41 protein-coding genes and 1 tRNA gene are annotated in these 44857 nt (G+C 58.3%); 29 read left to right on the forward strand and 13 right to left on the reverse strand.

Annotation, left to right across the window (positions count from 1 at the left end; all coding sequences use genetic code 11):
- The coding region (locus WBG04_RS13165; RefSeq protein WP_424314896.1) for a tyrosine-type recombinase/integrase at positions 1–203 on the forward strand (203 nt) is incomplete at its 5' end.
- Positions 204–1255: 1052 nt separating this feature from the next.
- Here WBG04_RS13165 and WBG04_RS13170 read toward each other — a convergent pair.
- From WBG04_RS13170 to WBG04_RS13180, 3 genes are all read right to left on the reverse strand, one after another.
- Positions 1256–3202 (reverse strand): amylosucrase, encoded by a 1947-nt coding sequence (locus WBG04_RS13170; protein ID WP_424314897.1) that lies wholly within the window; start codon positions 3200–3202, stop codon positions 1256–1258.
- Between the two features lie 128 nt (positions 3203–3330).
- Complete coding sequence (locus WBG04_RS13175; RefSeq protein ID WP_424314898.1) at positions 3331–3798, reverse strand: TPR end-of-group domain-containing protein; 468 nt, start codon at positions 3796–3798, stop codon at positions 3331–3333.
- Positions 3799–3865: 67 nt separating this feature from the next.
- Positions 3866–4036 carry a hypothetical protein gene (locus tag WBG04_RS13180; protein WP_424314900.1) on the reverse strand — a complete coding sequence of 57 codons (171 nt, stop codon included), beginning with the start codon at positions 4034–4036 and terminating at the stop codon, positions 3866–3868.
- 148 nt (positions 4037–4184) lie between these two features.
- Between WBG04_RS13180 and dnaG the strand changes: the two genes are divergently transcribed.
- The 4 genes from dnaG (at position 4185) to WBG04_RS13200 (ending at position 11077) form a co-directional block, all read left to right on the forward strand.
- A complete protein-coding gene (dnaG, locus tag WBG04_RS13185) occupies positions 4185–6080 on the forward strand; it encodes a DNA primase (protein ID WP_424314901.1) in 1896 nt (631 codons plus the stop codon).
- A gap of 125 nt (positions 6081–6205) precedes the next feature.
- Positions 6206–8188: an RNA polymerase sigma factor RpoD gene (gene rpoD / locus WBG04_RS13190; RefSeq protein WP_424314902.1), complete on the forward strand. Its 1983-nt coding sequence runs from the start codon at positions 6206–6208 to the stop codon at positions 8186–8188.
- A 133-nt stretch (positions 8189–8321) separates the two neighbouring features.
- Positions 8322–9524: a substrate-binding domain-containing protein gene (locus WBG04_RS13195; RefSeq protein ID WP_424314903.1), complete on the forward strand. Its 1203-nt coding sequence runs from the start codon at positions 8322–8324 to the stop codon at positions 9522–9524.
- A 338-nt stretch (positions 9525–9862) separates the two neighbouring features.
- A complete protein-coding gene (locus tag WBG04_RS13200; protein WP_424314904.1) occupies positions 9863–11077 on the forward strand; it encodes an aminotransferase class V-fold PLP-dependent enzyme in 1215 nt (404 codons plus the stop codon).
- Here WBG04_RS13200 and WBG04_RS13205 read toward each other — a convergent pair.
- Positions 11008–11430: a hypothetical protein gene (locus WBG04_RS13205; RefSeq protein WP_424314905.1), complete on the reverse strand. Its 423-nt coding sequence runs from the start codon at positions 11428–11430 to the stop codon at positions 11008–11010. The genes WBG04_RS13200 and WBG04_RS13205 overlap by 70 nt on opposite strands.
- A gap of 183 nt (positions 11431–11613) precedes the next feature.
- Between WBG04_RS13205 and WBG04_RS13210 the strand changes: the two genes are divergently transcribed.
- Together WBG04_RS13210 and WBG04_RS13215 are read left to right on the forward strand one after the other, a co-directional pair.
- Positions 11614–12390, forward strand: coding sequence for a 3-keto-disaccharide hydrolase (locus WBG04_RS13210; protein ID WP_424314906.1), 777 nt, complete (start codon positions 11614–11616; stop codon positions 12388–12390).
- 76 nt (positions 12391–12466) lie between these two features.
- Entirely contained in the window at positions 12467–12883 is a 417-nt protein-coding gene (locus tag WBG04_RS13215; RefSeq protein WP_424314908.1) for a SufE family protein, read from the forward strand.
- 19 nt (positions 12884–12902) lie between these two features.
- Here the strand turns inward: WBG04_RS13215 and WBG04_RS13220 are convergent, their stop codons facing one another.
- The 6 genes from WBG04_RS13220 to nusA form a co-directional block, all read right to left on the reverse strand.
- Positions 12903–13802 (reverse strand): DUF808 domain-containing protein, encoded by a 900-nt coding sequence (locus WBG04_RS13220; RefSeq protein WP_424314909.1) that lies wholly within the window; start codon positions 13800–13802, stop codon positions 12903–12905.
- Positions 13803–13882: 80 nt separating this feature from the next.
- Entirely contained in the window at positions 13883–14803 is a 921-nt protein-coding gene (locus WBG04_RS13225) for a chorismate-binding protein (RefSeq protein ID WP_424314910.1), read from the reverse strand.
- Positions 14804–15055: 252 nt separating this feature from the next.
- Positions 15056–15937 (reverse strand): hypothetical protein, encoded by an 882-nt coding sequence (locus WBG04_RS13230; protein WP_424314911.1) that lies wholly within the window; start codon positions 15935–15937, stop codon positions 15056–15058.
- 126 nt (positions 15938–16063) lie between these two features.
- On the reverse strand, positions 16064–16441 hold the full coding sequence (gene rbfA / locus WBG04_RS13235; RefSeq protein WP_424314912.1) for a 30S ribosome-binding factor RbfA: 378 nt from the start codon (positions 16439–16441) through the stop codon (positions 16064–16066).
- Between the two features lie 79 nt (positions 16442–16520).
- Positions 16521–18629 (reverse strand): translation initiation factor IF-2, encoded by a 2109-nt coding sequence (gene infB, locus WBG04_RS13240; RefSeq protein WP_424314913.1) that lies wholly within the window; start codon positions 18627–18629, stop codon positions 16521–16523.
- A 65-nt stretch (positions 18630–18694) separates the two neighbouring features.
- A complete protein-coding gene (gene nusA, locus WBG04_RS13245) occupies positions 18695–20095 on the reverse strand; it encodes a transcription termination factor NusA (protein ID WP_424314914.1) in 1401 nt (466 codons plus the stop codon).
- Between the two features lie 251 nt (positions 20096–20346).
- On the opposite strand from nusA, the gene WBG04_RS13250 reads away from it, so the two are divergent.
- The 3 genes from WBG04_RS13250 (at position 20347) to WBG04_RS13260 (ending at position 22942) form a co-directional block, all read left to right on the forward strand.
- Complete coding sequence (locus tag WBG04_RS13250; protein ID WP_424314915.1) at positions 20347–21009, forward strand: HAD-IA family hydrolase; 663 nt, start codon at positions 20347–20349, stop codon at positions 21007–21009.
- Between the two features lie 64 nt (positions 21010–21073).
- Positions 21074–21146: transfer RNA gene (locus WBG04_RS13255), tRNA-Lys, on the forward strand.
- A gap of 251 nt (positions 21147–21397) precedes the next feature.
- Entirely contained in the window at positions 21398–22942 is a 1545-nt protein-coding gene (locus WBG04_RS13260) for a sulfatase-like hydrolase/transferase (protein WP_424314916.1), read from the forward strand.
- A 104-nt stretch (positions 22943–23046) separates the two neighbouring features.
- Here WBG04_RS13260 and WBG04_RS13265 read toward each other — a convergent pair whose 3' ends face one another.
- Both WBG04_RS13265 and purM read right to left on the reverse strand, forming a co-directional pair.
- Positions 23047–24972 carry an amidophosphoribosyltransferase gene (locus WBG04_RS13265; protein WP_424314917.1) on the reverse strand — a complete coding sequence of 642 codons (1926 nt, stop codon included), beginning with the start codon at positions 24970–24972 and terminating at the stop codon, positions 23047–23049.
- Positions 24973–24985: 13 nt separating this feature from the next.
- Complete coding sequence (gene purM / locus WBG04_RS13270; RefSeq protein ID WP_424314918.1) at positions 24986–25981, reverse strand: phosphoribosylformylglycinamidine cyclo-ligase; 996 nt, start codon at positions 25979–25981, stop codon at positions 24986–24988.
- Between the two features lie 325 nt (positions 25982–26306).
- Here purM and WBG04_RS13275 point away from each other — a divergent pair, with 325 nt between their 5' ends.
- From WBG04_RS13275 to WBG04_RS13365, 19 genes are all read left to right on the forward strand, one after another.
- A complete protein-coding gene (locus tag WBG04_RS13275) occupies positions 26307–26957 on the forward strand; it encodes an ATP-binding cassette domain-containing protein (protein ID WP_424314919.1) in 651 nt (216 codons plus the stop codon).
- Between the two features lie 29 nt (positions 26958–26986).
- Complete coding sequence (locus tag WBG04_RS13280) at positions 26987–27754, forward strand: hypothetical protein (RefSeq protein WP_424314920.1); 768 nt, start codon at positions 26987–26989, stop codon at positions 27752–27754.
- A gap of 43 nt (positions 27755–27797) precedes the next feature.
- The gene (locus WBG04_RS13285; protein ID WP_424314921.1) at positions 27798–28691 is read left to right on the forward strand and encodes a hypothetical protein; all 894 of its coding nucleotides are present in this window, start codon (positions 27798–27800) and stop codon (positions 28689–28691) included.
- Positions 28688–29977 carry a type IV pilus twitching motility protein PilT gene (locus tag WBG04_RS13290; RefSeq protein WP_424314922.1) on the forward strand — a complete coding sequence of 430 codons (1290 nt, stop codon included), beginning with the start codon at positions 28688–28690 and terminating at the stop codon, positions 29975–29977. Before WBG04_RS13285 ends, WBG04_RS13290 begins: the two co-directional genes overlap by 4 nt.
- A gap of 32 nt (positions 29978–30009) precedes the next feature.
- A complete protein-coding gene (locus WBG04_RS13295; protein WP_424314923.1) occupies positions 30010–30411 on the forward strand; it encodes a type II secretion system protein in 402 nt (133 codons plus the stop codon).
- 129 nt (positions 30412–30540) lie between these two features.
- Positions 30541–30957 carry a prepilin-type N-terminal cleavage/methylation domain-containing protein gene (locus tag WBG04_RS13300; RefSeq protein WP_424314924.1) on the forward strand — a complete coding sequence of 139 codons (417 nt, stop codon included), beginning with the start codon at positions 30541–30543 and terminating at the stop codon, positions 30955–30957.
- A gap of 136 nt (positions 30958–31093) precedes the next feature.
- Entirely contained in the window at positions 31094–32881 is a 1788-nt protein-coding gene (locus tag WBG04_RS13305; RefSeq protein ID WP_424314926.1) for a hypothetical protein, read from the forward strand.
- A 4-nt stretch (positions 32882–32885) separates the two neighbouring features.
- Positions 32886–33419: a hypothetical protein gene (locus WBG04_RS13310; protein WP_424314927.1), complete on the forward strand. Its 534-nt coding sequence runs from the start codon at positions 32886–32888 to the stop codon at positions 33417–33419.
- Positions 33416–34111 (forward strand): hypothetical protein, encoded by a 696-nt coding sequence (locus WBG04_RS13315; RefSeq protein ID WP_424314929.1) that lies wholly within the window; start codon positions 33416–33418, stop codon positions 34109–34111. The genes WBG04_RS13310 and WBG04_RS13315 overlap by 4 nt, the downstream gene beginning before the upstream one ends.
- A 25-nt stretch (positions 34112–34136) precedes the next feature.
- Positions 34137–36005, forward strand: a complete 1869-nt coding sequence (locus WBG04_RS13320; RefSeq protein WP_424314930.1) for a type II secretion system protein GspD — start codon at positions 34137–34139, stop codon at positions 36003–36005.
- A gap of 15 nt (positions 36006–36020) precedes the next feature.
- Positions 36021–36596, forward strand: a complete 576-nt coding sequence (locus WBG04_RS13325; RefSeq protein ID WP_424314932.1) for a hypothetical protein — start codon at positions 36021–36023, stop codon at positions 36594–36596.
- Positions 36593–38287 carry a GspE/PulE family protein gene (locus tag WBG04_RS13330; RefSeq protein WP_424314934.1) on the forward strand — a complete coding sequence of 565 codons (1695 nt, stop codon included), beginning with the start codon at positions 36593–36595 and terminating at the stop codon, positions 38285–38287. Before WBG04_RS13325 ends, WBG04_RS13330 begins: the two co-directional genes overlap by 4 nt.
- Positions 38280–39443 carry a type II secretion system F family protein gene (locus WBG04_RS13335; protein WP_424314935.1) on the forward strand — a complete coding sequence of 388 codons (1164 nt, stop codon included), beginning with the start codon at positions 38280–38282 and terminating at the stop codon, positions 39441–39443. The genes WBG04_RS13330 and WBG04_RS13335 overlap by 8 nt, the downstream gene beginning before the upstream one ends.
- 22 nt (positions 39444–39465) lie before the next feature.
- Positions 39466–39879 (forward strand): hypothetical protein, encoded by a 414-nt coding sequence (locus WBG04_RS13340; RefSeq protein ID WP_424314936.1) that lies wholly within the window; start codon positions 39466–39468, stop codon positions 39877–39879.
- Between the two features lie 125 nt (positions 39880–40004).
- Entirely contained in the window at positions 40005–40361 is a 357-nt protein-coding gene (locus WBG04_RS13345) for a hypothetical protein (RefSeq protein WP_424314937.1), read from the forward strand.
- Positions 40358–40831, forward strand: a complete 474-nt coding sequence (locus WBG04_RS13350; protein ID WP_424314939.1) for a hypothetical protein — start codon at positions 40358–40360, stop codon at positions 40829–40831. Before WBG04_RS13345 ends, WBG04_RS13350 begins: the two co-directional genes overlap by 4 nt.
- 4 nt (positions 40832–40835) lie before the next feature.
- Positions 40836–41570: a hypothetical protein gene (locus tag WBG04_RS13355; RefSeq protein WP_424314940.1), complete on the forward strand. Its 735-nt coding sequence runs from the start codon at positions 40836–40838 to the stop codon at positions 41568–41570.
- Positions 41567–42256 carry a hypothetical protein gene (locus tag WBG04_RS13360; protein WP_424314941.1) on the forward strand — a complete coding sequence of 230 codons (690 nt, stop codon included), beginning with the start codon at positions 41567–41569 and terminating at the stop codon, positions 42254–42256. The genes WBG04_RS13355 and WBG04_RS13360 overlap by 4 nt, the downstream gene beginning before the upstream one ends.
- Entirely contained in the window at positions 42253–42768 is a 516-nt protein-coding gene (locus WBG04_RS13365) for a hypothetical protein (RefSeq protein ID WP_424314942.1), read from the forward strand. The genes WBG04_RS13360 and WBG04_RS13365 overlap by 4 nt, the downstream gene beginning before the upstream one ends.
- Positions 42769–42865: 97 nt before the next feature.
- Here WBG04_RS13365 and ilvD read toward each other — a convergent pair whose 3' ends face one another.
- Positions 42866–44566, reverse strand: coding sequence for a dihydroxy-acid dehydratase (gene ilvD / locus WBG04_RS13370; protein WP_424314944.1), 1701 nt, complete (start codon positions 44564–44566; stop codon positions 42866–42868).
- Positions 44567–44857 lie beyond the last annotated feature (291 nt).

Genomic DNA, 44857 nt, shown 5'->3' on the forward strand with positions numbered 1-44857 from the left:
TCGGGATCGAGAAGTGGGTCACAAGCCATTCTTTGCGCCATAGTTTCGCGACGGATCTCCTCGAGGCCGGTGTGGATCTCAGGAGGATCCAGGAGCTGCTGGGCCATCAGGACATCACGACGACGGAAATTTACCTGCACGTGGCGCTGGGAGTGAGTGGTCTGGGGGTGACGAGTCCGTTGGATGGGATGTGCGTCGCGTAAAGGGCTTCGTCGCGTCGCGTAAAAGGCTTCGCCCCACGCGATCAGCTCCACGCTATCAGCTCTACGCGATCAGCCCCACGCGATCAGCCCCACGCGATTGGTTGGTGTGATGGAACAGGAGCACCGGGCAGCGATCGGTTTACAAGGGAGAGGCGGGCTGCCGGGGTTGCGGCACGAGGGCGTGCCACCTCCAAGGGCGCGGTAGCGCGGCGGTCCGGTCTTTCTGACTTTCGACTTTCTGACTTTCGACTTTCGACCTTCGACTTTCGACCTCTGTTTACCAGGGCTGCTCGGGTGGGGTGAGCTCTATGGGTGGTTCGACAGGGCAGAAATGCCCTTGCTCCATTGGGTTGGGAGCTTTGGGCATGAGAGACCCAGGGTAGCCTGCGTTTCACTCCGGCAACCCTCGGCTGGGGGACGTAACCCCTTTGGGGTGGATGAAGGAACGCGGCTTGGGAGTCGGTCCTCGCGTAAAGGGCTGCGTCGCGTAAAGGGCTGCGTCGCGTAAAGGGCTTCGTCGCGTAAAGGGCTTCGCCCCACGCGATCAGCCCCACGCGATGGATTGGTGGGCTGTGGCCCATGCGTTTGTTTCGGCGGGCGGACAGAATTGTCCGCGCTCCTTACGAGGTTGCTCTTGCTGCTGCGCGCATCGCCAGCAGGGCTGTCTTGCGGAACAGCGGCAGCAGGCTGCCGCAGTCCACGGGGCCTGTATGGGCAGGCATTTGACAGCGTGTCGGAGGGCTTGGGCAGGGGCCAGGGGCGGACCAGTGGGGGCGCTTGTCCCTGCCTTTTCAGCAGTCGCCCCCTGCCGACAAGCCCTCAAGGTCCGGGCTGGGGCCCGGCTTCTCGAGAATCCTGTCGATCCGTCTCTCCACCATCCGATACCTCGTCATCCTCAAACTCCGCACAACAGGACGAGCGAACTTCATAGCAGCGCTCACAAATCCAGAGCTCACCGAGGCGGATTCCGGTTGGAGCCCCACAGCGGAAACATCGATCTTCATCCGTCGCCTTCTCCGGGGCATTCATGCTCGATCATGAGTGGGATCCATTCACATCAGTGCGGCAAACTGGAGTGGTTCGAGGGTGAGCTTTTCCGTCGCCACGATGCTTTTTCCTGCGACGATATCGGTAAAGGTCTTGCGCATCCCGAGTTGTCTCAGGCGTGTGGCTGGTAGGTCCTGATGGTGCTCGGAGAAGTTCGCGAGACAGAGGATGCTCTGACCTTGGTAGGTCCTGAAGTAGCCAAAGACATGATGATTTCCCGTCGCGACGAACTCGGTGGTGCATTCGTGGAAGGCCTGATTGTTCATGCGGATCTGGGACAGCTTGAGCATGCCGTTGAAGATCCTGCCTTCGATGCTGTCGGGGTCCTTCCTTCGCTCCGCCGCCTCCCAATCAAAGGCCGGCCGGTGCAACCAGCGGTCGTCACCGTCCTTGCCGGGATCGGCATGATAGGAGTGATCGTTCAACTGTCCGATCTCATCACCGAGATAGATCAGCGGAATGCCTCCGATGGTGAAGAGGATGCCGTGGAGCATGAGGATCCGGCGGATGGCGAACTCAATTCCCTCACCGTCGTTCTCCTCGAGAGCTTTCTCCAGTCCGCAGAGGGACGCGGTGGTGCCGCACATCCGGGCATCACCGGTGGTGGGATTGTGCTGAAAGAGACGTCCGCGCGAGAAGCTCCCGGGCGCTTCGCCTGAGAAAAAGCGGTTCAGGAACCAGCGGTGGTCTCCGGGATTGATCCCCATTTCATGGAAATCACGATCCTCGAATCCCCAGCCGATGTCATCATGACAACGGATGTAGTTCACCCATGAACATCCTTCAGGCAGCTTGAAGCGTTTGGGCAGACAGTGCGAGATGACATTCGCATCGCGCGTGGCGATCGAGTTCCAAAGCTGCACCATCAACGGAGGATTGTAGGAAAGACGGCATTCCTTCTCGGAGACGTATTTCTTGATCTCATCCGGAGCCACGATCGCCTCCGATTTGAATACCAAGGCCGGGGCCGAAATTCTGGCGATCGCATTGAAGGCCTGAATCAGCAGATGTGCCTTTTCCAGATTCTCACACGAGGTCCCCTTCTCCTTCCACAGGAAAGGCACGGCATCCATGCGGAGCATTTCGACTCCGGCATTGGCGAGATAGAGCATCTCGCCGGCCATCGCATTGAAAACCGCGGGGTTCTCGTAGTTGAGGTCCCACTGGAAGTTGTTGAAGGTCGTCCAGATCCACTTCCCCATCGAGGTCCGGTAGGTGAACGAACCGGGATGGGCGTCCGGGAAGATCGGGCGCAGGGTGCGCTCATACTCGTCGGGCTCCCGGCGATCCGGATACATCCGGTAGAAATTCATGTAGTAGTCGTCGCCCTGAAAAGCCTTCTGCGCCCACTCGTGCTCATCGGAGGTGTGGTTGAAGACGAAATCAAGCACCAAGCTCATCCCCTGCTGCCGGAGTTCGTCGGCGAGATCACGCAGTTCATTCATCGTCCCGACACCCGGGTCGATTTCCCGATAACTGCTGATCGCGTAACCACCGTCGTCATCTCCTTCCGGACTCTTGAAGAGCGGCATCAAGTGGAGATAGGTCACCCCCATCTCTTTGAGATAAAAGATTTGCTCACGAATCCCCTCGAGGTTTCCGGCGAAGAGGTCGACGTAGGCCATCGCTCCCACCACCCGGTTCGACTGATACCAGTGAGGATGGCCTTCGCGGATCGCGTCGAGGCTTTTCAGATCAGCCGGCCGGTCGAGCCATGCCTGCACCGCGGTCTGGAGGATCGCCTCGACATGGAAGAAAAAATCGTATCCCGGGCCATAGATCCGCCACAGGAGGTCAAACAATGTGGGAAAGTGATCATCGAGCCGATCTTCGAAGGCCTGCCAATCAGCGGTCTCAACCTCGTCGGGAAAGCTCGCCCGCAGGCGGGGCAGGATACGTTCCAGTGAAAGCCGGCTTTCTTTGGCAGTTGGGGTCTGGGCAGTTTGATGCATCGAGAATCTGGGTGGATGGCTCCCTGTCAAGCGGCCGCAGGAAACATGCCACTGGAAAGATCGCGGCAGTCATTGGCGCGCGGGAGTGGGTAGCATACGGGAATTTCGGCTCGAAGCCAACCCCGGGCTCAAGGCCCGTCATCCAACCCGGCCAAGTCCCCGTCTTTTGCCGCCATATCGACCAGTGAAGCATCCATGGCAATGGCCCGAGCGAGATGGGACCTCGCCTGCTTCCGCTCGCCGAGCACGGCATGGTAGCACGCGAGATTGTAGTGGAAGAGCGGATCTTCAATGAGCGCCGACGGACCCGTCAACAGCCAGTTTCGGGCAGCGAGTGTGTCTCCGGTCTCATGAAGGCAGTAGGCCGCGTTGATGAAGAATTGTGGTTCCGTGGGCTCACGCAGGCAGAGCAAGCGTCCGGTATCCGCCCCCGAATTCCAGTGCTGCGCCTGGATTTCCGCGGAGAGCTTCATCTCAAGCGCCTGCTTCCGCATGCGGTCACGCGCACTGAGCGACTGGAGTTCACGAAGCGAATCCTCGGGAAGCCCGAGTTCGAGCCAGCCCAGCGCAGTCTCAAGAGTCCGGACGAAGTCCATTGCCGGAGGATAACCCCCCTTCAATTGGAGTGCAATTCAAGGTTTTCCGGCCCTCGCGAACTCACCATCAGCGGACGCGCACCGGCGCTGGCTCGCCGACAGCTTGGCCACGACGGCGGATCTTTCCCGTCTCCTCGCCCACGCGCTTGAGCATCGCAATCAGGTAGGCGTTGAGAAAATACTCCTTCAACAGCAGCTCGCGTGTCTCTCCCTGCTTATTTTTCTTAACAATCGTCATAATAATTCGGGGTTTCGGGGAAGAATCATTTCCCCCCATTCGCTTACTTCCCTCGTCTCGCTCACAAAGGACACAAATGATTTCCGTAGCGCTGCGTATTTTCACGTTTCGCCTTGGATCTTTCGCCCCGCCACCTACATCCCTTGGCGTGTCACAAATCCCTCGGGAAACCGTCGAACAGGTCCTTGCCGCCACGGACATCGTGGACCTGATCGGCTCGTACCTCCCGGTGAAACGAGCCGGCACTCGCTACGTTTGCAACTGCCCCTTCCACAACGAGAAGACCCCCTCGTTCAGCATCGATCCGGCGCGGCAGTTCTTCCACTGCTTCGGCTGCAAGAAGAGCGGCGATGCCCTCACCTTTGTCCGCGACTACGAAGGCCTCACTTTTGTCGACGCGGTGAAAAAACTCGCTGGCAAGTCCGGCATCGCGATCGTCGAGGAAGCCGTCGACCCGAAAGAGGAACGCGCCCGGCGGGATCGCGGACGCCTGCTCGACCTCCACCGCGAGGCCTCGCGATTTTTCCACGAACTGCTGCTCAAGTCCCCCGACGCCGCGCACGCCCGCGAGTATCTCAAGTCGCGCGGTTTTGGAAAGGAGATGGCCGAGCGCTGGGAAGTGGGCTGGGCACCCGAGTTTCCCAAGACCTTTCTCGACTGGGCCCGGGAGAAAGGCCTGCGTGGCCGCGACCTGGTCAACTCCGGCCTCGCCATTCAGCGCGACAACAGCAACGGGCTCTACATCCGCTTTCGGGATCGGCTGATGTTTCCCGTCCGCAATGACCACGGCGATGTGATCGCATTCTCAGGCCGACAGCTGCGCGAAGATCCCCGTTCCGGAAAATACATCAATTCTCCCGAGACCGCGCTGTTCAAGAAATCCAACGTGCTGTTCGCCCTCGACAAGGCACGCAAGGGCATCCTCGACGCCAAGTCCGTGCTGATCTGCGAAGGCCAGATCGACGCCATTTGCTGCCAGGAACAGGGCATCACGAATGCCATCGCCACCTTGGGCACCGCCTGCACGCCTCAGCACGCGAAGAACCTGAAACGCTACACCAAGCAGGCCATTCTCTGTTTCGACGCCGACAGCGCGGGGTTCTCCGCCGCCGAGCGCGCTTTCCGCGAATGCGCCGCCGTTGGCATTTCCGTCCGTGTCGTGCGCATGCCCGCTGGCGAGGATCCCGATTCCTTCATGAAAAAGAACGGCGCGGATGCCTTCCGCCAGCTGCTTGATGAAGCCATCAACTTTTTCGACTTCATGATCGAGCGGGCGAAGATCGAGAACCGCCTCGGCGGCCCTCAGGAGCGTGCCGAATTCTCCCGCGAAGTGGCGCCCCTGCTCGCGGTCATTGCCGATGCGGTCACTCGCGATGCGATGATCAACCACGTCGCGACCCGCTTGCGCGGCGGCGTCCCCGAGCTTCGCGATGCCGTGAGCCGTGCTGCCCGGGGTGCCAGCACCGCTCGCCGCTTCGAGCGCCGCCGGGACGACGAGCCTGCTCCTCCAACACCGGTCGAACCAAGCGCCCTCGAACCGACGATTGGCTACCTTTGCGCTCTCGCCCTCCATTCCTTCGAGGCCCGTCAATCGCTTGCCGAACAATTCGAGACGCTTCACGAGATGGCGGGTCACGTCGATGGCATCCCGCTGCTCCGCAAGATTCTTGCCGATCGGGGTGATTCCGACACACCGGCCGCCATCAACACCTTCATGGCGAGTCTCAGCGAGTCCGAGCGCCTCGCCCTGCACGCGGATCCCACATTCTCTGAAGCCCTTCCGGAGAATCCGCTGGAGGCAAGCCACCAGGCTCTTGCCGAGGCCAGTGCCTTGGCTTTGGAGCGCGAGGACGCCTCGATCAAAGCCGCCCTGGCCGAACCCGGCATCGACATCGCCGAGCAAATCAAACTGCTCCAGCGAGCCAAGGAGATCGCCGATCTTCTCGGCTCCCTCCCCAACCGGGCCATCACCACCGACCGTTACGCACCGAAAAGGAGGCGCCGAAAGCCCGATAGTCCTTGGAAAAACAGGCAATCATCCTAGGAAAGAAATCCTTGACGCATCCGGTGAACGCATAAATCGTCCCGCCCGCTCAGCGACCTACGGCCGCTAGGCCCTACACTAGGTGAGGTCTGTCCCGACTTAGCCGACTTCCGAGTATTTTCCACATGTCCACCAAGAAAGCTTCCGCCAAAAAGACGGCAACCAAGAAAGCCAAGGCCGCACCGAAATCCCAGGCCAAAGCACCCGCGCGGAAAGCTGCCCCCAAAAAGAAAATCGCTGCGAAGAAAGTCGCCGCGAAGAAGGCGGCTCCCAAGAAGGCCGCCGTCAAAAAGGTCGCCGTCAAAAAGGTCGCCGTCAAAAAGGTCGCCGCCAAAAAGAAGGCACCCGCCAAGACCGCTGCCAAGACCGAGCCAAAAACTCCCGCCGACAAAAAGAAATCTGCTCCGAAGCCGGCCGCCAAAGTCGAAACAAAGAGGAGTATCGCCAAAGCCGCGAAGGCCGAAGAGGCCGCATCCGGAAAGAAGGATGAAAAGAAGCGCCGCATCGATACTCCTGAGATTCAGGAAAAGATCCGCGAACTGATCAAGCTCGCCAAGGAACAAGAGTATCTGACCTATGACGACATCAACGAGATCCTGCCGAACGATCTCGTTGAGCCTTCCGATGTCGAAGCCATCATGCAGCAACTCCGCGACATGGAGTTCGACATCATCGATGCTTCGGAAGTTGATCGCTTCAAGGACAAGAAGAAGGAAGACAGCGACGACGAGCCCGAGGAAACGAAGGACCAGAAGCTCGACATCCTCGACGACCCCGTCCGGATGTATCTCAAGCAGATGGGCCAGGTTCCCCTTCTGACCCGCGAGCAGGAAGTTGAAATCTCCAAGCGTATCGAAGATGCCGAGATCGAGGTTTCCAAACAACTTCATCTCTTCGGCTTCGTTGCCGATAGCTACCTCGAACTCGCCGAAAAACTGACCAAGGGCAAGGAGCGCTTCGACCGTGTGATTCTCGACAAAAAGATCGAATCGCGCGAGCGCTACATGAAGACGCTGCCGAAGCTCTGCGAGCAACTCAAGCAGCTTCACGCCGAGAACGAGAACATCTTCCGCCAACTCGCCTCAAAGGCGCCGCGCGGTAAAAAGAAGCTTCAGGAAAATTTCGAAAAGAACCTCCAGACGCTGCACCGGACTTATTCCCGCTTCTACTTCAAGCAGAAGGTCACCGAGGATTTCTGCGAGCAAGTCGAGGACTACCAGAGCAAGTTCTGGAAGTACGGTCGCAAGGTGAAGAGCAACCCGGACGACAAGGAGTTCGAAACCAAGATCCGTGAAATCCAACAGCGCGCCTGGCACATCGAGGAGGACTTTGACGAAACGAACAAGCAACTCCGCCACTGGCTCAAGGAAGCACTCAAGGCCAAGACCGAGATGGTCGAAGCCAACCTGCGACTCGTCATTTCCATCGCCAAGAAATACACCAACCGCGGCCTCTCATTCCTCGACCTGATCCAGGAAGGCAACATGGGCCTGATGAAGGCCGTCGAGAAATTCGAATACCGCCGCGGCTACAAGTTCTCGACCTACGCCACCTGGTGGATTCGTCAGGCCATCACCCGCTCGATCGCCGACCAGGCCCGGACCATCCGGATCCCGGTTCACATGATCGAGACGATCAACAAGCTGATGCGCGTCCAGAAGCAGCTCGTTCAAGAATACGGCCGCGAACCTTCCCCGGAAGAAATTGCCGAGGAAATTCACCTTCCCGTCGAGCGCGTCCGCGCCGTCCTCAAGATGGCCCAGCAGCCGATCTCGCTGCAGGCCCCCGTCGGTGATTCGGACGACACTTCCTTCGGTGATTTCATCGAAGACAAGGCCGCCGAGAACCCGATGGAAGAAGCCGGCTTCGCGATGCTCAAGGAAAAGATCGGCGACGTGCTCTGCACCCTGACCGAGCGTGAACGCGAAGTGCTCGAACAACGCTTCGGCCTCAAGGACGGCTACAGCCGCACGCTCGAAGAAGTGGGTCGTCAGTTCCAGGTAACCCGCGAACGGATTCGCCAGATTGAAGCCAAGGCACTCCGGAAAATGCGCCACCCGACCCGTATCCGGAAGCTGGAAGGCTTCATCGAACTCCCGGGGATGTAATCCAACCCCGAATCAGAGCGACTTTCATCAGGCCGGGCCAAAGGCCCGGCCTCATTTTTGCGCTCTGGGAAAAAAATTCGCAGATGGCGCATTTTATCAAGGCGATCCCACAATTTGCGGTGTAGTCTTTTCAATGTCCAATTGCCCAACCGGAGCCCCCACCAGGATTGTCGCGGTTCTCTCCGCGGTCAGCGTGCGACGCTACGTCCCGGGAATCGTCCGCTACGGCCGCCCGAATACCAGCGTCTGGCAGCTGGACCCGCGACACGATACCAAACAATTGCTGTCCATGTTTCGCGAATGGGAACCGGCAGGCATGATCCTCGAACACATGCCCGGTGTCACCGATAGCCTGCTTGATCTCGATATCCCGAAAGTCACCGTCCACTATGACTTCGACAAGCGATCAGACCTCGGCTGGGTCGACGTCAACGATCATCAGGTCGGTGAGCTTGCGGCTGGCTTCTTCATGGACAAGCGACTGAACCATTTCGGCTTCTTTGGTGTGGATACCCAATGGTCCGCGCAGCGGCTGGAAGGCTTTCAAAAGTGCCTTGCTGGAAACGGACACGAAGCCACCACCTTCTTCGATCGTCGACCGGGAAATGACCGCTACAACGACTACTGGCCGGCACCCGGGCATGAACTCCTCAAGTGGCTCAATGACATTCCCAAACCCTGCGGCATTCTCGCTGCCCACGACCCCCTCGGGCGCGCGCTCATTGAAGCATGCGCAGTGGCCGGCATCGACGTCCCGCGTGATGTCGCGGTCCTCGGCGTCAACGATGACCCGCTCGTCTGCTCCCTCAGCCAACCGCAGCTCTCGTCCGTGCGCGTTCCCTGGCAGCGCCTCGGATTCGAATTGATGGGAATCCTTGATCGCATGCTCGCCGGCGAAGCACCCGAGCACCGGCTCATCTCCCCCGGCACGATTGGTGAACGTTTTTCAACCGATGTGCTTGCCGTCGGCAGCCCCTTGGTCGCTCGCGCCCTCGAATTGATCCGGGAACAGATCTCCGCCGGAGTCAACGTCGCCCAGATCACCGAGAAACTGGGATGCTCACGTCGCCATCTGGAACGCCTGTTCCGCGAACATCTTGGTCGCTCGCCGAAAGACGAGATCACTTCCCGGCAACTCGCCATCGCACGCGATCTGCTGCTCAACAGCCGCCTCAAGGTCGCTGCCATCGCCGGAGAAGCAGGATTCCACAGCGTCGAGCGCTTCTATGCCATGTTCCGCCGCATGGAAAACATGAGCCCCGGAACCTACCGCCGGCTCGGGGGCCGACAGCCACCGCCGGAGCCTTCCGGAGAGACCCAGAATGACACGGCCTGAACGCTCCTCCAAATCCTCATCCTCATCCTCATCCTCGTCCTCATCCTCGTCCTCATCCTCATCCTCATCCTCATCCTCATCCTCATCCTCATCCTCATCCTCATCCTCATCCTCATCCTCGTTCTCGTTCTCGTTCTCGTTCTCGTTCTCGTTCTCGAATCGAATCAAATCGAATCGGATGGCTCTTCATGCTCGATTTTTCGAGGATGAGGGACGACGACGAGAACGAGGACGATTTGAGAAAGATGGGTGCGAATCGCGACACCACGCCGCCTTCCGGAGAATCCGCATGATTTTTCGCGTGCATCGAAGCACTTGCCGTCATCCCTTCTTTCCACATGGCTCTTGATTTGGAAGCAATCCGCAGCGAGTTCCCCATCCTCTCAAGCGAGGTCAATGGGAAGCCTCTGGTGTATCTCGACAATGCGGCCACTTCCCAGACGCCCCGCGCCGTTCTCAACGCCTCCCGGCACTACTACGAGGCCCTGAATTCGAACATTCATCGCGGCACCCACTTGCTCGCTCGAAAGGCGACCGAGGCCCACGAAAATGCCCGCACCACCGTCGCCCGCCACCTGAACTCCGCGTCACCCGACGAAGTGATCTTCACTGCGGGGACCACCGACAGCATTAATCTGGTCGCCAACATCCTTGATTTGAGAGTTGGCCCCGGCGATGAGATCCTGATTTCGACGCTCGAACACCACTCGAACATCGTCCCCTGGCAAATGCTCTGCGAGCGTTCGGGAGCCACGCTTAAAGTCATCCCCTGTGACGATCAGGGCATTCTGGATCAGGAGGCCTTTTCCTCCCTGCTCTCGGAGAAGACCCGGGTCCTTTCCCTCACCTGGATATCGAACGCCTTCGGCACCGTGAACCCCGTGTTCGAAATGACGAAGGCAGCCAAACAGGCAGGAGCGATCGTGTTGATTGATGCAGCTCAAGCCGTGCCGCACCTCGCGATCGACGTTCAGGCCCTCGGGGCGGACTTCGTCGCCTTCTCCGGCCACAAGGTCTACGCACCTACGGGAATCGGCGTACTTTGGGGTCGGCGGGAGCTTCTCGAATCCCTTCCCCCATGGCGGGGCGGCGGTGAAATGATCAAGGAAGTCAGCTTCGAAAAAACCACCTACAACGATCTCCCCTTCAAATACGAAGCCGGCACTCCGAACATCGAGGGAGCGATCGCCTTGGCCGCCGCTTTCGATTTCGTCGAGCAACTCGGGATCGACCAGATTCATGCCCATGAAACCCACCTGATCCGAAAGACCGCCGAAGGGCTCTCGGAAATCCCGGGAATCCACCTTTACGGTCCGAATGATCGCGCGGGCGCGATTTCCTTCTCCATCAAGGGCGTCCACCACTACGACCTCGGAACCCTGATCGACCAAATGGGTGTCGCTGTCCGGACCGGCCACCATTGCTGCCAACCGCTCATGGCTCGTTTCGGCATCACGGGAACGACCCGCGCCTCCTTTGCCGTCTACAACACCGACGCCGATGTCGAAACCCTCATCGCCTCGCTAAGCAGAGCCGCGATGATGCTGAGTTGAATGGGGTGTCGGAATTCAGTCCGCAAAGTGGATGGCGGCAATCGGTGGGGCATCACGAAGCGTGCGCGCAATTCCGGGACCATCTCTCTGGTTCCGAGCCACCAGTCTGGCGCAGTCGGGAGTCGGCATCCGGTCAGATCAATTTCGAGCCGCTCGGCACGAGTCCCTTCCTCAGTCACCAGGACCCGGTAGATCCCGCCATACTGATCGGAAGCCGCCAGATCGCCATTGGCCAGCTTGGTGAGCGAATCCCAGCTCCCCCACTCTTTGGGAACCTCGAAAAGCTTCTCGACCACGAAATCAGCTGCCACCTCGAAATCGGAAGTGCAAAGCTCGGTCTTCTGCAGCTTCACCGCTGGTTCAGACCCTGACGAATCCGCCGCCCCAGAAAGCTGAAGGCATGGCAGGAGTAAGAAAAATGAACATCGCATCATTTGATTCGAGCCCGCTACGACTCAGTTTCAACAGATCGTGAAAGAAAGGCTACTTTTCGGAAAAATTCTGTCACTCCCGCTCGCGGCTTCTAGACTGCCTCCATGACCCTGTTACGCCATTTCTCGCTCTTCTTTTCGCGGCGATTCATGCTGCCCCTGATCGCCATTTGCGGCTTCCAGCCATCGCTGGCCGACGACTCCACGAGCAAGGAAACCTGGATTCAGCTCTTCAACGGCAAGGACCTTGATGGGTGGACGCCGAAATTCAAAGGCCACGAGCTCGGAGTGAATCTCCATGACACGTTCAAGGTCGAAGACGGTCTGTTGGTCATCGACTACTCCAAGTGGGAAGAATTCAACGGCAAATTCGGCCACCTCTTCTACAAGACGCCCTACTCCCACTATCGTCTGCGTGCCACCTATCGCTTTGTCGGCGAGCAGGTCAAAGGAGGTCCCGCCTGGGCGATTCGGAACAACGGATTCATGATCCACTGCCAGGATCCCAAGACGCTCGCCAAGGACCAGGACTTCCCCAATAGTATTGAAGTCCAGCTCCTGGGTGGCCTCGGTAAGGGCGATCGGGGGACTCTGAATATCTGTACGCCTGGCACCCAGCTTGTCTGGGACGGGGCTCTCAACAAGAACCACGTGATTGAGACCGGAGGACCGACCTTCGATGGCGACCAGTGGGTCAGCGTGGAAATCGAAGTCCGTGGTGACGAAGTGATCAAACACATCGTCGGAGACACCGTGGTCTGCGAGTATTCCAAGCCCCAACTCGACGATGGCACGCCTTTGACCGGCGGCTACATCTCGATTCAGGCGGAATCCAGCCCGACCGAATTCAAATCAATCGAACTTCTGCCGCTAGACGATTGAGTCAGGCCATGGAATCGCCACTCGCATCGAGTTTCCGCGTGCATTTCCGATCATCCGGCCTTCCCATCCCCTCGTCATGAGTATTGCGGACAAACAGCAGCAGGTTCTCGACGAACTGGGCCTCTTCCAAGACTGGCAGGAGCGCTATGAGTATGTCATTGGACTGGGAAAACAGTTACCGGAAATGCCCGAGGAGCTCCACACCGCTGAACGTCTCATCAAAGGCTGCCAATCCCAGGTTTGGCTCGAGGCCACCAGCACTGATGGAAAAATCCAGTTCCTCGCCGACTCGGATTCCGTGATCACCAAAGGCATGATCGCCCTCTTCGTCCGCGTGCTCGATGGCGAGTCGGTCGATGACGTCCTCACCGCCGACCTCTCTTTCATCGATCAAACCGGCCTCAAGGAACACCTCGCACCCACTCGCGCGAATGCCCTCAACCTGATGGCGACCCAGATGAAGCAGCGCGCCTTGGAATTTGCCAAGGCTTGAAGCCTCTTCATCTCCTTAGTCAATGCCCCTTCCCCGCCAACTTCATGATCGGATGAAGCACGGCGAGGACCACGGCACCGGCTAGAATACCGGAGACGCCATGGAGCAATGCCGGGACGACGGCCCCAAGCAAGGCTCCCATACCTTCGGACACGTGCTCGACCCAATGATGCACGAATGGAATGCCGTGAACCAGAATCTGACCACCGACGAGGAACATCGCGATGGTTCCGACGATCGACAGTGTCTTCATCAGGAACGGTGCCGCCCACAAGATTCCTCGCCCCATCATTTGCAGGCCACCCTGCTTCTGACTCAGATACAAACCCAAGTCGTCGAGCTTCACAATGCAAGCCACCAGTCCGTAGACACCCACGGTCATGATTAAGGCAATCGCGGAAAGCACCAAGGCCTGCGTGGCAAAAGGCTTCGAAGCGACTACTCCGAGGGAAATGACGATGATCTCGGCGGAGAGGACGAAGTCCGTCCGGATCGCCCCCTTGATCTTCCCTTTCTCGTCCACCCCACCCGCTTCGATCTCCTTGAGCTCCTTCGCCGCCTCCTCGGGCGTCCTCTTGCTCCGATGAAAAAAGTGATTCACCAACTTCTCAACCCCCTCGTAGCACAGGTAGGCGCCACCGATCATCAGCAGCGGGGTCACGGCCCATGGTGCGAACTTGTTGAGTGCCAGCGCGGCCGGCACCAGGATCAGCTTGTTGACAAACGAACCCTTCGCCACCGACCAGACGACCGGTAGCTCCCGCTTCGCGACCACGCCACTGACCTGCTGGGCATTCAGCGCAAGATCATCTCCAAGCACACCAGCCGTTTTGGAGGCGGCCTTCTTGGTCATCAGCGCGACATCATCCAGAATCGTCGCAATATCATCGAGCAGAGCAAAGAGACTCGCACCAGCCATCCCCGATCATGGGCCTGAAGCCCCTCGTGAAGGAAACAAAATTTCACTCGGGAGATTCCAACACGGTTGCCATCCCAAAGTCACAGCGCAAACCGCGTCTTCACGGCTTCGCGCTTCAGCCGCAGCTCCCGCCACTCGTTGACCAGCCGGCTGGCCTCGATGACTCCGCATCCCGCGGGCAGTCGCACGTCCACGCCCGACCACCAGATTCCCCGGATGGCGACGATCGCTTGAAATTCCCCATCCACGATCGCCCCGAAAGGCGCACCGAACTCGGCAGGTGCTCCCAATCGCGATCGCCATTCGATCAAGCGTGACAGGGTCTCTCCGGTGCGTGGCAAAGGACCAAGCGCCGGAGTCGGATGAAGGCGACGGATCAACGTCGTCACCTCGGGAGACTGATCCAGTTCCACTTCGATCGGTGTGTGAAAGTGAACGATCGACCCCAGGGCCATGATCCCACGTGGACCGCGCTGCAGTTCACCAAGATCACCAAGTTTTGAGACCAGCGCCTGAGCGACAAATTCGTGCTCCCGGATCTCCTTCTCATCGACCTCTAGTACTTCCCGCTCCTCCGCTCTTGCCGTGCCTGCAAGCGCCATGGTCAGCAGACGAGTGCCGGACACCCGCAGCAAATACTCCGGCGATTGCCCGGCGAATCCACCGGAGGAATCGAGGAACCCGTAGGGAACAAGAGGCTCGGGGCAGTCACCCGATAGAAACAGGGAGCCTGCCTCACCGCCGGAAATCGTGCCCTTCTCCACCACCACGGGCACGGTTTTTTCAAAGGTGCCGCGACGGATTGAATCGGTGATCTCCTGAAACACCCCGGCGAAGTCCGAAGCTTCCAGAGGCTGCCAATCGACACTCACCTGGCGACCATCACTCAGATCCTCCCGATCCAGCCACTTCCATGATGCCGGCACCAACCAAGGCTCCGGATTCGAGAGACCGAAGTCATTGCGATAGAATGCCACCCCCGATTCAGGAGCACCAGCCATCGATTCAAAAGGCCCTTCTCCCATCAGAACCCGACCATCGGACCACCCGAGATATGCCCTGCCGGCAGCCTTCACGACCTGCCCTCCATCTCTTGCCGATCTCGCAAGGTTGGCAAATATCCCAAGCCCGCTCCGAACATTGTGCTCATCTTCGACAGGTTCTACTCACGGGAGCTCAAGCGGTCAACGGAAGCTGTCTGGCGAGACAAAAGACATCCGCCTGATTTTGCCCACCTCCTTTACCAAGCGATCTCAGGGGGGATCCACATCGGGAATGATCGTGAGGAAGAAGTCCGTTTCGACCTGATAAAAGGCCTTGCCTGCCAGCGGGTCCGTCACCGTGTAAATCGAGTCCCCCGTAATCTCCGAATGCCCCTCCAAGTCTTTCCAATCCTTGAGGTCGGGAGACTTCATCACCTTGTATTCCTGGCTGACTTCACGAACAAAGCTGAGCACGAAATCGCTGCCCGTCCTCGCGACGCCTAGTTCGGGCAGAATCGTCTCGGGAAAAAGAACGAAGTCATCGATCGCCACCAACATGCTTTCCGTTCGCGCATCGTTGGCGAAAAAATCCACACCGACTTCCGTCACCGACGAAAGGATCTCATCCGTGAGTTCGACTTCGGTAAATCCTTCATCACCCAGGAGGTACCAAGGGTCTTCCTTGAAATCGACCGTGATGAACACCCAATCATCCGAGCCAAAGGTTTCGAGCCCCCCGAACTCGAGGCTGAAGTAAAAGACGCCGTCGGAAACAAAGTAGAACTCCGCGTAGTCAAGTCCCGCAGCATCCTCAACAAATGCCTCGCATCCCATTCCCGCGATCCGGTTCCCACTGAAGTCCCCCACCAGCTCTCCACGTGAAGATGTCACATCCGCAAGCAGGGAAACGCCGGAACCTGGCTCCACGATCGTGAACAGATCGGGATCACCATCCATGAAAACATCCCACCCCGGCGAATAGAACATGCCGTCGCCAAAGTCGTAAACGAACCAGGACATGGCGTTCGGTTCGTTGTCGAAAGTCTCAACACTTCCACGCACCTGCCCGAACGCCGTCACTCCAATACTCCAAGCCAATAGGAAAGGAAGGATTCGGGCGATGCTGCTTTCTCTATTAAAAATCAATTGCATGGATCCCTGATGACTTCGCTCATTGCCCCTCGGGAGACTTTTTCATCAAAAAGTCATCGGCACAACTTGGAACGCCACGATAGACGCGTGGGGGCCTGGTTTATTCAAGCGACTGATCACCGAAACTCAGGACTCCGCCTGAACTGCCTCGTCATCCGTATCCACGGCCTTGGGAATCTTCGCTACCTCATCCAGCAGGTTGACGATCTCCACGCCACGCTCGGCCGAGCCATCGTGGCGGAATCTCAGAACGGGCGTCGATTTGAGCACCACCCGCTTCATCACCTTGGTCTGAATCGATCCATGCTCACGATTCAATTTATCGACGACGGTCTGAACATTCCCCGCCAGCACCCCGATCCATACCGAAGCTTCCTTGAGGTCCTGGGTCGCCTCAACCGCATTCACGGTCACCAAGGCACCCTGCCACTCGTAGTCGCGCTGGACGACGGCACCAATCTCGCGCTTGAGCAACTCGTTGACTCGGGTCAGGCGTAGGGACATTTTGGATAGATCTGAAATGCTGGAACTCTGAAACCGTCTCTATTTCAGAGTTCCAGCATTTCAGTTTTCAGTGTTTGTCTTAAAGCGTCTGAGGAATCTTCTCAAGGGAGTAACACTCGATGATGTCACCCTCTTGATACTCGTTGAAGTCACCGAGGCGGATACCGCATTCGATACCAACCTTAACCTCTTCCACCTCATCGGTGAAGCGACGCAGTGTCGACATCTTGCCATCGAAGATCGGGACGCCATCACGAATGACTCGGGCGTGGGCTTTCCGGTGAATCTTGCCATCCTTGACGTAAGAACCACCGGCCTTGCCCTTGAGCACCTTGAAGACCTGCTTGACCTCGGCATGGCCGATGATCTTCTCGCGGGTTTCAGGTTCGAGCAATCCAAGCATCGCTTCGCGTGCCTGATCGATGAGTTCGTAAACGACGGAGTAGAGTTTGATCTGCACCCCTTCCGACTTGGCAAGCTTGGCGGCTTTCGCCTCCACCTTGACATTGAAACCGATGACAATCGCATCCGATGAACTTGCCATCTGCACGTCGCCCTCAGTGATCGGCCCCGCAGCTCCCGTCAGGAAGTAGGCCGCGACCTTGTCCGACTTGATATCGAGGATAGCGTTCTTGATCGCTTCGATCGACCCTTGAACATCGGTCTTGAGGATCAACTTGAGCTGAGCTTTCGATCCCCCGTCGGTGACGTGACTGAAAAGATCCTCCATGCGGCTCTTCTTCGGAATGGTCAGGCGTTCGGATCGCTGCTCCTCCTGTCGCTCGGCCGAGAGCTTCTTGGCCGCACGATCGGATTCCATTTCCACCAGCTCATCGCCGACTCGTGGCAACTCCTCAAACCCAACAATCTCAACCGGTGTTCCGGGAGTCGCCGACTTGATCGACTCGCCCCGGTCATTGATGAGACTCTTGATTTTCCCACTGAAAGGCCCGCAGATGAATGGCTTGCCGGTCCTCAGCGTTCCGGTTTCGACAATCGCCGAAGCCACCGCACCGCGCCCTTGTTGAAGCTTGGCCTCAATGATGGCGGCCCGGGCATTGCCTTTTGGATTGGCTTTCAGTTCGAGAACTTCGGCCTGAAGTGCAAGCAACTCGAGCAGGTCATCCACACCGTCACCCTTGAGCGCGGAGATTTCCAAGCACTCGGTATCACCGCCGAAGTCGACCGTCTGCAGGCCTTTCTCCGCGAGCTGGGATTTGACATTCATCGGGTTCGAGCCGGGAACATCAATCTTGTTGATCGCTACGATGATGGTCTTCTTCGCACGCTTTGCGTGTTCAATCGCCTCGATGGTCTGAGGCATGAGACCATCGTCCGCAGCCACCACCAGTACGACGATGTCAGTAATGTCCGCGCCGCGGGCACGCATGCCCGAGAAAATCGCGTGACCCGGTGTATCGATAAAGGTGATTGGCTTGCCGTTGTATTCAACCTTGTAGGCTCCGATATGCTGGGTAATGCCTCCCGCTTCTCCGGCAGTGATTCTTGAATTGCGAATGCGGTCTAGCAGCGTGGTCTTGCCATGATCGACATGGCCCATGATCGTGATGATCGGTGGACGAAGATGGAGCGCTTCTTCGGGCTCATCCTCTGGTGCTTCAGGCTCGGAGACAACCTCCTCCTGCTTGTGGACACCGCCGCCCTTCTCGCGCTTCTCACGTTCAAAGACAAAGCCATGGATTTCACAAACCTGTGCGGCCACATCCGGCTCGATGGCCTGATGAGGAGCCACGAAAACCTGAAGTTTGATCAAGTCAGCAAGCAACTGGAAAGGTTTGAGGCCCATCAATGCCGCCAAGTCGGCGACAATGATCGGCGGCTTGATACTGATGAGTTTGCCATCGCTGACCGTCCCCGGGTCGGTGTCAACCGCCGGCGATTTCTGTGGCGGCGTTGCTGCCGCAGGGGCTGGAACTGCCAGGGGTTCTTCCTCATGGAGGAGCTTGGAAATCGTCGGAAGGACCTTCTTGCCGGACTGCTCCGTCTTCTTGATCTTGGGCTTCTTCTCCTCGGCAAACGGGTCGTAGGCATCGCGCTTCGCGTCCTCGACTGTTTTGACTTGAGACGCCTCCTGCCGTTGCCGTTCACGACGTGACGGTACCTTCGTCTCTCCAATCAAATCGAGAGCTTTGCGTTTCTGGGGCTTCTTGTCGCTGTCTTCGGGCATCAGGCGGGGAATGGCGTTCTTAATGGCGTTCTTACGGTTGCTTCAGGGGAGAAAATTCGATGGCTTCAGCCTTCCTTGGGTTCGGCAGCCACCTCGGAGGTCTCAGGCTTTTCTTCAGTCGCGGGCTCTTCGACCGCTGCTTCCGCAGCGGGGGCTTCCTCTTCAGAAGGTGGAGCAGCTTCACCGCTCAATTCGTCAGGCAAATCGCGTCCCACAATTCCGTGGGCTCGCTTCAAGATATCACGCGAACGCTCTTCCGACACCTCCAAAACAGTGCAAATGTACTCGACCGGCATGTCGACCACCATCTCCGGGCTGGTGCCTCCAGCGGTGAAAAGCTTGGCAGCGAGTTCGTCGTCGATCCCGAGTTGCTCGGCGACCGAGTGAGCCGCATCGGCGATCTTCGCCTCGAACTGCTCCTTCTTGCTCTCGTCCTTCCGGACCTGGACATCCCAGCCCATCAGACGAGATGAGAGTCGGGCGTTCTGTCCACGACGACCAATCGCCTTGCTCAGATCTTCTTCGTCGACCGTGACCAGCACCACGCGCTTCTCTTCGTCGATCGTAACCGAACGCAGCGTTGCGGGTTTCAGGGCCTCACGCACGAACTCCTCCGGGTCGTCGCTCCAACGGATGATGTCGACCTTTTCGTTGTTGAGTTCACGGACGATGTTCTTCACCCGCGCTCCCTTCATGCCGACACATGCACCGACCGGATCAACTTTCGGGTCATTGCTCCACACCGCGACTTTGGTCCGGTAACCGGCTTCACGAGCGATGCCGCGAATCTCGACCGTATGGTCGGAAATTTCATTCACTTCAGCCTCGAACAGACGACGCACGAAGTTCGGGTGACTCCGGGAAAGGATGATCTCAGGACCACGGCCCTCGTTCTCAACGGCGACGACGTAGGCACGGATGCGATCGCCGATATTGTATTCCTCGGTCTGCACCCGCTCACGCGATGGCATCACGCCCTCGAACTTGCCGAGGTCGAGCATCACATCGCTGCGGTCGAAGCGACGAACCGTTCCGGAGACCACGTCTCCCGCACGATCCTTGAACTCCTCGTAGATCATTTCCTTCTCAGCCTGACGCAGACGCTGCATCATGGTCTGCTTGGCGGTCTGAACGGCAATGCGTCCGAAATCCTTCGGCGTCACATCGAACTCCATGTCACCATCGAGTTGAGCTTCTGGATCCCGCTTGGAAGCCAGCTTGAGGGGGACCTCATTGAACTTGTCGACGTAGTCATCATCGGCGACGACCCGGAGAGTGGCATGAATGCGGGTCTCACCCTTCTTCGTATCCACCTCAGCACGAAGCACTTCGATGGCATCAGCACCCGGCACCATTTTGCGGTAAGCGGAGATAAAGGCATACTCGAGCGCGGCAACGACCTTATCTCGGTCGATGCCTTTCTCTTTCTCGTAGTAATCGATGAGAGCGACGATGTCGTTGGTCATGGCTTGGCTTGAGGCAGAAAAGGAGATGTCCAGAGACGCAAAAGAGTGGGTTTTCGCCCACTCCGTAATCACGCCGGAAGTTTGATCGCCGGAGGCTCTATGGCGGAACGCCTTGACTTGCAAGTCCAATCTCCGAATCCAGGGCGAGGAAAATGGGCTGATTTTCCCCATTTCAGCACGATTTTCCGTTCCTCGGGCCGACAAGGTCCCCGCGACTGGACCGGACAGGCCGATCACCCCATTCTGCCCCCATGATTCAGGGCATTCTCTTCGACGCTGCCGGCACCCTCATTGAACCTACAGAGCCGGTGGCGGAGACCTATGCCCGCCTGCTTTCGCCTTATCTGGGACCGCTGGACCCCGCCGTACTGAGTCCCAGGTTCAAGCGGGCCTTCATGGCCGCAGGCGATCCCGCATACGAAGGGGCTTCACGCGGCGATTGGGCGGAGCGCCAGTGGTGGCGAAAGGTCGTCGAAGGCACCCTCGAGCGGGAAATCTCGGATGAAGCCTTTCACGCCGTGTTTGATCACTACGCCGACGGTGAGGCCTGGCGGGTTTACCCCGAGGTGGAGGACGTCCTTGATGCCTGCTCGCAGCTCGGATTGCGCTGTGCGATTGTTTCCAATTTTGATCTACGCTTGCATCGAATCCTCGACGATCTGGACCTTCGTCCGCGATTTGATACGGTCATCAGCTCGGCCGATGCCTCGGCACGGAAGCCCTCGGCAGCCATTTTTTCCATGGCTCTCAGTGATCTCGGTCTCCGGGCAGATCAGGTTCTTCACGTCGGCGACTCCTTGCAATCCGACCTCCACGGGGCCCGAGCCGCGGGAATCGAAGCCTTCCATCTGAAACGCCCGGCCGAGAATCTCCGGTGCTTCATGAACTGGGCTGGCAACCGGCTCGAGTCGTAGAGGGATTTTCTCTTGCCAAACGATCAGCTCACCCCTACCCCCTCCCCGCCCCACGGCGAAAAACGCGCGGATAGCTCAGTTGGTAGAGCACTCGGCTTTTAACCGATCGGTCCTGGGTTCGAATCCCAGTCCGCGTACTTTCTTCCCGCTCCGGTCTTGGCGACCGTCGAGCGGCGGACTCCATCCGATCGAGCCCTTCGTTCGCCCCGAATTCGCCCCCAAACTGCGACACCCTTGGAAGAACGAGGAAAAGGCCTACGTTGACTGATGGCGGGCTCCCAGGGATACAGGGACCAGCAAAAAGACGATTTTCTCGACTCTTGCATGAGGGCAAAATGGCGAGCCAGATCCAATCGCTTTCTCAACTTCATCCACCACAAGCCATCGCATGAAACCGAAACACTTCATCCGTCGAATCGGAACCTCCCTCCTTTGCATGGTCGGCACCCTCACCGCGGCCGGGAAACCCAACGTCGTCATCATCTACGGCGACGATGTCGGCTTCAATGATGTCAGCGTGAATGGAGCCAAGCTGATCAAGACTCCGAACATTGATGCTCTCGCCGCGGCAGGACTGAACTTCACCGATGGTCATTGTTCCGCCGCTACCTGCACCCCATCCCGTTTCAGCCTGCTCACTGGCGTTCACGGCTTCCGCTACGGAGTCAGCATCCTGCCTCCGAACGCTCCGCTCTCCATTCCAACCGACATTCTGACCCTTCCCAAACTCTTCAAGCAGGCCGGTTATCACACCGGAGTTGTCGGCAAATGGCACCTGGGCATCGGCAAGAAAGGCGTCGCCACGGATTGGAATGGCGCGGTCAAGCCGGGCCCGCTCGAAATCGGCTTCGACTCTTCATTTCTTCTCCCCTCCACCAACGATCGCGTCCCTTGCGTCTATCTCGACGGCCACCATGTCGTCGGACTCGACCCAAAGGACCCGCTTCATGTCGGCAACACGCTTGCCGACGTGCAGCGGCCCGGCAGCACCCAATATCCGAACGGCCTCACCCAGCCCGAGGCGATGACCTACTACCAGAGCACCCATGGCCACAACAACAGCGTGATCAATGGTATCGGTCGCATCGGCTACCAGTCGGGAGGAAAGTCCGCTCTTTGGAATGATGAAACGATGGCCGATGAGTTCGTCAAGCAAGCCAAACGCTACATCGCGGACAACAAGGACAAGCCCTTCTTCCTCTACTTCGCCTCGCAGGACATCCACGTCCCGCGCGCCCCCCACCCGCGTTTCAAGGGCTCGACCAAGCTCGGCTTCCGCGGTGATGCGATGGTGCAATTCGACTGGTCGACCGGTGAAATCATGAAGGCTCTCGAAGAACACGGACTAACCGAAAACACCATCGTCATTTTCTCCAGCGACAACGGTCCGGTCTACGACGATGGCTACGATGATGGCACGACCGTTCACACTTCGACCAAGGAAGCAGACAATGGTCACGATGGTTCGGGCATCTGGCGCGGCGGCAAGTACCAGATCTACGAAGGCGGCACTCGTGTTCCGCTGATCATTCGCTGGCCCGCCCGAATCAAGCCCGGCACCTCGAAGGCCATGGTCAACCAGATCGACTTCCTCGCGTCCTTCGCATCCCTGCTCGGGCTGGAGCTCTCCAAAGACCAGGCCCCCGACAGCCGCAATACCCTCTCTTCCTTTCTCGGAGAGAACGAAGAAGGCCTTCCCTACATGATCCAGGAAGCCCGCACCTTCGCCCTCCGCACCGGAGACTGGAAATACATCTCCAACACTCCTCTCAGAAGGAAGCAGAACGGAAAGAATCCCTCCAAAAAGCCGGAGCTCTACAACCTCGAGTCCGATCCAGGCGAGCAAAACAACCTCATCGACCAAAACCCCGAAAAGGCCGCGTCCATGGCCAAGAAGCTCGATGAGCTGATTGCAGCCGACGGCGTTCGCTAGCTCTCACACGGTAGCACGACCCCAAGCCAGAGAAGCTTCACGGGAAGCCTTGAATCCCCCTGATCTCGCGATCAAAGGATCCATGACTCACTTGAAGCAAGATGCTACAGCGGCAAGTCGTAGCTCCGGCCTCCGATGCCGTCGAACCACCTGACATAGGCAAGATTCACGGTCGCATAGCCGCCCGGCGTTGGGTAATCACCCGTGAAATACCAGTCTCCGCAAGGACCCTTGATCGCAGCATGAAGATTCTCGATGGTCTGGAAGATCACTTGGACTTCTCCGTGCCACTCATTTTCTTCGGGAGTCACCATGCGGCTGATCTCCGCGGAAATCTCCTCGGCGGTGAATGGGTCGTAGACTCCCTTCACCCGATTGACCATCTGGTCGGCTGGCTTTTTCAACTCCTCGCGACACTCCTCGTAAATACGATCTAACAGCGACTGACGACCGGCCCGACGATGCAGCGCGACCGCCGCCTGGAAGGCAATGAACTTACCGAGCTCGGACATATCGATCCCGTAACAATCCGGATAACGAATCTGCGGTGCCGTCGAGCAAACCACGATCTTCCGCGGCGAAGTCCGCGAGAGGATCTTGAGAATCGATTTCTTGAGCGTGGTTCCACGGACAATCGAATCGTCCAATGCCACCAAGGCATCGTTCGGCTTCACGACTCCGTAAGTGATGTCGTAAACGTGAGAGACCAGCAGATCGCGACCCTTCTCCTGGGCAATGAAGGTGCGCATCTTGATGTCCTTGTGCGCGATTTTCTCACCACGTGGCCAGTTGCGAAGAATCAGGTCATCGAGCGTCTTCTCGTCGAGCGTCCCTTCGGCCTGCGCCTTGAGGATCTCCGAACGGACCTGCTGCCGACGGAATACACGCAAGCCATCCATCAGCCCGTACCACGCCGTTTCAGCTGTATTGGGAACGAAGGAAAAGACCGCATTTTCCATCGGCCCTTCAATCGCATCCACCACTTGATCCACGAGTGCGGCTCCCATCGCCTTGCGCTCACGGTAGATCTGCGGATCGTTGCCACGGGAAAAATAAATCCGCTCGAAGGAGCAGGGCAGATACTTTTTCGGAGTGGCAAACTGGCCATCGTGAATCGAGCCGTCGGACTTGATCGTGATGACCGCTCCTGGATCGAGCGCCTTGACCTGCTTCTCGTCGGCCTCGAACACCGTCATCAACGGCACACGCTCCGAAGCAAAGGCGATCACCTCATCGGTGATCAGCATGTGGCATGGCCGGATTCCGCAGGGATCCCGCATCACGAACATGTCGCCATTCCCGACTGCTCCGCAGATGGTGTAGCCCCCATCCCAAGGGGCCGCAGACTCCGCCACAATCCGCTCCAGATCGAGCTCCTTGGAAATCATGTCCGGCATGTCCTTGCCGGAAACATTTTCATCGCGAAGACGCCGGTAGATGTCGGTGTGCGCCTCATCGAGATGGAATCCGATTTCCTCAAGCACCGTCTGGGTGTCCGTGCCAAACACCGGATGCTGCCCACGCTCGATCAGCGTCTGGTTCAGCGATCCCGTATTGGTCATGTTGAAGTTCCCCATCACCATCAAGGTCCGCGTTGGCCAGTTGCTGCGGCGCAAATAGGGATGACATGAGCCTCCATCGAACTCTCCGGAAGTCCCGTAACGGAGGTGCCCCATCAGCACCTCTCCGCCAAAGTCAAAATGCTCGCGCACGACCGCTGGATCCTTGGGATCGAGCCCGGATTTACGGCCCATCTTGAAGAGATTCTTGATTTCCTTTCGGAAAATCGCCGAAAGCGCATCCCGCTCACTGCTCCGCCGGCGAAACACATAGGGTTCTCCGGTCGGCACGTTGAGTTTGTTGCAACCGATCCCGATCCCGTCCTGGCCGCGATTGTGTTGCTTCTCCATCAGGAGAAAGAGCTTGTTGAACCCCCACAGCGCGCTGCCGTAGCGGTCGTGGAAGTATTCCAGCGGCTTGCGCAGGCGCACCGCTGCAATGCCGCACTCGTGGGTTAGAAAATCGCTCATCGGTGAAAGCTGATCATTCGCCGCGGACCCTTACTCGAACGCCCTCAGTGTCAACCATGGTTCCAAGCACCGTCCCACCAGGGCCAGCCTTCACCGCTGCGTCCGCATCCTCCGGCGCCACGATCGCCACCCATCCGAAGCCCATGTTGAAGGTATGGAAGCGGTCGTCGGCGTCCACATGAGACAACAACTTGTCGATCCCCGGCAGCTCCCACTTGGGAATCTCAAGATCCGCCCCGCAACCACGGAACAGACGCTCCAGATTCTCGGGGAGACCTCCACCTGTGATATGGGACATCGCCCGCGGCCTCACGCCGGCCTCTTTCAGTCCGGCGACCACATCGTGATAGAGACGGGTCGGCCTCAGCAGCACCGCAAGCTCATCTTCGGTGATTTCTCCCGGAAACTCCTTCAAAACCCGACGCACCAAGCTCCAGCCATTGGCGTGAATACTGTCAGAAGCGTAGCCAACCAGCACATCACCCACTGCGATTGTCGTAGGATCAATGAGTTCCGACTTCTCCGAACATCCGATGCAGAATCCAGAGAGCTCAATCACATCTTCAGGCACGATGCCCGGCATTTCCGCCGTCTCACCACCCGCCAAAATACAATTGCACGCCTCCAGATAATCCGCCATCCCCCCGATCAGGCGGGTGATGCGGTCCTCGTCGAGCTTGGAAATCCCAATGTAATCCAGAAACATCAGCGGATCTCCGCCGGTCGTCAGGATATCGTTCACGCTCATGGCGACCAGGTCCTTGCCTGCAGTTTCAAGCAAATCCCGCTCAAGGAGCAGCTCCAGCTTGGTCCCGACGCCATCGCATCCCGTCACGATAACCGGCTCGCGGTAGGCACTCAGATCGTAACCGGCCGCAAAGAGGCCAAACGCCCCCAAAAGCCGACGATTCTTCTGAGTCCTGGCCACGTGGCCCCGGATATCACCCACTAAGGCGGCCGCTCGTCGCGTATCCACCCCAGCCTGCTGGTAGGTCAGTTTTCCCGCCATCCTTTCGAAGTGGCGGGGTTGTAACAGCCCGCCCTCACCCGTCACGCAGAAAAGCCCCGAAACCCCCCGAAGGAGAAAATTAGGTGGCGGAGCTCCAAAAAAACCCCGAATTCCAAAATCATTTATTAAATAAAACCTTACTAATAAGCTCTCCTGATAGCTTTTCCCACCTGACTGACCACCAAAGTTGAAAAACGTTCAAAAAAATATTGCAAATATTTCCTAACATTCATAAAAACCAAACCAAGTCGCCGCCGAAGTATTTAATTAACCTTGAATATTTAGGTCCCCTGGATAGAACCACCTTACTTCCCTGATCATTTCCATGTCGGACGGAACACCCCACCTCAAGCTCAGCTCTGGATTGACCATTGGTTACCAGACGCCGCTCGCCAAGACCGTGGACTCCATCAATCTGGAATCCGGAACTCACTTCCTGCTCGCCAGAAACGGCCGCGGAAAGACCACCCTGCTTCGAACCATTTCACGCAGCCTCAAGCAGATTGATGGTTCGGTCGAGGCAGAGGGAAGAATGCAGTATGTTCCCGAGGATCTCCGCTTCGATGAGGAAATCCCCGTTTTCGCCATTTTCAAGGCCATGATTCCCGCTGCCCGTCTGGCAGCCGCCTCGGAACTCGCCGAGCGCATCGAGCTCGATCTCAAGAAGCCCTACGGCAAGCTTTCCACCGGCAATCGCCGCAAGACCAGCCTCATCGTTGCTGAGTATTCGCTGGACCCTAGCGTTTCAAACATCCTGCTGCTCGATGAGCCCTTCAGTGGTCTCGATGCCCATGCACGCGCCGCCTTTGAAGACATCTGGAAGATGAGCGCCGACAAGACCCTGCGTCTGGTCAGCTGCCATCCGGATTATGATTCGATGGCCATGCCGAGCGCCCTGCTCATTCAGGACGGCACCATTCAGCACACCAACGACGCCTCGCAGACCTGGACCCAACTCAAGAACCAGCTCAACTAAGCGTCCCTCCCTTTTTTCCCGAACTAGCCATGCGACTATTCAAGCTCACTCTGTCCACCATCTTCCGCCGGAAGTCATGGGCGATTTGCGCCCTTCTGGTTCTGATTTTCCCCTTCGTTCTTCCTTACCTCTCAAGCAGTACGGAGAACCCCGTACTTTTCAAACCTGCGCTCGCCCAGGCAGCCTGGAGCCTCGCCTGGCTTTGCGCGATCTTCTGGGGGCTCTTCGCCGCCTCGACTCTCGGTGAGAAAAACGCCCGCTCCGGCACAGGCGAATACTTTCAGTCCACCGGCATCTCGCCAGGCCGCCAACTGGTAGAGATCTGGGCAGCCGTCTCGATCTTCGTCGCCCCACTGGGTCTCGGCGCCGCCCTTGTCTGCATCCTTGCAGCCAGCCCCGCCCTTGCTGACGAGCGGAGCATGTGGATCGCCACCAATCTGCAGTACTCGATCCTCTTCGCGCTCGTTGTCCTGCCACTCATCGCGCTCGCATGCTCGATCGCCTCCCGCTTCGGAGGACTCACCGGATTCATTCTCTCCGCCGGCCTCTGCAGCTACGGTCTCTATGGCGTCGGCTACATGAAAATGCTGCTAGACCTCGGATCCAACCCGATCGCCAAGTGGCTTTGGACCGTCTCTCCCCACTACCATCTTGCCGACCCGACCGAACGCCTGCGCTACAAGCTCGGGGCCATCGAATGGGGTCAGTTTCCTCTGCTCCTCGCCTACTTCGCAGGCATCCTGCTCCTCTACGTTGCGATTTCCCGGATGATCTTCCGAACCAAAGTCTCCGCCTGACAAGCGCCTGCCGATCAGAATCATTCAAGTGCCCGTCCCAGCCATGAAATTCCGAAACACTACCACCATCTGCATCCTCGCTATCGCGGGTGCCGCTGTCTGGACGTATTCCGGTAGCCGCCTTGAACAGAGCGGCGCTTTCAACTTCGAACCGAATCCATTGGGCATCAAGCGCAGCCCCTACGGACAGGTCATCGCCATGGCAATCCAAGGCCGCATCGACGACGACTGGCATGGCACTTTAGAGAGTGGTGGCCCCGCCGACGGCGACACTGCCTCATCCTGCGGGCACAGCCATTGTGAGGAACCCTGTGGCAGCTCCGAGAAAGTGGCGCATGCGAAGCCTGATCTCATCGACAGGATCACCGCCATCGCGACCAAACGCACCAACCCCAACCCGAAGACTCCCGCTCACAAATTCTACCTGCGCCGCGAGATCGAGAAAAAGCTCCGCTTTGCCTACGAACTCGATCCATCCCACTACGGGAACTATAATAGTTACCATCTCTTCCTGACTCACGACAGCCTCGGCACTTCCGGCGATGGATACGAGAAAGGCAGCCAGCGGGCCAACGCCCTCTCTGAGGCCACCATCCGCTACTGCCTCCGCGAAACCAACGACCCGCGACCCGCTCTCACCGCTGCCACCGCCGCCCATAACATCCTGCAGTACATGCTCATGGATCCGGAGCAGCGCTACACCCCTGAGCAGATGCACCAGCAGCTCACGGTTGTCGATTTCTGCCTCCGCCGCCACTTCGAACTACTCGAAGAGGCCTCCAAGAACGGCACCTGGGATCTTCTTTCCAAGCTCCGCCAGCAGGAGGTTCTCGACCGCTCCACCTTCACCATGAAGATTCGTGAGAGCGCTGAAAAGGCCATCATCCGCATCGACAACGAAACACTCCACCAAGCGGCAAGTTCCGAAAAGTCATGAGTGTCTTCACCGCAGCACACGACTCCCCGCCTCCGATCCCGGCCGCCAGACCGGCGGTTCCCGATGCACCGGTTTACTTCCGGCCGGGCATGCGCGGCAGCGAACTCCTCGGCATCATCTTCCGCGTCTGCAAGGAACTCCGTGTCTCCGATATTCAGATGCGTTCCGAGCGGCCGGTTTACATCCACACCAACAAGGGCGTGGAGAAACTCGAACCTCTTGGCATTCTCACCGCTGCGCACATGGATGAGATCCTCAAGGAACTCATCTCCAACCGCGAGAGCGGCAGCCACGGTTTCGGCGAGGAAAACAGCCTCGAGAGCCGCACCGAAGAAAAGATCGCCATCGCCATTCGCGACTTCGCCGAGCGCAAGGTCGCCGATTTCTCCTGCGACGGCATCCCGATGGGTGACAACGGGGAAAAGTCCGGCCGACTGCGTATTCAGGCCCACCTCAGCGCCTCGGGTCTCGGAATCACCTGCCGTATTCTCAACGATTTCATTCCAGAACTCTCGTCACTCGGCATCGATCCCGATACGAATTCGATTCTTCGCGCCGCCGTCCAGAAGCGTGCCGGCCTTTGCTTGGTGACCGGCCCGACGGGTTCAGGCAAATCCACCACGCTTGCTTCCCTGATCGACTGGCTCCGTCAGAATCACCCGAAGCATATCGTGACGGTCGAAGATCCGATCGAATACCAGTATCCGGACGACATGGAAGACCCGGAGTTTCCCGGCCGTCGCACGCCCTCGCCTTCGATCGTCACGCAGCAAGAAGTCGGACGCGACGTGCACTCCTACCGCCAGGGACTCAAGGACGTGCTCCGGAAAGCACCACACGTCATTCTCCTCGGTGAGATCCGCGACCGCGAGGCCATGGAGACCTGCATGGAGGCAGCTCAGACCGGTCACCTTGTCCTGTCCACCCTTCACACCACCGGAGCGGTCAAAACCATCGGTCGTATCCTCGAACTGTATCCGCGCGAAAGTCACCTCTCGGTGCTCTCCCGCCTCGCTGAAATTCTCGTCTTCATCCACTCGCAAGGACTGCTCAACGGCGTCGAACGCCGCGTGCTCACCTACGAATTCCTGCAAAACAACGACGACGCCGTGTCAAGCGCAATTGCCAACTACGATGGCGGTGCGAGATCACTCGAAGACGTAATATCCAGAGCGGGAAATATCGAGTGGGATAGCAACCTCGAACGACTTCTCCGCCAAGGACTCATCACCCACGAAACTTTCGAGAACGCCAGAATGAACCGCGACGACTCCGAAGTCCTCTGAACCAACGCTCCCATCTTATCACTTCCACCCGCATGAAGCCACCACGCTCCAGAGACATCAGCCGACCAAGCGGCATGACCTTGACCGAATCGGTCATCGTCATCCTCGCCCTGGTCGCTCTCGTTGCGATGGTCTTCGTGAAGAGCAGCAACCTCAGGAAGCGTTCGGACCAGACCGCCTGCCTGAACAACATCAGCAACATGCAACTGATCGTCCGCTCCTTTCAACGCCTTCACAACCTGGCCCCGAACGCGCCGCTCAACATCGAGCACGAATTCGTCGGACCCAACAAACCGGTCGCCAACAGGCCCCACTGCCCCAGCGCTGGCCACTACACCTACTCCTCCACGATTCCCCCGCTCGGCAGCCTCGCGCTGAACTGCTCGCTCGCCACCCAGGCCGCCCACCAACCACCGAACTACCAGCACTGGTAAATCCAATTTCCAATACAATCTCGAGACCGCCGGCAGAAAGTAAACGACCTCATGGTCAAAGCCGATCACCGACCGATCTCCAGCTGAAGAAAAGACAAAACAACACACCCTAAACACACACACACACACATGAAACTGAATCAACACACCAAGCGTAAGAACAAAGGCATGACCCTTCTTGAATTGACGGTCGTCATCCTCGTTCTTCTTTCGCTCATCTCGATCCTCTTCATCGGCGCCCGCGCCTGGAAGAAGGGTTCCGACCGTTCCGCCAACATCCTCAACGTGCGCAACGTGCAGCAGGCTGTCCGCGGTCACGCCAACATGAACGGAATCGCCGAAGGAGACGGAGCCACCGCAGGTGGTGCCGTAGCCGCAACCGTCATCTTCCCAGCCTACTTGTCTGAGCCAACGCCTCCAGCGCCATCGCTTGCGGCGTACACTTACCTGGGAACCAACCCAGCTGTGGGAGAACTCTACATCACGAATCCTGCTTCGGATCCTGAGTACTTCTACACCTCAGCGAGCGAGTACGCCGAGTGGTAAATCCAGCAGGTTCGTTCGACTGATTCTCTAGCTCGGACGACCCATCATAAACAGCCTCCCGCCGCTCGCGGCGGGAGGCCATCTCTCCCCACCCTTTCGCTCCCCCCATCCATGCAACTGTTCACCCTGTCCCATTTTGGTCGCCACCCAACATCCATCGGAGCTCAATCCGCTCCAACTCTATCGCCAGGCCTCTTCGTTCCTGCGCGGCACCAGCCGTGCCACGAATGACGGATGGTATCAGAGTCCTTTCGAACAGGAGTTTCAACTCCACCTCCGGATCGACGGCACACGCGCCGATTCGTGGATTCACCGACTTTCCACCGGCGCTTGGACCGCCGGTCCCGAGCTATCCGAGGAACTGATCCTCGAGCCCGCCAAGGCCTCCGCCTTTGCCGCCGAAGCCATCGCGATGGTCAGCAAGGACGGCGCCACCTCACTCGGCATCGTCCTCCATGTCGCCGATGAGTTCGCCACCACCGAGATCAAACCGGAACTCGACAATCCCGGTGCCCTCGGCGAACTGCGCGAGACGATCGTTCATGATCCTTTTTCCGTCCTCGACGACTCCTCTCTTTCCGCCGATGACCACTCATGGAGGCTGATGCCCTACACCAGCTCTGGTGACAGGGCGATCGCCACCGCGATCATCCTGAGCCGGCAAGCCTCGGAGTTCGTCGCCGCCCTGCGGGCCTGCGGCAACCTCAAAAATTTCCCGGTCGTCGTCACCGCGGTGAGCGCCCCCTTGCTCGCGCTGCTGACCTTGCCGGAGATCAAGACGGATGCCTGTGGGGCTCCAATGATTGCGGTTCTCCCGTATTCCAGCTTCACCGTCCTCGCCTTCTTCAATGAGCACGGAGACCTGCTGCTGCTACGCACCCTCCAGCACCGCGGTCAGCGCCGTCCCTCGAACCTCCGTCATGCCGTGGCCACCACCGCCACCGCCTTGGAAATGTCCAGCCCGGAAGTCATTGTCCTCCCCCTCTCCGGCGATCCGGATGCCCAGATCGTTCCCGATCTTAAAACGGTCTTTGAGAGCAGTACCATCCGCGAGGTCGATTGGTCGCAAACGCGTTTCAGTATCGCCAACGCGCCCACCGTCACCCCGGAAATGATCATTTCGGCAAGCAACAAAGAGGCCCCGGAAACACCCATCGCGAGTTCCCACACCTTCTCCACCCTGCTGAGTGAAGGCTGGACCACCCAGGATTTCCTGCCGATCCCAACGGCCGAAGCCGACGTTTTCCCGATCCGTGGAGAAATGAAGCTGCTTCGCATCGCGAAATTCACCCGAATCGGCCTCGTCGCCGCGGTGTTGCTGACGCTCTGCTGGGTCGCTCTTTCTTCGCTGAGCATGCTCCGCAAACCGGAGTGGGCCTTCGACCAGAGAGAAGCCGCCGCTCTGGACGGACGCTTGAAAATCCTCGGACTCGAACGCAGGAAATCGGAACACTGGGAGAACCTTCTGGAAGATCGATCCAAAGGCTGGGCCTCGATGGAATTCCTGGCACGGCTTTTCCCGGACAAGAGCGGATTCCTCGTCAAAAGTTACACCCATACCAGCTCACCGGAAGTCGCCCCAGGGCAGACCCATGCCGGCTTCATCAAGGAATGGCGCATCAGCGGTCTGGCACGGGAAGAAGCGCTAGAGCGGCTCGCCGACCTGAACACCCGCGAGGGCATTTCGGCGGCCTTCACCGAAGTCGCCCGCGTCACCGGAAACCAAGCCTACCGTACCGATCTGCCCAGCCGCAGCGTCGTGGTCAACGTGAAGACCCTCGAACACGGTGCCTACAAGCCGATGCCTCCCGAGGATAGGGTCGACGGCGACCCGAGCAGCTACCCCTTCATGTTCGATCTCACCATCACCCAGCGCTTCGAGGCCGCCGACCCGATGGCCCTCAACGTCGCCAAAGCACCCTGATCCGATGAACCGCTACCGTCAATCCATCGCCATCTTCGGCTTCACCCTGCCCATCATCATCGGCATTGTCTTGATCGCCGTCGCTGTCATGGTAAAGGCCAAGATCCAACAGGCCTTCGACGAGAAGATCGCCCACTTTGAGGGCTTCGAGAAGAACAAGATGATGGCTCTCACCCTGGAGGCCGAAGTCAGTAAGAAGCGACAGCATATCGAACGCTGGCAAGCCCTCGTCTCGGATGAGACCGCCAGCTCCATCACTTCCAATCTCCGCGAGATCGAAGACCGCCTCCCATCCAAGGAGTTCCAGAAGACCGCCCAAGAACATCCGACCGGCAGGAAGGGCTTCGCCGGAGCATCGGCACAGAACTCCACTCAGGTCGGTCTCGCTTTCCGCGCCACCTACCGCTCCATGCAGAAGGCCCTCCTCGAACTCGAAAGCCGCATGCCTCAGCTCCAACTTCAGGAGATGCGCATCGAACCTAGCAGCCAATCCAGCAGCCTGAGTGTCCAGGTCACCTACACCGCTTGGGAAGAATGAAAGTTTACCACATCACCCTGTCCACCCTCATCCTGTTCGGTCTGAGCACGAGCTTGGGTGCCCAGTCCGCTGAAAATTTCCAGTTGGAAGACAAATCTAACAATGACGTACTGCAGAAGTCTGCGGACGTCGTGCAGATGCAGGTCATCGATAAGGAAGCCGAGTCCGAGCTTCTTGCATCCCCCTCACGTTATGCGGGACTTGATCTCGACAACTATGTCCAGGCGCTCTCAAGTTCGTTCTCCATGCGGACACGCGACCTCGATCCCTTTGCCCGCCACCAGGATCCGAATTTCAAACCTCCCCAACCCGTAGCTCCCCGGCCCGGAATTTCGAAACCCCAGCCAGAGCCCGTCACGCCCTTCTCGGATATCATCGCTCGAATCAACATCACAGCTGTGGTGCCCGCCAAGCAACTCTTCTTGGTAGGCGAACGCAGTTTCCGCGTCGGTGACCGGATCGAACTCGATGTTGGTAAGGAAAAGCCGATTTCCGTCCATGTGATGGCCATCGAGGCCAACTCCGTCAATTTCCGCCATGGGATCACCGGTGAAACAGCAAATCTCTCCCTCGGACTCACACCTGAAGGCATGGAGCGCGGCGTTGCTCTCCATCCTCCGGGCATGGTTTCAAAGAACTCCCCGGCTCCACTCGATGCCCGCCCTGACAACCCCGTCTCTTCCCGCCGCTGAATCTGACCACAACCACCTAACGGCAATGAAAATGAAATCCGCCTTACTAATCGCAGCCTGCTTCGTTCTTCCGAGCCTGTCCTTGCACGGACAGGATGAAGCCAACACACCCGGCGGTGATCTCTCGCCACCGGTTGATGCTGGCTTACCTGATCTTCCACCACCGCCCGCGCCTCCTGCTCCAGGAAGTCCCGGCGACGTCAATTTACCAATCGATGGATCGAGTCAGCCAGGCGGGCTCCCACCACTTCCAACGGATCAACCAGGGTTTCCACCGGTTGAACCGGTCACTCCGCCAAGCGAGCCAATCAATGCAACCGGAGCAGAAGAGGGTACCGAACAGCAGATTCAAGAATCAGACGAAGGCTATCTCATCAAGGATGCTTCCCTCAATGACATCTTCCAATTCCTCGCCAAGCAAGCCGGCCGCCAGTATTTCCACAATGTGAAGATCGCCACGCCGGAGTATCGCGTGACCGGTCACCTCAACGACGGCAATCCCCTGCAGCAGATGGAGGAACTCGCCTTCATGTATGGCCTGATGCTTTATACCAAAGGCAACACGGTCTATGCCCTCACTCAGGCGCAACTCAGCCAGCTTCCCAACACCGAGTTCACTTACCAACTCAAGTATCTCCGCCCGACCGACATCGAGCAGATCAAGGCACTGATCCAACCGGTCCTCACTCCCGGTACAGGCATCGTCAACTTCGAGCCAAAGACGAATACGATCATCATCATCGATACCTCGCACCGGATCGAACAGGCCCGCTCGATGCTGCACAACATCGACAAGCAAAAGAGCCAGATCATCGTTGAGACCAAGATCCTCCGCGTGAACAGCGAGGTCGCCGAACGCACCGGTATCGATTGGTCCGGATCCCTCGGCAAAGACGGCACCGCCATCAGCCTGTCACGTGATCTCAACTCGGTTTTTGGTCTCCCATCCTCTCCCGCCTCCTCCATCCCCGGTGGTGCCGACACCAACCTGGTCTTGAGCCCCATCGAACTCGACGGCGTCCTGCGTGCATTGGCAGAAGGTGCACTCGTCACTCAAATCTCAAACCCAACTCTCATCACCGAGGACAACGAACAAGGCTCCATTTCGATCATTGATCGGGTCCCCATTATCACCACGACCACCAACCAGGGAACCGGCGATGTTTCAAGCGTGAGTGAAGAGGTCCGTTACAAGATTGACGCCAGCGATCCGAGCATCACGGAGGAGCCGGATAAACACCGGGAAATCGGTATCTCAATGGTCGTCACCCCACAACTCCTGCCGGACAGCACCATTCGTATGAGCCTTCGCCCTCGTTCCGCCCAGATCGTCGAGGAAATCGTCAGTGCTCAAACGGGTAACCGCTACCCACGGGTCACCGAGTCCATGATTGAATCCATCTCACGGGTCCCAGACGGCCACTCTCTCGTCGTCGGAGGCTTCTATGGCGAGGCCGATTCGAAAAAGGACAACAAGGTGCCGATTCTCGGTGACATCCCGTTCCTGAACTTTTTCTTCAAGAGCAGTGAAACCACCAAAGAGCAGTCCAGCCTCGTCTTCATTGTCACACCCTCCTCATATGACCCGACGAGTATTCGCTCCACCGGCATCCACTCAAACCAGATTCACACCAGCCTGAGCCTCACCCGCGACCACGACTGGGTGGATCCGCAAAATCCCGGACCCGCCTATGAGCCGAATCTCCGCCGTTCACTGCGCGGACTCGAGCCACAGCCGGCACCCTACTATCCGAGAACTGACGAAATGCCGACCGAGCAACCGGTCCGGGCACGTGGCACCTCGCCGAAGTCACTGAACTCCTCACCCGTAGAAGCGATGGACTCAAGTGCTGGCAGCAGCCCGACCCGCTTCAGCCGCGCCCGTCGCCGCTGATCACACCATCGAATCATGAGCGCAGCCGAAACACTCAATCCAAAGCCTACCGCTTCCGGCGGAAGGTCCATCGAGGAATGCCTGACGGAGTGCCTGAACCTCACCATCGAGGCCTTCGAGAATTCAAAGGTTGCCTCCGGTGAGGAGATTGCGCGCGTTCGTCTACGTTTCGGCCACGCACTCACAGCCGGGGAGTCAGAAGATCTCATTTACCTGCTTGCCCGCATTCAAGGAACCGAAGAGGAGCGCATGGGGATCGAGACCGCGCGTATCAGCCACGCGGTCGCCGGAGTCATCTCCCCCTCTCCTCCCCTGATCCCCTTCGCCGGCAAGCTCATGGCACCCTCAAGCTTTTATGAAGCCTACACCCAGCTGCACGAACTCGCCCGGGCTCTAACGTCGCCGGTGATCTACGCGGAAGACACCGACTCGATTGGAACCGGTGCGCTTAACCCGATCGCAGCACGCATCATGGCGGAAGAAGTCCGCGCTGCTGTTAGCCGGCGCTTCGGCATCAAGCCCTTCACTACCGCTGTCCGGATCGACTACGACAGTTGGAGTTTCCTGACCCGCAAACATTTCGGACTGTGATTGATTTCGATGGCATGTCGTTCAACGACCTGATCAGCGGCCGCATCATGCAGGCGCTGTCAGAGCATGATGCTCAGTATTCCGAGCTCCCTCAGGATCAGGTCGCCAACCGGGTCACACGAAGCTGCTTCATGGCTGCGGTCGCCCAGATCAATGGCCTCCCCTTCTTCCCCAAGGTCGCGGAATTCTGTGAGGCATCACTCCACACCTACTGCGATCCAACGGCACTCACCCGCGGCTTCTTCAGCCCGATCTGCATCAGTGGCGACAAACTGATCGTCGCCATCGCCAATCCCTGGAGCCCGCAGGCGGACGAATACCTCGCACCCCGATTCCCAGATCTCGAGATCGTCAAGATCGTCACCCTCGCCTCCGAGGTCAGCCGAGCCATCGAATCGGTCGGCAGGAGCAACGGCCCGAGCCGGTCGGAACTCGAAGCCATCGACGTCGAGGATTCCGATGAAAACATCCGCGACTTCGATGTCACCACCGACCATACCGAGCCGATGGCCCAACTGATCGCCACGATCATGGCGGATGCGGTCAAGACTCGTGCTTCCGACATTCACTTCAAGGTTGAGAAAGAGGTCTTCTACTACAGTTTCCGGGTTGACGGCGATCTCCAGCCGAAAGTGGAGATTCCCATGAAGTTGAAGGACCGTCTCGACGCCTTCCTTCTGAACCTGATGAAGCTTCCGACCGAAATTCGGAACACTGTCCCAGGCATCTCCGGCCGCTTCACCATCTCCTACTTCCATCGTCCGATCGATATTCGTTACGAACGGCACCGCACCTATCGTGGCTACCACGTCACGATGCGTCTCCTCGATAAAGGAAACATCAACGTCACCCTCGGCAAGGGCACCCTCGCCTTCGACGAGGAAACCATGTTTGAACTCCACAAGGTGATGAAGGTTCCTGCGGGAATCATCGTCATGAGCGGCCCCACCGGCTCGGGAAAATCAACGACTCTCAACGCGATCCTCCGCGACCTCAACCGCCCCGAAGTCAATATCCTCACCCTGGAAAACCCGGTGGAGGACGAGGTCGCCGGCATCACCCACTGCGACCTCAAGAGCCCGAAGGAATTCAAACCGATGATCGCCTCCTTCATGCGGAGCGACCCGGATATCATCCTCATGGGTGAGGTCCGCGACATCGAGTCCGCCGAACTCGCGATCGAAGCGGCGGTAACCGGGCACAAGGTGCTGACCACCATTCACACCCCGCGTGCCTCGCAAATCATCGAACGTTTCGAACAGCTCGGCATCGAACGGTGGAAGATTGCCCAGACCCTCAAGGCCGCCTGCGCCCAACGTCTGATCAAGATCCTCTGCCCCTACTGCAAGGAAGCGAAAGAAGGCATCAGCGAGAAGGACCGCCGCATCTTCTGTCTTGATGAAAGCTGGACCAACGTCCCGAACTTCGTAGCTGCTCAGGGCGGCTGCGCCGAGTGCCGTGGCACGGGCTACAGCGGCCGGACCGCCATTCTTGAGATCATTCCGATCTCTCCAAAGGTCTCCGACCAACTTTCCAAGGGCGAGATCTCACCTTACGAACTGGAAGTGAAAATCCAGGAAGAAGGCGTACTTCCCAATCTCCGCAAGAGCGGTCTCCGCCTCCTCAAGGAGGGCAAAACGGACCTCGCGGCCGTCTCCAAAGTAATCGACATGACCTATTCCGATGAGTAGCGCCGCCGCCACAGCCACACCTTCCGCCAAGCCTCAAACTCCCTCCTCTTCCAAGAAGAAGGGCGGGATGTCGAAGGAGATTTCCCTCGGCAAAAAGGCAGGACCGAAGCCCTTCACCAAAAAAGAGCTCGTCACCCTCTTCCGTGGTCTCAGCTCGATGCTGCGCGCCCAGATCAATACGGCCGACGCCCTCAAATACTTCGGCCAGGGCCTCCCAAACAAGGTCATGGCCGACGCCCTCATGCAAATCAGGGAGGACATCGCCTCCGGCATCAGCGTCCACGAGGCCTTTCGCCGAACCGGCCGCTTCAACGACATGATCATCGGTCTGATTCAGGCGGGTGCCGACGCGGGCAAGATGGACGAGGCCTTCAAGTCGCTGGCCGCGCGTTTCACCAGCGAACTCTACTTCACCAAAGCGGTCAAGAAGGCGACCATGATGCCTGCGGTCGTCATCACAGTGCTCAGCGGCGCTTTCGTTATCTCTCAAGTCAAGATCGTGCCGCAGGTGGAAGAAATGCTCAGTTCGGTGAACCAGAAACCCGACGGCCTCACCGCCATTTCCTTCGCCGTCGCCCACACCACTCAGGACATCTGGTGGATCGTGGTGCTTGCCGTCATTGGCGTGATCATCGCCATCTGGCGCTCGAACCAGGTACGCAACACCATCCTCGGCCTGGCGATGTCGAAGTGGCGCCTGCTCCGCCAACTGGTCATGAGCCTCCGGCAGATGACCTTCCTGGGCACCATCAAGCTGCTCCATGGCAATGGCATCAATCTCGCGAAATCGATCCGAGTCTCGGCAAACAGCGTCAAGGGCACTCCGTTCTACAAGGAGCTCCGCGACGCTGCCGACAAATACGAGAATTCCGGAGTGCCCCTGTCCACCGCTTTCGCAAAGTATACCTCGGTCGACACCCAGGTCGTCCACATGCTCTCCATCGGTGAGAAGTCCGCCTCGCTGGACAACCAACTCGATATGCTATCCCAGATGTATGAGGAAGACGCCGAGACACACATGGCGACCTTCACCGCCGTCGTGAATTTCATCGTCCTCATCATCGCCGTGATGCTGATCGCTGCGGTCTTCATCGGCACCTTCCTTCCAATCTTCCTGATGGGTCCGAAGATGATGCAGGGCGGCGTCGGTGGCTGAGCCAACAAACAATTCTGATCTCATGCAACTCACCCGTTTCGATCGCTGGCTTCGCGAGAAGTTCGTTCATGAGATTCATGTTTACTCACTGCGGCCACCCGAAGAGCTTCCCGGCGGCATCCGTGCCGAAGACCTACCCGAGGCACCGGGCCGGAAATACAAGCATCGCTACATCGCGCGGAGCTCGATAGCTGCGGATGCGCTCATCGCTCAGTTCAAGTCCCACAACCAGATGTTCACCACCCGCGTCGTAGATCGCACCGGCTGGCATGTCCATCTGTTGGCCCCAAAGGAAAAGTCGGTCACCTGGTGGCTCGCATGGGTTCTCGTCGCCGGCATCTTCCTTTTCATCGCCACCAACGCCATCCGGGCTCTCTGGTCGGATCCCGAATTCCAAAAGAACCTCCGCGAATCGATCGAAATACTTAAAGGATAAAGATATTTTAGATTTCCTTCTTTTCAACCCCTTCCAAGTTCCATAACTTCAAATCTTGTCAGTTCATGAGAAATCCTTGTTCCGCAAACCAGCCGCAGTCGCCTGTAGGGTTCACCCTGCTTGAAATGACAATCGTCATTATGGTTCTGTTGGCACTCGTCAGCATGGGGACCCTCGGAACTCGGGGCATCGAGAAGTGGCAAGCAGGCAAGGAAGCTTCCGAAACCCTGCGCAGCGTCTATATCGCCCAGCGGACCTATCTGGCGGACAACCCGACAGCTCCGCTGAGCTCCCTGACAGAAGCCAAGCTTCTGCCCTATATTCCAAACCGACGCGCCGACTTTCCAAAGATCAAGGGCCTCGATAAGGCCCTGAGGTCCATCAACGTCAATGTTTCTCCCCCCGTTGTGAAGGACTCATCCGGTACGACTTACGATCCGTCCGGTAGTCCGAATGATTCGCTATGGGACGTGGGAGAATGAGATTACTTGCGACAACCGCCCTCCTGACCGTCATCGGCACCCTTGTTGCCGGTGCGGAAGAATTTCGTCATATCGGCGATTTCATCATCAAGTCGCGCCTCAAGGTCACCGCCGGCCAGGTGCTCCCGGTTGCCATCAAGCCTCTTCGCCTCAGTGCCTACACGGATGGCATCAGCGTGCGGATCTCCACCAGCAGTGATTCGGAAAGTGCGAGCGACTACACGATCTATCGCTCCGATGGCATCGGACGTCAGAAATCCGCAGGTGGTGCGCTGGAGGTCGTTCCCGGTGTGCAAGCGACATCCGAGCAATCCGGCATCTTCCGCCAGCTTCGCCTGACGCAGGATAGTCTCACCATCACGACCTTTCCCGGCGTCTCCGATCAGATCGTGGTCACCCACGCCCAACTCGCGCCGCCGCCCAAGGCTGTATCCGTTCAATCCAAGCCAGAACCGACTGCCGATCGCTAGTATCATGCGCCCCTTACCCACCAGCCCAGCGTCCCAACCTGCTCCGCAAGCGGAGAAGCCGGTTCTGACCCGTCGCGCTCTCGAACTCGGTGCCACCAGCACCAATCAGCGACGCACCAGCTGCCCGACTCAGCGAGCCTATCCCTGGCTGCTCGGTGTGAGCACTCTCATGGCAGGTGCCTTTTGTTTCCTCTACATCAACAAGCCGGTCATCGTCACGGAATCATCGCAGCAACTATCACCTGCCCTCGCTGCCTCACCCATTGAGAGCTTGAAGCCTGCCGACAGCGATCTCACCTCACCGGATTCTGACCGCAAGTCGCCGCGAATTCGTGCCAGTGAGCCGCAAAACCTGCAAGGCAATGGCAGTGCTTTCGAAGAGACAAACCTCCGCATCCAGCACGTCCTTGGTGCACAAAGTACGGAGGGAGATGATCTGGGACGAGTCATCCTGGATGTGCCCGTTCTCTATCAGAGCGGTGCCGTTCGCTGGACTCAGGACGATGTGGCCAAAGCCCGTTCGCTTCTGACCCGCATTGGTTCCTACCAAGAGAAATCACGCTCCCTTCGCGAAGAAGCCGTGACGCTGATTTCCGAGTGGGACGAACTCGTCGTTTCCTCAATTCCCGAAAGCGCTCTGCGTGCCGACAGCCCGACACTTCCCGAGAACCAGGGGATCGGCGCTTCACGTGAAGCGACTCTCAACACCACCAACTCCATCGAGATCGAGACCCCATGAGAACACCTCTTGCCCTGCTCTCGTTCGCTTCACTGGCGATCGCTCAAGACATTGCCCCGAAAGACTCGGAGCGCGATCCCGTTCTTTCCGCCCTGCTCGAAGCGGAATCGGTCGCCAACACCGGCCCCTCCGTCACTGTGGACTTGGGCGTCATGGGAGATCAGGAGACCTCACCCATACTCGTCACCGGTAATCCTCCGGAAGACACCTTGCTTGATGATGCTCCGCCAGTGACTCAGGAAGAACCCAGCGGCGTGCGTGTGGAAGTCGAAGCAGGATCATCGAATGCCCAAGTCGATGCGTCCCGAATCAAACTTCTCGCCCCCTTCCCTGCCAAGCCACTCAGCACGCCACCTTCCGGCTGGAAGCTCGTCCATCCCGAAGACGTCCCACCATTTGCCAAGAAAGTGGAACTCGCCAGTGGCAGCACGGTCACTCTAACAATCCGCCCTCACCTGCTCGTGCCCGACGCCGACGGTGAAATGGTTTTCGGTCTCCGCGAACCGGGATTTGATCCAGAAGCTCACTACGTTCAGAAGGACACCATCGGAGCCGTCCTCGCCGATTCGATCATGAGTTTGGACGACAACTCCAGCCGACTCGATGAGGCCGCCAAGCGTCTCGATGAACTCCTCACCTCTCTCCCCGGACCTGAACCTGAAGATTCACCCACACCTCAGCCATGAAATCCGCACTCACCCTGCCAATTGTATCCGGGATCGCCCTCGCCATGATGGTGGGAGCTGCCGCCTCACATTACCACTCCGTTGACAAGATGGTCGCCTTTGCCGGCATGACCCGCGCCAACGGCATGCCATCCACCTCAACCGGTCCCGCACGAATCGCCAGCAACTCGCACGATGCCCGCTCGCTGGTTGACGAAATGAAACGGCAAAACGATTCCCTGCAGCAAACACTCGCCAGGAATGAAGCTGCTCTTTCAACCATGCCTCGGCAGGAGAGTATGCCGGCCATTTCCGGAAGTGAGGGCGACCTCAAGCGTCTGCTCGCCGAGTTGGTCACCCAGAACCGCTACCTGCGTGATCAGATCAGCGAAACCAACCGCGATTTGATGACCCTTCAATTTCAAGTCGACAGCCACTCGACCCAATTTCGTCCGTTGAACCTCGTCGAGGATACCAACGACGAGTTCGAGCAGGACTACATCGGGGTCCTGCCGCCCAGCGATCTTCCCTGAAGCGCCTGGAGCGCAAATCTGCCCCCATCCCTCACCGCCCGGCTTCCACAAGGAGCCGGGCGGTTCTATGTTGAAAGCGAGCGTGCCACAACCAAGCTCAAAGGTTCTTGTCCGTCACCGCGCCTTCGCTCGCACTGGTAACCAGCTTGGCATATTTCGCCAGGACTCCGCGGCGATAACGCGGCTCCGGTTGAGTCCAGTTGTCACGCCGTGCTTGCAGGGCATCATCGTCGAGGTTCACGGAAATCTGGTTGTTTACCGCATCAATGGTGATCTCATCGCCATCAACCAGCAACCCGATCGGCCCACCCTCGAAGGCTTCAGGCGTAATGTGGCCCACCACGAATCCGTGGCTTCCTCCGGAGAAGCGTCCGTCGGTAATCAAGGCCACCTTCTTGCCCAGACCACGCCCCATGATCGCGCTCGTCGGCCCAAGCATCTCACGCATTCCCGGGCCGCCCTTCGGCCCCTCGCGACGGATCACGATCACATCGCCATCCTGAATGCCGCCAGCGAGAATCGACTTCATCGCCTCATCTTCGGAGTCGAAAACCTTGGCCTTACCAATAAAGGCCTCGCCCTCCTTGCCGGTGATCTTTGCCACCGCACCTCCTGGCGCGAGGTTTCCATAAAGAATCCGCAGGTGGCTGTCTTTCTTGATCGGATTGTCGAGCGGCCGAATCACCTCCTGCCCCTCGGGATAGTAGAGCGGTGAGTTGGCGAGATTCTCCGCCATCGTCTTGCCGGTCACCGTCATGCAGTCACCGTGCAAAAGACCCGCCTCAAGCAGCATCCGCATCAGGGGCACCGTGCCACCAATTCTCACGAGCTCCGCCATTACAAAACGTCCACTCGGCTTCAGGTCCGCCAGCAAGGGCACGCGCTTGCCAATCTCGGTAAAGTCATCAATGGAGAGTTCCACTTCGGCAGCGTGAGCCATGCCGAGCAAGTGAAGGACCGCATTGGTCGATCCACCGAGCGCAATCACCACCGTGATCGCATTCTCAAAGGCCTCGCGGGTCATGATGTCTCTCGGCTTGATCCCCTTCTCGATCAGATTCAGCACCGCCGCGCCCGCATCAAAGCAGTCCTGCATCTTCTCATCGGAAACCGCTGCCTGCGCCGAGCTGTTAGGCAGGCTCATGCCCAGCGCCTCGATCGCCGAAGCCATCGTGTTTGCCGTGTACATCCCTCCGCACGAACCCTCACCGGGAATCGCACAGCTCTCCACCTTCTCCAGATCTTCATCAGAGTATTCCCCCGCCGCGTGTTTGCCGACGGCTTCGAAAATCGAAACGATGTCCAACTCCTCTTCCTTGCCCTTGATCGTCGCACATCCCGGCAGAATCGTGCCGCCGTAGGCAAACACGCTCGGCCGGTTCATCCGCGCCATCGCCATCACACAAGCCGGCATGTTCTTGTCGCAACCGCCGATCGCCACAAAGCCATCCATCCCCTCGCAGCCAACCACCGTCTCGATCGAATCGGCAATCACCTCGCGCGACACCAACGAGTATTTCATCCCCTCCGTGCCCATCGAGATCCCGTCGGAAATCGTGATCGTGTTGAAAATGACCGCCTTGCCACCTGCGGCATCCGCACCCTTGGCCGACTCCCTGGCCAAGCGATCGATGTGGATGTTGCACGGCGTCACCTGCGACCAGGTCGAGGCAATCCCGATCTGAGGCTTGGCGAAATCCTCCTTTTCGAACCCGACGGCATAAAGCATCCCGCGCGAAGGGGCGCGATCAGGACCATCCAGCATTGGCGATGAAAACGGGCGACGTTCGTCTGACATGGCCGGAATGTGTTTTTCCGGATCGCCAAGGTCAAGACAGCTTCGAGAAAGTGACTTGGCGGGCTTTTCCCACCCTTTGCTGCCAATTTTCAGACCCTGCGCCAGAAAGCCTTTGCACTCCTCTGAAACTACGTCATAGAAAACACGTCAATTTTTTCACCCTAAATAGAGCCCGTCCCACAATCGGATGATTTGAGCACAAGGATCTACGGGTCTTCCTGAATCTGGTGGATGAGCTTCGAAATGAGGGCGGATCACATCTTTCTTGAGCGATTTTCTCGGTCTGGGATG

Source organism: Haloferula sp. (assembly GCF_049672945.1).
Classification (GTDB): Bacteria; Verrucomicrobiota; Verrucomicrobiia; order Verrucomicrobiales; family Akkermansiaceae; genus Haloferula.

Bases quoted from the DNA above. Each gene is read 5' to 3' on its own strand.
- WBG04_RS13350 (WP_424314939.1), top strand. From the start codon at position 40,358: ATGAGATTACTTGCGACAACCGCCCTCCTGACCGTCATCGGCACCCTT.
- purM (WP_424314918.1), bottom strand. From the start codon at position 25,981: ATGGCGGGAAAACTGACCTACCAGCAGGCTGGGGTGGATACGCGACGA.
- WBG04_RS13225 (WP_424314910.1), bottom strand. From the start codon at position 14,803: ATGGCTGGTGCTCCTGAATCGGGGGTGGCATTCTATCGCAATGACTTC.
- WBG04_RS13265 (WP_424314917.1), bottom strand. From the start codon at position 24,972: ATGAGCGATTTTCTAACCCACGAGTGCGGCATTGCAGCGGTGCGCCTG.
- WBG04_RS13320 (WP_424314930.1), top strand. From the start codon at position 34,137: ATGAAAATGAAATCCGCCTTACTAATCGCAGCCTGCTTCGTTCTTCCG.
- WBG04_RS13230 (WP_424314911.1), bottom strand. From the start codon at position 15,937: ATGCAATTGATTTTTAATAGAGAAAGCAGCATCGCCCGAATCCTTCCT.
- WBG04_RS13325 (WP_424314932.1), top strand. From the start codon at position 36,021: ATGAGCGCAGCCGAAACACTCAATCCAAAGCCTACCGCTTCCGGCGGA.
- WBG04_RS13195 (WP_424314903.1), top strand. From the start codon at position 8,322: ATGTCCAATTGCCCAACCGGAGCCCCCACCAGGATTGTCGCGGTTCTC.
- WBG04_RS13355 (WP_424314940.1), top strand. From the start codon at position 40,836: ATGCGCCCCTTACCCACCAGCCCAGCGTCCCAACCTGCTCCGCAAGCG.
- WBG04_RS13335 (WP_424314935.1), top strand. From the start codon at position 38,280: ATGAGTAGCGCCGCCGCCACAGCCACACCTTCCGCCAAGCCTCAAACT.
- WBG04_RS13250 (WP_424314915.1), top strand. From the start codon at position 20,347: ATGATTCAGGGCATTCTCTTCGACGCTGCCGGCACCCTCATTGAACCT.
- WBG04_RS13215 (WP_424314908.1), top strand. From the start codon at position 12,467: ATGAGTATTGCGGACAAACAGCAGCAGGTTCTCGACGAACTGGGCCTC.
- WBG04_RS13310 (WP_424314927.1), top strand. From the start codon at position 32,886: ATGAACCGCTACCGTCAATCCATCGCCATCTTCGGCTTCACCCTGCCC.
- rbfA (WP_424314912.1), bottom strand. From the start codon at position 16,441: ATGTCCCTACGCCTGACCCGAGTCAACGAGTTGCTCAAGCGCGAGATT.
- WBG04_RS13170 (WP_424314897.1), bottom strand. From the start codon at position 3,202: ATGCATCAAACTGCCCAGACCCCAACTGCCAAAGAAAGCCGGCTTTCA.
- WBG04_RS13345 (WP_424314937.1), top strand. From the start codon at position 40,005: ATGACAATCGTCATTATGGTTCTGTTGGCACTCGTCAGCATGGGGACC.
- ilvD (WP_424314944.1), bottom strand. From the start codon at position 44,566: ATGTCAGACGAACGTCGCCCGTTTTCATCGCCAATGCTGGATGGTCCT.
- WBG04_RS13175 (WP_424314898.1), bottom strand. From the start codon at position 3,798: ATGGACTTCGTCCGGACTCTTGAGACTGCGCTGGGCTGGCTCGAACTC.
- WBG04_RS13300 (WP_424314924.1), top strand. From the start codon at position 30,541: ATGAAACTGAATCAACACACCAAGCGTAAGAACAAAGGCATGACCCTT.
- WBG04_RS13315 (WP_424314929.1), top strand. From the start codon at position 33,416: ATGAAAGTTTACCACATCACCCTGTCCACCCTCATCCTGTTCGGTCTG.
- WBG04_RS13280 (WP_424314920.1), top strand. From the start codon at position 26,987: ATGCGACTATTCAAGCTCACTCTGTCCACCATCTTCCGCCGGAAGTCA.
- WBG04_RS13295 (WP_424314923.1), top strand. From the start codon at position 30,010: ATGAAGCCACCACGCTCCAGAGACATCAGCCGACCAAGCGGCATGACC.
- WBG04_RS13180 (WP_424314900.1), bottom strand. From the start codon at position 4,036: ATGACGATTGTTAAGAAAAATAAGCAGGGAGAGACACGCGAGCTGCTG.
- WBG04_RS13260 (WP_424314916.1), top strand. From the start codon at position 21,398: ATGAAACCGAAACACTTCATCCGTCGAATCGGAACCTCCCTCCTTTGC.
- WBG04_RS13285 (WP_424314921.1), top strand. From the start codon at position 27,798: ATGAAATTCCGAAACACTACCACCATCTGCATCCTCGCTATCGCGGGT.
- WBG04_RS13220 (WP_424314909.1), bottom strand. From the start codon at position 13,802: ATGGCTGGTGCGAGTCTCTTTGCTCTGCTCGATGATATTGCGACGATT.
- WBG04_RS13290 (WP_424314922.1), top strand. From the start codon at position 28,688: ATGAGTGTCTTCACCGCAGCACACGACTCCCCGCCTCCGATCCCGGCC.
- WBG04_RS13275 (WP_424314919.1), top strand. From the start codon at position 26,307: ATGTCGGACGGAACACCCCACCTCAAGCTCAGCTCTGGATTGACCATT.
- rpoD (WP_424314902.1), top strand. From the start codon at position 6,206: ATGTCCACCAAGAAAGCTTCCGCCAAAAAGACGGCAACCAAGAAAGCC.
- infB (WP_424314913.1), bottom strand. From the start codon at position 18,629: ATGCCCGAAGACAGCGACAAGAAGCCCCAGAAACGCAAAGCTCTCGAT.
- nusA (WP_424314914.1), bottom strand. From the start codon at position 20,095: ATGACCAACGACATCGTCGCTCTCATCGATTACTACGAGAAAGAGAAA.
- WBG04_RS13365 (WP_424314942.1), top strand. From the start codon at position 42,253: ATGAAATCCGCACTCACCCTGCCAATTGTATCCGGGATCGCCCTCGCC.
- WBG04_RS13210 (WP_424314906.1), top strand. From the start codon at position 11,614: ATGACCCTGTTACGCCATTTCTCGCTCTTCTTTTCGCGGCGATTCATG.
- WBG04_RS13360 (WP_424314941.1), top strand. From the start codon at position 41,567: ATGAGAACACCTCTTGCCCTGCTCTCGTTCGCTTCACTGGCGATCGCT.
- WBG04_RS13200 (WP_424314904.1), top strand. From the start codon at position 9,863: ATGGCTCTTGATTTGGAAGCAATCCGCAGCGAGTTCCCCATCCTCTCA.
- WBG04_RS13340 (WP_424314936.1), top strand. From the start codon at position 39,466: ATGCAACTCACCCGTTTCGATCGCTGGCTTCGCGAGAAGTTCGTTCAT.